Origin of the sequence: Leucobacter sp. L43, from assembly GCF_016597785.1 — a bacterium.
GTDB classification, from domain to species: domain Bacteria; phylum Actinomycetota; class Actinomycetes; order Actinomycetales; family Microbacteriaceae; genus Leucobacter; species Leucobacter alluvii.
Genome location: NZ_JAENJG010000002.1, coordinates 168,714 through 224,343 on the forward strand (window position 1 = coordinate 168,714; position 55,630 = coordinate 224,343).

General features: G+C 68.1%; 55 protein-coding genes (2 of these 55 only partly in view). 24 read left to right on the top strand and 31 right to left on the bottom strand.

Going from position 1 to position 55,630, the window contains the following annotated elements; genetic code table 11:
- The 6 genes from JE033_RS10025 to JE033_RS10050 all read right to left on the bottom strand — a co-directional run.
- On the bottom strand, positions 1–305 hold the start of the coding sequence (locus JE033_RS10025) for an ABC transporter substrate-binding protein (RefSeq protein ID WP_200331346.1). The gene continues 724 nt to the left of window position 1, outside the view; only the first 305 of its 1,029 coding nucleotides appear in the window; the start codon lies at positions 303–305; its stop codon lies beyond the left edge, outside the window.
- Positions 295–1,110 carry a metallophosphoesterase gene (locus JE033_RS10030; RefSeq protein ID WP_090150978.1) on the bottom strand — a complete coding sequence of 272 codons (816 nt, stop codon included), beginning with the start codon at positions 1,108–1,110 and terminating at the stop codon, positions 295–297. The genes JE033_RS10025 and JE033_RS10030 overlap by 11 nt, the downstream gene beginning before the upstream one ends.
- Positions 1,107–1,811, bottom strand: coding sequence for a tyrosine-protein phosphatase (locus tag JE033_RS10035; RefSeq protein ID WP_200331348.1), 705 nt, complete (start codon positions 1,809–1,811; stop codon positions 1,107–1,109). The genes JE033_RS10030 and JE033_RS10035 overlap by 4 nt, the downstream gene beginning before the upstream one ends.
- Positions 1,812–1,964: 153 nt before the next feature.
- Entirely contained in the window at positions 1,965–2,819 is an 855-nt protein-coding gene (locus JE033_RS10040) for a MurR/RpiR family transcriptional regulator (RefSeq protein ID WP_200331351.1), read from the bottom strand.
- A 98-nt stretch (positions 2,820–2,917) separates the two neighbouring features.
- Positions 2,918–3,148, bottom strand: coding sequence for a helix-turn-helix transcriptional regulator (locus JE033_RS10045; RefSeq protein WP_090150969.1), 231 nt, complete (start codon positions 3,146–3,148; stop codon positions 2,918–2,920).
- Positions 3,145–3,816, bottom strand: a complete 672-nt coding sequence (locus JE033_RS10050; protein WP_090150966.1) for a hypothetical protein — start codon at positions 3,814–3,816, stop codon at positions 3,145–3,147. Before JE033_RS10050 ends, JE033_RS10045 begins: the two co-directional genes overlap by 4 nt.
- A gap of 180 nt (positions 3,817–3,996) precedes the next feature.
- Between JE033_RS10050 and JE033_RS10055 the strand changes: the two genes are divergently transcribed.
- The 3 genes from JE033_RS10055 (at position 3,997) to JE033_RS10065 (ending at position 7,810) form a co-directional block, all read left to right on the top strand.
- The gene (locus JE033_RS10055; protein ID WP_090150963.1) at positions 3,997–6,522 is read left to right on the top strand and encodes an ATP-dependent Clp protease ATP-binding subunit; all 2,526 of its coding nucleotides are present in this window, start codon (positions 3,997–3,999) and stop codon (positions 6,520–6,522) included.
- A 107-nt stretch (positions 6,523–6,629) separates the two neighbouring features.
- Complete coding sequence (locus JE033_RS10060; RefSeq protein WP_090150960.1) at positions 6,630–7,148, top strand: amino-acid N-acetyltransferase; 519 nt, start codon at positions 6,630–6,632, stop codon at positions 7,146–7,148.
- Between the two features lie 26 nt (positions 7,149–7,174).
- Positions 7,175–7,810, top strand: a complete 636-nt coding sequence (locus JE033_RS10065; RefSeq protein WP_200331353.1) for a hypothetical protein — start codon at positions 7,175–7,177, stop codon at positions 7,808–7,810.
- Here JE033_RS10065 and JE033_RS10070 read toward each other — a convergent pair.
- Positions 7,804–9,363, bottom strand: a complete 1,560-nt coding sequence (locus JE033_RS10070; protein WP_200331355.1) for a PucR family transcriptional regulator — start codon at positions 9,361–9,363, stop codon at positions 7,804–7,806. The genes JE033_RS10065 and JE033_RS10070 overlap by 7 nt on opposite strands.
- Positions 9,364–9,517: 154 nt before the next feature.
- Here JE033_RS10070 and JE033_RS10075 point away from each other — a divergent pair, with 154 nt between their 5' ends.
- The 3 genes from JE033_RS10075 (at position 9,518) to JE033_RS14940 (ending at position 13,167) form a co-directional block, all read left to right on the top strand.
- Positions 9,518–10,741, top strand: coding sequence for a CaiB/BaiF CoA-transferase family protein (locus tag JE033_RS10075; RefSeq protein WP_200331357.1), 1,224 nt, complete (start codon positions 9,518–9,520; stop codon positions 10,739–10,741).
- Positions 10,742–10,789: 48 nt separating this feature from the next.
- A complete protein-coding gene (locus JE033_RS10080) occupies positions 10,790–11,953 on the top strand; it encodes an acyl-CoA dehydrogenase family protein (RefSeq protein WP_090150945.1) in 1,164 nt (387 codons plus the stop codon).
- A 116-nt stretch (positions 11,954–12,069) separates the two neighbouring features.
- Entirely contained in the window at positions 12,070–13,167 is a 1,098-nt protein-coding gene (locus JE033_RS14940) for a lysostaphin resistance A-like protein (RefSeq protein WP_370567945.1), read from the top strand.
- Here JE033_RS14940 and JE033_RS10090 read toward each other — a convergent pair.
- The 6 genes from JE033_RS10090 to mtnA all read right to left on the bottom strand — a co-directional run bounded on the left by JE033_RS10090 (position 13,107) and on the right by mtnA (position 19,609).
- The gene (locus JE033_RS10090; RefSeq protein ID WP_200331359.1) at positions 13,107–13,622 is read right to left on the bottom strand and encodes a cupin domain-containing protein; all 516 of its coding nucleotides are present in this window, start codon (positions 13,620–13,622) and stop codon (positions 13,107–13,109) included. The two genes, JE033_RS14940 and JE033_RS10090, sit on opposite strands and share 61 nt — an antisense overlap.
- On the bottom strand, positions 13,619–14,533 hold the full coding sequence (locus JE033_RS10095) for an ABC transporter permease (protein ID WP_090150938.1): 915 nt from the start codon (positions 14,531–14,533) through the stop codon (positions 13,619–13,621). Before JE033_RS10095 ends, JE033_RS10090 begins: the two co-directional genes overlap by 4 nt.
- Complete coding sequence (locus JE033_RS10100) at positions 14,530–15,756, bottom strand: ABC transporter permease (protein ID WP_200331361.1); 1,227 nt, start codon at positions 15,754–15,756, stop codon at positions 14,530–14,532. Before JE033_RS10100 ends, JE033_RS10095 begins: the two co-directional genes overlap by 4 nt.
- Entirely contained in the window at positions 15,753–17,354 is a 1,602-nt protein-coding gene (locus JE033_RS10105) for an ABC transporter ATP-binding protein (protein ID WP_200331363.1), read from the bottom strand. The genes JE033_RS10100 and JE033_RS10105 overlap by 4 nt, the downstream gene beginning before the upstream one ends.
- A gap of 123 nt (positions 17,355–17,477) precedes the next feature.
- Positions 17,478–18,530, bottom strand: coding sequence for a BMP family ABC transporter substrate-binding protein (locus JE033_RS10110; RefSeq protein WP_090150926.1), 1,053 nt, complete (start codon positions 18,528–18,530; stop codon positions 17,478–17,480).
- 35 nt (positions 18,531–18,565) lie between these two features.
- Positions 18,566–19,609, bottom strand: coding sequence for an S-methyl-5-thioribose-1-phosphate isomerase (mtnA, locus tag JE033_RS10115; protein WP_200331365.1), 1,044 nt, complete (start codon positions 19,607–19,609; stop codon positions 18,566–18,568).
- Between the two features lie 470 nt (positions 19,610–20,079).
- Between mtnA and JE033_RS10120 the strand changes: the two genes are divergently transcribed.
- A complete protein-coding gene (locus tag JE033_RS10120; protein WP_234037467.1) occupies positions 20,080–21,387 on the top strand; it encodes a PhoH family protein in 1,308 nt (435 codons plus the stop codon).
- Between the two features lie 48 nt (positions 21,388–21,435).
- Here the strand turns inward: JE033_RS10120 and JE033_RS10125 are convergent, their stop codons facing one another.
- The 8 genes from JE033_RS10125 to JE033_RS10160 form a co-directional block, all read right to left on the bottom strand.
- Positions 21,436–22,194 (bottom strand): SGNH/GDSL hydrolase family protein, encoded by a 759-nt coding sequence (locus JE033_RS10125; RefSeq protein WP_234037427.1) that lies wholly within the window; start codon positions 22,192–22,194, stop codon positions 21,436–21,438.
- 130 nt (positions 22,195–22,324) lie between these two features.
- Positions 22,325–23,752, bottom strand: coding sequence for a class II fumarate hydratase (locus tag JE033_RS10130; protein ID WP_336662483.1), 1,428 nt, complete (start codon positions 23,750–23,752; stop codon positions 22,325–22,327).
- Between the two features lie 64 nt (positions 23,753–23,816).
- Positions 23,817–24,500 (bottom strand): carbonic anhydrase, encoded by a 684-nt coding sequence (locus JE033_RS10135; RefSeq protein WP_090150916.1) that lies wholly within the window; start codon positions 24,498–24,500, stop codon positions 23,817–23,819.
- Positions 24,497–25,180, bottom strand: a complete 684-nt coding sequence (locus tag JE033_RS10140) for a DUF4245 family protein (protein WP_200331369.1) — start codon at positions 25,178–25,180, stop codon at positions 24,497–24,499. The genes JE033_RS10135 and JE033_RS10140 overlap by 4 nt, the downstream gene beginning before the upstream one ends.
- A 3-nt stretch (positions 25,181–25,183) precedes the next feature.
- Positions 25,184–25,423: an exodeoxyribonuclease VII small subunit gene (locus tag JE033_RS10145; RefSeq protein ID WP_200331371.1), complete on the bottom strand. Its 240-nt coding sequence runs from the start codon at positions 25,421–25,423 to the stop codon at positions 25,184–25,186.
- 44 nt (positions 25,424–25,467) lie between these two features.
- Entirely contained in the window at positions 25,468–26,502 is a 1,035-nt protein-coding gene (locus JE033_RS10150) for an ABC transporter permease (protein WP_200331373.1), read from the bottom strand.
- Positions 26,503–26,513: 11 nt separating this feature from the next.
- The gene (locus tag JE033_RS10155) at positions 26,514–27,986 is read right to left on the bottom strand and encodes an ATP-binding cassette domain-containing protein (protein WP_200331375.1); all 1,473 of its coding nucleotides are present in this window, start codon (positions 27,984–27,986) and stop codon (positions 26,514–26,516) included.
- A 73-nt stretch (positions 27,987–28,059) separates the two neighbouring features.
- Positions 28,060–29,046, bottom strand: a complete 987-nt coding sequence (locus JE033_RS10160) for a sugar ABC transporter substrate-binding protein (RefSeq protein WP_090150901.1) — start codon at positions 29,044–29,046, stop codon at positions 28,060–28,062.
- 252 nt (positions 29,047–29,298) lie between these two features.
- Here JE033_RS10160 and JE033_RS10165 point away from each other — a divergent pair, with 252 nt between their 5' ends.
- Entirely contained in the window at positions 29,299–30,432 is a 1,134-nt protein-coding gene (locus tag JE033_RS10165; protein WP_200331377.1) for a class II histone deacetylase, read from the top strand.
- A gap of 57 nt (positions 30,433–30,489) precedes the next feature.
- Here JE033_RS10165 and JE033_RS10170 read toward each other — a convergent pair whose 3' ends face one another.
- Both JE033_RS10170 and xseA read right to left on the bottom strand, forming a co-directional pair.
- On the bottom strand, positions 30,490–31,011 hold the full coding sequence (locus JE033_RS10170; protein WP_090150895.1) for an Lrp/AsnC family transcriptional regulator: 522 nt from the start codon (positions 31,009–31,011) through the stop codon (positions 30,490–30,492).
- 51 nt (positions 31,012–31,062) lie between these two features.
- A complete protein-coding gene (xseA, locus tag JE033_RS10175; protein ID WP_090150890.1) occupies positions 31,063–32,298 on the bottom strand; it encodes an exodeoxyribonuclease VII large subunit in 1,236 nt (411 codons plus the stop codon).
- A gap of 134 nt (positions 32,299–32,432) precedes the next feature.
- Between xseA and JE033_RS10180 the strand changes: the two genes are divergently transcribed.
- Positions 32,433–33,464 (top strand): 4-hydroxy-3-methylbut-2-enyl diphosphate reductase, encoded by a 1,032-nt coding sequence (locus tag JE033_RS10180; protein WP_200331899.1) that lies wholly within the window; start codon positions 32,433–32,435, stop codon positions 33,462–33,464.
- Between the two features lie 48 nt (positions 33,465–33,512).
- Here JE033_RS10180 and JE033_RS10185 read toward each other — a convergent pair whose 3' ends face one another.
- Positions 33,513–34,277 carry a DUF6264 family protein gene (locus tag JE033_RS10185; protein ID WP_200331379.1) on the bottom strand — a complete coding sequence of 255 codons (765 nt, stop codon included), beginning with the start codon at positions 34,275–34,277 and terminating at the stop codon, positions 33,513–33,515.
- Positions 34,277–35,305: a class II fructose-bisphosphate aldolase gene (gene fbaA, locus JE033_RS10190; protein ID WP_090150884.1), complete on the bottom strand. Its 1,029-nt coding sequence runs from the start codon at positions 35,303–35,305 to the stop codon at positions 34,277–34,279. The genes JE033_RS10185 and fbaA overlap by 1 nt, the downstream gene beginning before the upstream one ends.
- A 64-nt stretch (positions 35,306–35,369) precedes the next feature.
- Here fbaA and glpX point away from each other — a divergent pair, with 64 nt between their 5' ends.
- Complete coding sequence (glpX, locus tag JE033_RS10195) at positions 35,370–36,353, top strand: class II fructose-bisphosphatase (RefSeq protein ID WP_090150878.1); 984 nt, start codon at positions 35,370–35,372, stop codon at positions 36,351–36,353.
- A 75-nt stretch (positions 36,354–36,428) separates the two neighbouring features.
- Here the strand turns inward: glpX and JE033_RS10200 are convergent, their stop codons facing one another.
- From JE033_RS10200 to JE033_RS10210, 3 genes are all read right to left on the bottom strand, one after another.
- Positions 36,429–37,307: an HAD hydrolase family protein gene (locus JE033_RS10200; RefSeq protein WP_200331381.1), complete on the bottom strand. Its 879-nt coding sequence runs from the start codon at positions 37,305–37,307 to the stop codon at positions 36,429–36,431.
- Positions 37,308–37,356: 49 nt separating this feature from the next.
- Positions 37,357–38,781 carry a DNA recombination protein RmuC gene (rmuC, locus tag JE033_RS10205; RefSeq protein ID WP_200331383.1) on the bottom strand — a complete coding sequence of 475 codons (1,425 nt, stop codon included), beginning with the start codon at positions 38,779–38,781 and terminating at the stop codon, positions 37,357–37,359.
- A 70-nt stretch (positions 38,782–38,851) separates the two neighbouring features.
- Positions 38,852–39,436, bottom strand: coding sequence for a 3'-5' exonuclease (locus tag JE033_RS10210; protein ID WP_090150868.1), 585 nt, complete (start codon positions 39,434–39,436; stop codon positions 38,852–38,854).
- Between the two features lie 144 nt (positions 39,437–39,580).
- Here JE033_RS10210 and JE033_RS10215 point away from each other — a divergent pair, with 144 nt between their 5' ends.
- The 4 genes from JE033_RS10215 to JE033_RS10230 all read left to right on the top strand — a co-directional run bounded on the left by JE033_RS10215 (position 39,581) and on the right by JE033_RS10230 (position 43,663).
- Entirely contained in the window at positions 39,581–39,940 is a 360-nt protein-coding gene (locus tag JE033_RS10215) for a DUF2200 domain-containing protein (RefSeq protein ID WP_200331385.1), read from the top strand.
- Between the two features lie 107 nt (positions 39,941–40,047).
- Complete coding sequence (gene ychF, locus JE033_RS10220; RefSeq protein WP_090150862.1) at positions 40,048–41,121, top strand: redox-regulated ATPase YchF; 1,074 nt, start codon at positions 40,048–40,050, stop codon at positions 41,119–41,121.
- Positions 41,122–41,781: 660 nt separating this feature from the next.
- On the top strand, positions 41,782–43,014 hold the full coding sequence (locus tag JE033_RS10225) for an ATP-binding protein (protein WP_090150812.1): 1,233 nt from the start codon (positions 41,782–41,784) through the stop codon (positions 43,012–43,014).
- A 31-nt stretch (positions 43,015–43,045) separates the two neighbouring features.
- Positions 43,046–43,663, top strand: coding sequence for a DinB family protein (locus tag JE033_RS10230; RefSeq protein WP_200331387.1), 618 nt, complete (start codon positions 43,046–43,048; stop codon positions 43,661–43,663).
- Between the two features lie 19 nt (positions 43,664–43,682).
- On the opposite strand, the gene JE033_RS10235 is transcribed toward JE033_RS10230, so the two are convergent.
- Positions 43,683–45,161, bottom strand: a complete 1,479-nt coding sequence (locus tag JE033_RS10235) for a peptide MFS transporter (RefSeq protein ID WP_200331901.1) — start codon at positions 45,159–45,161, stop codon at positions 43,683–43,685.
- A 165-nt stretch (positions 45,162–45,326) separates the two neighbouring features.
- Here JE033_RS10235 and JE033_RS10240 point away from each other — a divergent pair, with 165 nt between their 5' ends.
- Both JE033_RS10240 and JE033_RS10245 read left to right on the top strand, forming a co-directional pair.
- Positions 45,327–45,536 (top strand): DUF4287 domain-containing protein, encoded by a 210-nt coding sequence (locus JE033_RS10240; RefSeq protein WP_090151394.1) that lies wholly within the window; start codon positions 45,327–45,329, stop codon positions 45,534–45,536.
- 76 nt (positions 45,537–45,612) lie between these two features.
- Positions 45,613–46,365, top strand: a complete 753-nt coding sequence (locus JE033_RS10245) for a GTP pyrophosphokinase family protein (RefSeq protein WP_090150807.1) — start codon at positions 45,613–45,615, stop codon at positions 46,363–46,365.
- A gap of 53 nt (positions 46,366–46,418) precedes the next feature.
- Here the strand turns inward: JE033_RS10245 and JE033_RS10250 are convergent, their stop codons facing one another.
- Positions 46,419–47,657, bottom strand: a complete 1,239-nt coding sequence (locus JE033_RS10250; protein ID WP_200331389.1) for a multidrug effflux MFS transporter — start codon at positions 47,655–47,657, stop codon at positions 46,419–46,421.
- Between the two features lie 51 nt (positions 47,658–47,708).
- On the opposite strand from JE033_RS10250, the gene JE033_RS10255 reads away from it, so the two are divergent.
- The 4 genes from JE033_RS10255 to JE033_RS10270 are packed head-to-tail and all read left to right on the top strand — an operon-like array spanning position 47,709 to position 50,673.
- Positions 47,709–48,164 carry a MarR family winged helix-turn-helix transcriptional regulator gene (locus JE033_RS10255; protein ID WP_200331391.1) on the top strand — a complete coding sequence of 152 codons (456 nt, stop codon included), beginning with the start codon at positions 47,709–47,711 and terminating at the stop codon, positions 48,162–48,164.
- Between the two features lie 47 nt (positions 48,165–48,211).
- On the top strand, positions 48,212–49,003 hold the full coding sequence (locus tag JE033_RS10260; RefSeq protein WP_200331393.1) for a phosphotransferase: 792 nt from the start codon (positions 48,212–48,214) through the stop codon (positions 49,001–49,003).
- Positions 49,000–49,935 (top strand): homocysteine S-methyltransferase family protein, encoded by a 936-nt coding sequence (locus tag JE033_RS10265; RefSeq protein ID WP_200331395.1) that lies wholly within the window; start codon positions 49,000–49,002, stop codon positions 49,933–49,935. Before JE033_RS10260 ends, JE033_RS10265 begins: the two co-directional genes overlap by 4 nt.
- A gap of 9 nt (positions 49,936–49,944) precedes the next feature.
- The gene (locus tag JE033_RS10270; protein WP_336662494.1) at positions 49,945–50,673 is read left to right on the top strand and encodes a hypothetical protein; all 729 of its coding nucleotides are present in this window, start codon (positions 49,945–49,947) and stop codon (positions 50,671–50,673) included.
- 30 nt (positions 50,674–50,703) lie between these two features.
- On the opposite strand, the gene JE033_RS10275 is transcribed toward JE033_RS10270, so the two are convergent.
- Positions 50,704–51,495, bottom strand: a complete 792-nt coding sequence (locus JE033_RS10275; RefSeq protein WP_200331397.1) for a CPBP family intramembrane glutamic endopeptidase — start codon at positions 51,493–51,495, stop codon at positions 50,704–50,706.
- A gap of 238 nt (positions 51,496–51,733) precedes the next feature.
- Between JE033_RS10275 and JE033_RS10280 the strand changes: the two genes are divergently transcribed.
- From JE033_RS10280 to JE033_RS10295, 4 genes are all read left to right on the top strand, one after another.
- On the top strand, positions 51,734–53,344 hold the full coding sequence (locus JE033_RS10280) for an ABC transporter substrate-binding protein (protein ID WP_200331399.1): 1,611 nt from the start codon (positions 51,734–51,736) through the stop codon (positions 53,342–53,344).
- 178 nt (positions 53,345–53,522) lie between these two features.
- On the top strand, positions 53,523–54,449 hold the full coding sequence (locus tag JE033_RS10285) for an ABC transporter permease (protein ID WP_090150790.1): 927 nt from the start codon (positions 53,523–53,525) through the stop codon (positions 54,447–54,449).
- Positions 54,442–55,425: an ABC transporter permease gene (locus tag JE033_RS10290; protein WP_200331401.1), complete on the top strand. Its 984-nt coding sequence runs from the start codon at positions 54,442–54,444 to the stop codon at positions 55,423–55,425. Before JE033_RS10285 ends, JE033_RS10290 begins: the two co-directional genes overlap by 8 nt.
- An 11-nt stretch (positions 55,426–55,436) precedes the next feature.
- Positions 55,437–55,630, top strand: partial view of an ABC transporter ATP-binding protein gene (locus JE033_RS10295; protein ID WP_090150786.1) — the 5' end (the start) only. 1,522 nt of this gene lie beyond the right edge of the window; 194 of the gene's 1,716 nt are visible here — the first part of the coding sequence; its start codon is at positions 55,437–55,439; its stop codon lies beyond the right edge, outside the window.

The window sequence follows — 55,630 nt, forward strand, 5'->3', positions numbered from 1 at the left end:
TCGGCCGCCAGCAGCAGGTCGGCGCCGATGTCGCCCGACTTCTCCTCGGCTGCGATACGAGCGGTGAGATCTCCGGTGCCGGCGCGGAAGACGTCGACGGTGATCTCCGGGTGCTGCTCGGTGAACGCCGTGACGATCGCGTCGATCTTCTCCTGCGGCTCCGAGGTGTACAGGGTGATCGTCGACGCATCGGGGGTGCCGGCATCGCCGGAGTCGGTTGCGTCCGCCGAAGCGGCGCATCCGGTGAGTGCGAGGGCCGACAGGGCGAACGCGGCGATGACGCCGGTGGAACGATTACGAGACATGGGTCGCTTTCTGTGCAGAGCGGGTGATGGATTGGGTGAAGAGGGGCTCGGGTGAGTGCAGCGCGATCGTGGAAGCGCTCACTCCCTCGCTCGTGAACTGGACGAGCGAGAACATGGGGGAGTCGTGCCCGGCGACGGCGTCGGGGCCGGCGTTCATCACCTGGTGGTAGGCGAGAGAGGGGCCGACGAAGATGGGAATGCCGTGCATCGATGCCGTGAGGCCGTGGTGGAAATGCCCGGCGAGGATCGCGCGGACGTCGCTGCCGTCGAGTACGTGGAGCAGCTCCTCCGCGTTGCGGAGGCCCTGGCGGCGGAGCGCCGGCAGCGGTGAGCCGAGCGGCGCGTGGTGCAGCGCGACGACCGTGCCGCGTTCCGCCGGTGCAGCGAGCTCGGAGGCGAGCCACTCGAGTTGATCGGCGTCGATGCGGCCGGTGCGCGAGTCGAGACGGACCACGCGGACGCCGTCGACGAGGTGGGCGCCGAAGTGTGCGCGCGCGTGGCCGGGAAGTGCGTGCGCGGCGATGGGGTCGTCGTGGTTGCCGAGCACGGTGAGCACCGGTGCGGCCAGGCGATCCTGCAGGCGATCGCACGCCCGTGCCACCGCGGCGTAGGCGCCGGCGTTGCCGCGTTCGATGAGGTCGCCGGTGATGACGACCGCCTCCGGCGTGATGCCGGTCGCGAGCGCGTAATCGCCCACCCGTTCGAGCCGACCCAGGCCGTCGACCGCGTCGTAGAGCAGACCGCTCTCCGTGGCGTGGAGGTCGCTCACGTGGAGCACCGTGAACCGGCCGGTGCGGCGGCTCATGCGACTGATCCCGAGGCGATGGCGGCGTGCGCGTCCGCCCGATCCGCGAGGGCGGCCACGTGCCCGGACGTCGCGCCGTGCGTGCGGAGATACTGCGCGACCCCTCCCAGCTCATCCACGATGTCGAGTGCCGATTCGAGGGCCTCCGCGGGGCTGTCCAGGTGGAGTCGCTCCGACGCGGCGCGCGCCGCAGCTGAGAGCGTGACGCCCGAGAGCTGCGCGGCGGCGATCGCCTCCCGCTGCGGGCGCACGGTCTCGCCCGATACTGCGTAGTCAGCCACGACTTCGGCACGCGCGTCTCCCGCGGCGAGTCTCGCCAGGGCGACGACGAGTCCGGTGCGGTCCTTCCCGGCTGTGCAGTGCACGACCGCGGTTCCCGGGTGCTCGGCGATGGCGATGACAGCGGCGGTGAGCCGTGAGCCGCGATCGCGGACGAGCCCCGCGTAGACGGATTCGAGCGTTCCCGAGGTGGGCGGCGCTGCGCCGTAGAGCGGCACGGAGCGCACGGGGATCGTGTGCGTGCGCCCCGCCTGCTCCGATTCCTCGCGCAGGTCGATGACGAGGTCGACGCCGACGTCTCGGAGGCTGCGCTCGCCGCCGGAGGTGAGCGCATCGAGGCCCGCCGAGCGCACGAGCCAGGGGCGACGGCGGTGACCGATGCCTCGTGCGTTGTAGCTGCCGTCGAGTGAAATGTCGTGCACTGCTCTGTTCTCCTGCCGGTGTCGCCCGTTACATCGGGCGTGAAATGCGGTTACATGAGCAGCATCGCCGGGCAGGGTGTCGCGGTGGTGAACGGGTGGGGACGCGCAGCTGTCGAACTGGAGAAGGGTGCGAAAATCCCAGATCAGAAAGACTTACTGCTGAGAGTCGACGAGGGCGTCAGCGACGACCTCGCGCATGTCGAGCGCGTCGGTGCTCGATCGCAGGCCTGCGACCTCCGTGACGAGCGCCTGCAACAGCACGGAGTGGCCGAGTCGGCTGAAGAAGGGATCGACCGCGTGCTGGGTGCCGACTGCGCCGGTCGAGAGCGCGACGTCCGAGAGCTCGACCAGGGGGGCCCTCGGGTAGCTGCAGAGCGACACGATTCGCGCACCGCGCTTGCGCGCGGCGCGCACCGTCGCCAGTGTGTGCGCGTTCGCCCCGGAATGACTGAGTGCGAAACAGACGTCAGCATCGGTGAGGCTGTGAGCGGCGAACTGCTGAGCGAGGATGTCGAGCGGCGCTTCCACCGGGCGGCCGACCGTGGCGAGGCGCATGGCGGCGTCTTGCAGTGGTGGAGCGGAGAACCCGTTGGCGGCGCACACGACGCGCGAGGCGCGCGCGAGCAGCGCGGCGGCCTCGGCGAGGGCGGTGCGGTCGATCGAAGCCCGCCCGACGAGCAATGCGGCCCGCGCGCTCTCGAAGACCTGGTCCACGGCGTCTCCCGGGGTGCGCTCCTCGGTACCGGAGGCGGGCATCTCCCGTGCCAGTTCGAGGCGCAGATGCTGGAACCCGCGGAATCCGAGCCGCTGGCAGGCTCTGATGACGGTGGCGGTCGATGTTCCGGCCGCCGCGGCGAGCTCCTGCGTCGACCACTGCGGGACGTCGGCGGGGCGATCGAGGATCACTCGGGCGACCGCGCCCTCGCTCTGCCCGAGGGTCGCGGCGAACGCGCGGATCAGGGCGAGCGCAGACGCGGGTGCTGCTGGGGAGAGCGAGGGCGACGACATGCGTTCACGGTAAGCGGCACGGGTGAACGCGGGGTGTCGAGCCAGTGGACGGCGCGGGTCCGCCTCCGGCGTGCACGGGCTCTGGCTCCGACGTCGCGCTACTCGGAGACGACGAGCAGGTCGCCCACCTCGCAGTCGAGCGCACGGCAGATCGCGGTGAGCGTCGAGAAGCGGATCGCTCGCGCGCGATCATTCTTCAGCACGGAGAGGTTCACGAGGCTCACCCCGACCATCTCGCTCACCTGCGTGAGGGTGAGACCCCGCTCTGCGAGCAGCTCGTCGAGCCGGCAGTGGATCGCGTGCCCCTCGCCGGGGTCGACGGGAGTCATACGAGGCCCTCGGTCTCGCGCTCGAGGCGCATCGCGCGTCGGATTGCGATGTCGATCAGTCCGAGGGCGGAGATCCCGAAGAGGATGATCACGTACCATCCCCACCACGCCAGAGTTCCGGTGTCTGTGGCACGGACGTCGAGTGCTGCGGCTACCCCGTTCGCCGCGAAGTGCCGGAACGCATACGCCGCGAGCGCTCCGCCGACGCCGCTCCACATGGCTGCGCTGAATGCTCGGCTCACGGCGGGCGTGAAGAACTCGCCGCGCAGCACACTCCGCGTCAGTCGCGCCGTGCAGGCGATCACGACCAGGGCGGCAATGGCCGCGAGCACGATCGAGATCGCCAGGCACACCGTCGAGACCGGGTTGACATCGGGCACGATCACGTCGATCCGCGTCGCGATCCCGGAGATGGGGTCCGCTGCGATCGGTCCGTCTGCGCCGTACTCCGTCACCCCCTCCGCGGTGATCTCCCGCGGTTGGATCGGAAGGGTCCACGCGATGCCACCGGGGACGAAGCGACGCCGGAACTCGGCGATCGCGAGCGCGACGACGGCGATCGCGGCGAGTGAGCACATGACGAGTACGCCGATGGCGTCCGAGCGGATCCTGCGCGGAGTGAACTCGCCTCGGGAGGGTGGGCGCTGGGGGAGCTGCGACGCTGACATGGCGCCTCCTTATCGTTCATCGTTATTATCGGTGATCGATAAGCTACGGGATGCTGGGCTCGTCCGTCAACCGCCCGTCACGCCTGCGGCGAACACGGCCCCGCGATACGGGATCACCACGTAGCCTGTTTCCATCGGCGGCGCCTTTCCCGTGCTACAGGCGTCGCAAGGAGGTAGGAGATGTTCGAGAGATTCACTGATCGTGCTCGCCGGGTTGTGGTGCTCGCCCAGGAAGAGGCGAAGATGCTCAACCACAATTACATCGGTACTGAGCACATTCTGCTGGGCCTGATCCACGAGGGCGAGGGCGTTGCAGCGAAGGCGCTCGAGCAGCTCGAGATCTCGCTCGACGCAGTGCGTGCGCAGGTCACCGACATCATCGGCACCGGGCAGCAGCCGCCGGCGGGTCACATCCCGTTCACGCCGCGCGCCAAGAAGGTGCTCGAGCTGAGCCTGCGCGAAGCGCTGCAGCTGGGCCACAACTACATCGGCACCGAGCACATCCTGCTCGGCCTGATCCGCGAAGGCGAAGGCGTCGCCGCGCAGGTGCTCGTGAAGCTCGGCGCCGATCTCAACCGAGTGCGCCAGACCGTGATCCAGCTGCTCTCCGGCTACCAGGCCGGCAAGGAGAGCGCGACCGTGGGTGCGCCGGAGTCGGGCGGCGAGTCCAAGGGCTCGCAGGTGCTCGATCAGTTCGGCCGCAACCTCACGCAGGCGGCCCGCGAGGGCAGGCTCGACCCCGTGATCGGCCGTGAGAAGGAAGTCGAGCGGGTCATGCAGATCCTCTCGCGCCGCACCAAGAACAACCCGGTGCTGATCGGTGAGCCCGGCGTCGGCAAGACCGCCGTCGTCGAGGGTCTCGCGCAGGCGATCATCAAGGGCGAGGTGCCCGAGACGCTCAAGGACAAGCAGGTCTACGTGCTCGACCTCGGCTCCATGATCGCGGGCAGCCGCTACCGCGGCGACTTCGAGGAGCGCCTGAAGAAGGTCACCAAGGAGATCCGCAACCGCGGCGACATCATCATCTTCATCGATGAGATCCACACGCTCGTGGGTGCCGGTGCGGCAGAAGGCGCGATCGACGCGGCCAACATTCTGAAGCCGATGCTCGCGCGCGGTGAGCTCCAGACGATCGGCGCCACCACGCTCGACGAGTACCGCAAGCACTTCGAGAAGGACGCAGCGCTCGAGCGCCGCTTCCAGTCGATCCAGGTCGCGGAGCCGTCGCTCCCGCACTCGATCAACATCTTGAAGGGCCTGCGCGACCGTTACGAGGCGCACCACAAGGTCTCCATCACCGACGGCGCCATCGTCGCCGCGGTGAATCTCGCCGATCGGTACGTGCAGGATCGCTTCCTGCCCGACAAGGCCATCGACCTGATCGACGAGGCCGGCGCACGCCTCCGCCTGTCGATCCTGTCGAGCCCGCCGGAGCTGCGGGAGTTCGACGAGAAGATCGCCGTCGTCCGTGCTGAGAAGGAGCAGGCGATCGAGGGTCAGGACTTCGAAGCCGCCGCCAACAAGCGCGACGAGGAGAAGAAGCTGATCGCCGAGCGACTGCGCCTCGAGAAGCAGTGGCGTTCGGGCGACGTGGCCACCCAGGCCGAGGTCGACGAGGGACTGATCGCCGAGGTGCTCGCTCAGGCGACCGGCATCCCGGTCTTCAAGCTGACCGAGGAGGAGACCTCGCGGCTCCGCTTCATGGAAGACGCGCTCCACCAGCGCGTCATCGGCCAGAACGAGGCCATCTCGGCACTCGCGAAGACGATCCGCCGCCAGCGCGCGGGCCTCAAGGATCCGAAGCGCCCCTCCGGCTCGTTCATCTTCGCCGGCCCGACGGGCGTCGGCAAGACGGAGCTCGCGAAGGCGCTCGCCGAGTTCCTGTTCGATGACGAGGATGCGCTGATCTCGCTCGACATGTCGGAGTACGGCGAGAAGCACACCGTTTCGCGTCTCTTCGGCGCCCCTCCGGGGTTCGTCGGGTTCGAAGAGGGCGGCCAGCTCACCGAGAAGGTGCGCCGCAAGCCGTTCTCCGTCGTGCTCTTCGACGAGATCGAGAAGGCTCACCCCGACATCTTCAACTCGCTGCTGCAGATCCTCGAAGAGGGTCGCCTCACCGACGGTCAGGGTCGCGTGATCGACTTCAAGAACACCGTCATCATCATGACGACGAACCTCGGATCGACCGCGATCGCCGGCGGCCCGGTGGGCTTCCAGCTCGAGGGCGACTCGTCGGTCGGGTACGACATGATGAAGGGCAAGGTGAACGAGGAGCTCAAGAAGCACTTCAAGCCGGAGTTCCTGAACCGTGTCGACGACACGATCGTGTTCCCGCAGCTCACCAAGCCGGAGCTGCTGCAGATCGTCGATCTGTTCGTGAAGCAGCTGAAGGATCGCCTGCTCGATCGCGACATGCACATCGAGATCTCGGTCGCGGCGCGCGAGCGCCTCTCCGAGGTGGGCTACGACCCGACGCTCGGTGCGCGTCCGTTGCGCCGCGCGATGCAGCGGGAGATCGAGGATCGCCTCTCGGAGCGCATCCTGAGCGCCGAGTTGCTGGCGGGCGACCTCGTGAAGGTCGACTTCGTCGACGGCGAGTTCACCTTCGCCACCGAGCCGCGCGCGGATCGGGACGCGGGAGCCGCCTCGGCTTCGGCCGCGGCCGCCGTGGCCTCGACCGCCGCGACTCCCGGCATCGGCGAGTAACGCACTCCGCGCAGAAGGGCCCGCTGCTCACGCAGCGGGCCCTTCTGCGTCTGCGGGAGCGCACGCCGCGAGGCGGGGCGCGGGCACCCCGGGCGTAGACTGGAACGATGAGCGCCGCACCTGAGATCAGCATCCGCAGCGCGCGCACGGGAGACGTGCCGCAGATGGTCGCACTGATGGAGCCGCTCGTCGCGAGACGCATTCTTCTCGGCAAGGACCTCGTCGATCTCTACGCCGCCGTGCCCGAGTTCCTGGTCGCGGTCGACGTCGACGACGCCGTCGTGGGGTACGGAGCCGTGCACGTCATGTGGGAGCAGCTGGGCGAGGTGCGCACGCTCGGGGTGGCCGAAGCGCTGCTCGGGCGGGGGGTGGGGCATCTCCTGCTCACCGCGCTCGAAGAACGAGCACGCTCCCTCGGACTCGCGCAGCTCTTCTGCCTCACGTTCGAAACCGAGTTCTTCGGCAAGCACGGCTTCGAGCGCATGAGCGAAGACACCGAGCTCATCGCCGCCGAGGTGTACGCCGAGCTGCTGCGCTCGAGCGATGAGGGCGTCGCGGAATTCCTGGACCTGGCGAGGGTGAAACCGAACACGCTGGGCAACACGCGCATGCTGAAGCACCTGTAGGGCGCGAACGCCGCTACGCTGACGCCATGTCGACACTGAGGGATCCGGTGGGGCCGAAAGACCGCAAGGTATACGTCCGCCGTCGGCTGATCGTGCTGCTGGTGCTGCTCGCCGTGGTCGCGGTCGTCGTGCTGATCATCGTGCGACCGGGGTCGAGCGGGGGCGTGGCCAGCGCGGGCGAGGTCGAAGTGCCCGAAGACCTCGTCGAATCCCCGGCACCCGATTCCGACGACGCCGACGGCGCCGGAGACGGCGACGTCGCAGCCTGCAGCGCGGGCCAGTTCTCGGTGACCCCGGCGACCGACAAGGGGGACTACGCCGCGGGTGAGCTGCCTCAGCTCTCGCTCAGCGTCGAGAACACCGGCGAGGAGCCGTGCTCCGCCGACCTCGGCAGCGCGAACCTGCAGTTCGTCATCGTCAGCGGTGATGACGAGGTGTGGCGGTCGGCGGATTGCCAGGAGAACGCGGAGCACCTCGCCGTGATCCTCGAACCCGGCAAGCCACTCGACACCGAAGCGATTCCCTGGGATCGCACCCGGTCGAGCCCCGAGACCTGCGACATCTCCCGCGATCCGGTCGCCGCTGGCGGCGCGTCGTATCACCTCCGCGTCACCGCCGCTGGAGCGCAGGGCACGGGCACCGCTCAGTTCCTGCTCTACTGAGACCGCTCCGGCGCGACGGCCGCCTCGAGTCGCAGCGCGATCCAGAGCTCCGCCCGGTCGTCGGGATCGCTGACGGAGCGGGCGGTCACGCGCTCGATGCGGGCGACGCGATCGCGAAGCGTGTTGCGGTGGATCCCGAGGGTTGCCGCCGTCGGGCCTCGCTGACCGTTCGCGGCGAAGAGCGCATGGAGCGTCTCGCGGAGCATGGCGCGATCCTCGGCGCTCATCGCATCCGGGGCGAGCGCGTCGTATGACTCGGAGAGCGGGCCGAGTACCCGCTGCGACATCGGTGCGGCGCCGGATCCCGCCGCGCCCGTGCCCGCATCAGACCCTGCGGCGTCGCGGGCGTCTGCGGCGTCGAGCTCCAGGAGGGCTTCGAGAATCGGCGTATCGCGATCCGCCCAGATGACCGCTGGCACCCGCGGCGCCGTGTAAAGGGGCGCGGTGGGGGAGAGGGCGCGCAATCGGCCCGCCGCCGACCGCCGGCTCTGCACGGCGTCTGCGAGCGGTGACGGGCGGCCGACAACGACATCGAGGTTGTACGACGCGGCGGTCGCGAGTGCAGTGTCGAGCGCTCCGGGGTGGTCGTCGACGATCTGCCAGGCGCGGCCGACGCCCGGCGCGGGGGCCGGGGCATCGTTGGAGGCGACGAGCCGGTCGAGACCCGAACGCGGCTTCCTGCGCCACGATGCCAGATCTTCCGCCGTGCCCTGCACGGCGAGCACGCGCACGCGACCCGGAGGCTCGAGACCGGGCGCGAGGATCCCGAACCCCTGGACGGCCGAGCCCCGCGCGAGGAGCGCAGCGGTCAATCGTTCCCATCGCTCGCGCTCTCGGGCATTCTCGGCTCGGTTCTCGCCCAGGGCGAGGCCGAGCACCATGGCGCCCGCTGCGACGATCGAGCGCCCCTCCGCCGAGAGCGGGGACCCGCCCGCGATGGCCAGCTGAAAACGGCCGCCGGCGTCGAGGTCGATGACCTCGGCCTCGGCCGCCTCCGCGGCGGAGGCGAATCCGGCGGTGGCCGCGAGCGTGCCGCCGTCGGATCCCAGCAGCGCGAGGTGCTTGCCGGTCGCTTGAGCGAGGCTCGCGAGCACCTCGGCGGGTTGCTGCTCCCCGCGCGCGCCCTCGAGTAGGCGCTGCTGGGCCTGCAGCGCCCCGCGCGCAGCACCGAGATCGTCAGCGCGCAAGAGCTCGGCGACGGCCTTGCTCACCGCGATGAAGGGGACGGGAAGCGGGACTTCGAAGAGCGCGACCCGGTACGCACTCGCCGCCTGGACGAGGGGTTTCGGGATGCGCTCGTGATTGACTCCGATCCCGAAACCGATGGCGGCGACGCGCGCCCGATTGAGGCCGGCGACGAAGTCGCGCCACCGGCGGTCGTCGTGTGCGAGGGCGAGCCCGGTGGTCAGCACGATCTCTCCGCCTTCGAGGTACGAACCGAGGTCGAGCAGCTCGGTGTTCGACACCCACGTGATCGTGGGATCGCCCGCGCCCGATTGCACGAGGCGCAGGTGCAGGTGGGGTATCGCGAGGAGCTGCGAGAAGGCGACCATGATGCGATTCTTGCACAGGTCACCCACGTCGGGATATGCAAGCATGCCGCGGGCAGCGGGCAGGCCTGCGCCTACACTGGCGGTACGGGAACGGCGCACCGCACCGACGTCCGCTCCGCCCCCGCACGAGCAGCAGACGATGAGGAGCGCACCGATGACGGGCACCGGGCAGCCGAGGCACGAGAACGAATCCACCGAACGCGTGCCGCGGGGGGCCCTCCACGGCATCCGCGTCGCGGACTTCTCGCGAGTGCTGGCCGGTCCGCACGCGACGATGATCCTCGCCGATCTCGGCGCCGATGTCATCAAGATCGAGAGCCCGGAGGGCGATGGCACCCGCCAGTGGAACCCTCCGGTCAACGCGGTCGGGCAGAGCACCTACTTCGCGGGGGTCAACCGAGGCAAGCGCTCCGTCGTCTGCGACCTGCGCGACGAAGCAGGGCTCGCTCGCGCACGCGAACTCGCCCGCACGGCAGACGTCGTCATCGAGAACTTCAAGCCGGGCACGATGGAGAGATTCGGCCTCGGATACGACGCCGTCGCGGCCGAGAACCCCGGAGTGGTGTTCTGCTCGATCTCAGGATTCGGCGACACCGAGGGGCGCGACCTTCCGGGGTACGATCTGCTCGTGCAGGCCGTCGGCGGCTTGATGAGCATCACAGGCCAGGCCGACGACGCCGGGGGAGAGCCGACCAAGGTCGGCGTGGCCCTCGTCGACATCCTCACCGGGCTCAACTCCGTGATCGGGATTCAGGCGGCGCTCCGCGCTCGCGACTCCGCGGAGTCTCCCACCGCCGGTCGCGGCCAGCACGTCAAAGTCACACTGCTCGGATCACTGCTCTCGGCGCTCGCGAACCAGGCGTCCTCCACCCTCGAGACGGGCGTCGCGCCCGGCCGAATGGGCAACGCCCACCCGTCGATCGCGCCGTATGAGACCTTCGCCGCCGCCGATCAGTCGATCGCCCTCGCCGTCGGCACTGACGGGCAGTTCGCGCGGCTCTGCGACGTACTCGGCATCGCCGAACTCGCCCGTGGCGATCGCTTCGCCACGAACCCGCAGCGCGTCGCACACCGGGTCGAGCTGCGCACAGAGCTCGAGACGGCATTGAGGGAGCGATCCGCAGCCGACTGGATCGCCGCCTTCACAGCCGCCAACATCCCCGCCGGCCGTGTCAACTCCATCGCGCAGGCACTCGACCTCGCCGAATCACTCGGCCTGGAACCGGTCGCGGCGACCGCGGCGACGGCTCCCGACGGTTCCGAGCAGACGGTGCGCTCCGTGGCGACGCCGATCTCGCTCTCGGAGACGCCGGCCCGCTACGAGGTGCCGCCACCGGGCATCGGCGAGCACCAGGACGCCAGTTGGCTCCCGCGGTAAACGCACCCCATTCTCACCCCTTCGCCCGAACCTTCCCCGAGGAGCACCATGACCACCACCATCGATCAGCTGTTCGACGTCGCCGACTTCGTCACCGAGGAAGAGCGCGAGTGGCAGCTCAAAGCCCGTGAGTTCGCGCAGACGCGCATTCGCCCCATCATCGACCAGGCCTTCGAAGATCGCCGCCTCCCCGTGGAACTGCTGCCCGAGGTCGGCGAGTTCGGGGCGTTCGGCATGTACCTCGACGGCTACGGCCTGCGCGGCGCATCCTCCGTCGCCTACGGCCTGGTCGCCATGGAATTCGAGGCGGTCGACTCCGGCTTCCGCACCGCACTCTCCGTGCAGGGTTCGCTCGCGATGGGTGCGATCTACAAGTTCGGCTCGGAAGAGCAGAAGCAGCGCTGGCTGCCGCTCATGGGCCGCGGCGAAGCCATCGGCTTCTTCGGGCTCACCGAACCGCAGGGCGGCTCCGACCCCAACACCATGCTGACGACCGCGCGACGCGAGGGCGACGAGTGGGTGCTGAACGGCAAGAAGCGCTGGATCGGCCTCGCCACCATCGCGCAGCTCGGCGTCATCTGGGCGAAGGACGACGAGGGCATCGTGCGCGGCTTCATCGTGGAGACCGACACCCCCGGCTTCACCGCCACCGCGATCGAGAACAAGCTGTCGATGCGGGCCTCGCTGCAGACCGAGATCGTGCTCGAAGACGTGCGCATTCCGGCCGATGCGATCCTCCCCGGCTCGAAGGGGCTCTCGTCACCGTTCAAATGCCTGAACGAGGCGCGCTACGGCATCGCGTGGGGCGTCATGGGCGCGGCCCGATCCTGCCTCGAGGTCGCCGTCGAGCGCTCGCAGACCCGCGAGGTCTTCGGTGCGCCCATCGGAGGCAAGCAGATCATCCAGGCGAAGCTCGCCGACATGTTCCTCGAGTACCAGAAGGGCCTGCTGCTTGCACTGCACCTCGGGCGTCTGAAGGATGCTGGCAACCTCACCTACGGGCAGATCTCCGTCGGCAAGCTGAACAATGTGCGCGAGGCCATCAAGATCGCCGGTGCCGCCCGCTCGATTCTCGGCGGCGACGGCATCACCTCGGAGTTCCCCGTCATGCGCCACATGGCGAACCTCGAGTCCGTGCGCACCTACGAGGGCACGGACGAGGTGCACCAGCTGGTCATCGGGCGCGAGCTGACGGGCATCGCAGCCTTCTAGTCGGTCGGGCGGGCGCGGCCTCGATCCACCCTCCTGCCTGCCCCTCCCGGTGTCGTGGCCGCGCGGATCGCCCGTGAGCTAGGGTGACTGGCGGACGGAAGGAGCACGTGGTGGACGTGAAACGGGTGAGGGCGTCGACGGCAGGCCGGGTCGGGAGCTCAGACCGGGCGGACCGCCTCGAGCGGGTGCCGTGGGCGGCGGTCGCCGTGTTCGTGGTGCTGTCGTTCGGTCTCGCCTGGCTGATCGCGATGCCGCTCTGGCGCATGGGCACCGACGCCGACGCATACACGCTGTGGTTCGGCCTCCTCGCGGCAGCGATGATGTTCACCCCGGCGATCGCAACCGCGGTGGCGCTCTTCGTGATGCGTGCGCCGCGACGGGAGCGCCTCCGCTTTCTCGGCATGTGGCCCCTGCGCCCGGCGCGCCGGGTCGTCTGGTTCACGGTCGCAGCACTCGTCGCGCCGCTCATCGTCGTGCTGGCCGCCGTCGGCGTATCGGTGCTGTTCGGCTGGGCGCGCCTCGACCTCGTGAACTTCTCCGGTTTCCAGGCGACCCTCGACGCGCAGTTCGCCTCGCTCGACGCCGAGACCGCCGAGCTCGCACAGCAGAGCATGCCGCCGCTCGGATGGCTCGTCGCTCTGCAGGTGCTGCTCGTGCCGATCGGCGGCCTCGCGAACAGCCTGCTGGCGTTCGGGGAGGAGATCGGATGGCGGGGATGGCTGCTCACGGCGCTGCGTCCGCTCGGCACTTGGCCGGCGATCCTCATCACCGGGGTGATCTGGGGGCTCTGGCACACGCCCCTCATCCTGCTCGGGTACAACTTCGGGCTCACCGATTGGCGGGGCGTCGCTCTCATGACCGGAGGCTGCGTGGCGTGGGGCGCGCTGCTCGCCTGGTCGCGACTGCGCAGCGGGTCGGTATGGCCGGCAGTGGTCGGCCACGGGGCGCTCAACGCCTCTGCCGGCATGATCGTGGTGCTCGCGGCCGCAGATGCGCCGATCAATCCCGCGCTGGCCATGCCGTTGGGGGTATCGGGGTGGATCGTGATCGCGGTCGTGGTGGCGGTGCTCGTCGCCACGGGGCAGTTCCGCGAGGATCACCAGCCTCCGCTCGCCCCGCGCGCCCGACGAGGAGGCGGAGTGGGCGGCGCGACCTATGACGCTGCAGGCCCTGAGCGCGTCAACGCGACGATGCGGTCCGAAACGTCGGGGTAGCGCGCGCGCAGCGCGTCGCGCTCGCCGAGTGCGAATCCGTTCCACGCGAACGGGGGCGACATCGTCGTGCCGACCAGGCTCCACGCTCCGAGCGATGAGGAGCCCTGCATGACACCGGCCGGCACGACGAGCTGGGGCAGCTGGCCGGCATCCGGGTCAGGGCCCAGCAGCCGCTCCTCGGCGCGGCCGTCGGGGTGCAGGAGGAGTACTCGCAGCGGGTCGCCGGCGTACCAGTGGTACACCTCGACCGAAGCGAGAGCATGCAGCGCCGAGAAGTCCGGGTCGGCCAGCAGGTAGTAGATCGCGCTCGAGTGGTCGTCGAGGTGCATGCGGCGGAAGAGGCCGCCCTCGTGCTCGAGCGGTTCGAGCGAGAGGCGCTCGACCCAGCGCGCCGCCTCCTCAGGGAGCGGAGGCGTGTCGGAGCGGTGCGCGGGGGACGCCGGCGACGCGTTCACGCGAGCGCGGCTTCGCGGGTCTTGCGGAACCGCTTGCTGAGCAGGATGAGCACAATGAGCGTCACGACGTACGGGCCGGCGTCGGTCAACTGCTGCGGCAGGCCGAACGACTGCAGGCGGAATCCGATGGCGTCCGCGAAGCCGAAGAGCAGCGCGGCGCCGAGCACTCCGACGGGATGGGCGCGGGCCAGCATCACGGCGACCACGGCGATCCATCCGCGACCGGCCGACATGTTCTCGGTGAACTGCACCACATTTCCGAGGGCGAGCTGCGCTCCGCCGAGCCCGGCGAGCGCGCCGGAGACGATGACGGCACCCAGCTGGTACCGCTGCGGGTCGACGCCCATGGTGGCCGCGGCGAGCGGGCGTTCACCGACGCCGCGCAGACGGAGGCCGAGGGGGGTGCGGAAGAGCACGATCCAGAGCGTCGGCACCAGCAGCAGCGCGAGGTACCCGAGCGGTGTCAGCGCGAAGAGCTGGCCGATCCAGGGGATGTCGGCGAGCACGGGGATGCGCCACACGGGAATGCCGACGATGCCCGGATCCTGGAACACGCCCTGCACGTCGAAGATCGCGACGAGGAGGAAGCTCGTCATGCCGACGGCGAGGATGTTCATGGCGACCGCGAGAACGATCGGGTCGCCCTTGCGGTAGACCGCACCGTACCCCAGGATGAGCGAGAACAGCGCCCCGGCGATCATGGCGACGATCACTCCGAGCAGCCAACTGTGCGTGAAGAACGATGCCGCGACACCGGCGAATGCGCCGACGAGGATCATGCCCTCGAGGCCGATGTTGAAGATGCCGGCCCGTTCGGCGATCATGCCGCCGAGTGCGGCGAGCAGGATCGGGATGAGCGACCGGAGGACGGACCCGATGAGGTCCTGGTCGAAGAGTTCGAGGACGTTCATCGATCGGACTCCTTCGTCTCGGTGCCGGCACCGGGCACCGGAGCATGCGGTTCGGCGATCGCCGCCTCGTTCAACGGCGGCTCGGCCGTCGGCGGCCCCGAGGATGCTCCGTCAGCGGAGCCGCGTCTGCGGAACCGGGGAAGCGCCACGCGGAACGCGAGCAGTACGATGACGAGCGCTTGAATCACGGCGGCGATCTGCGGCGAGAGCCCGAGTTCGCGTCCCATCGCATCGCTGCCGACCATGATCGCCGCGAAGAACAGACCGGCGATGGCCGTGCCGATGGGCCGGTAGAGGGCCAGCAGCGTGACGAGCAGCGCGGTGAAGGCGTAGTTCGTCTGCACGAAGTACCCCTCGATGAGCCGGGTGCTCGGGGCCCCGATGATGAGCATGACGCCGAAGAGCCCGGCGAGGCCGCCGGAGAGCGCCATCGTGCGCGTGACGAGCGGGCCCGGCTTCACGCCTCCGTAGCGCACGAATTCCGCGTTCTGGCCGCTGAGACCCGACTCGAAGCCGAACCGGGTGCGACGATTCACGAAGACGGCGCCCGCGATCACGACGATGAGCACGATGATCGACCAGTTGACTCCGGTGAGCACCGCGGTGACCGGGCTCGTGGGCCCGAACGTCGATCGCAGCGTCTCGGCGAAGGAGGAATCCTTCGGCACGAGCATGCCGAGCTGCACCTCGGGTCGCAGCTGCTGGGTCGCGACGAGGTCCGTGCTCGGGTCGTTCAGCTGGAACCGGATCAGCCACGAGGAGAAGTAGCGAGCGGGGTAGTTCAGCAGCAGCGTCGAGAGCAGGATCGGCACCCCGAGCAGATTCTGGAGGAGCGCCGAGATGAGCCCCCACGCCGCGCCGGTCGCAATCGCGACGATGAAGGCGAGCGGCACGATGAGGATCGCCGGGCCGGGGACGTAGACCGCGACGATGCCGCCGGTCAGCGCCCCCAGGCCGGCCTGTCCCTCGGTGCCGAGGTTGAGCACTCCGGCACGGAAAGCGACGGCGATCGCGATGCCGATACCGATGATGGGAACGGCGCGCTGGAGCGTGTTCGCGAGTCCCGAACCGGTGCCGAACGATCCCTGGAGCATCGCGACGTATCCGCTGATCGGATCGACGCCTGCGATGAGCATGAAGCAGGCGCCGATGAGCAGGGCGAGCACCACCGACACCGGGATGGGGCCTGCGAGCCAGCGACCCGCTGTGCGTGCGGCATTCATCGTGCGGTCCCCTTCTCGGTGACATCAGGGCGTGGAGCGTCGTCGGTGCGGTCGCGCAGCGCGTCGAACGATCCGGGTCGGTGGCGCTCCTCGGGTGCGTGCCCTGCCATGTAGAGGCCGAGCAGCGCCTCGCTCGCTTCGGCTTTCGGTACCTCGGCCACGATTCGACCCTCGAACATCACGACGATGCGCGACGAGAGCGACATGATCTCGCTCAGTTCGGCGGAGATCAGGAGCAGCGCGCCACCCGTGTCGCGGTACTCGCAGAGCTCGCGGTGAATCGATTCGATCGCTCCGATGTCGACGCCGCGCGTCGGCTGCTCGGCGATGAGCAGCGGAGAGCCGTAGTCGAGCTCGCGAGCGACCACGACCTTCTGGAGGTTGCCGCCGGAGAGCGTGCCGACCCGCGTCGTCGGGCCGGCGATCTTGACGCCGAAACGGCTGATCAACCGTTTCGAGTGCTCGAGCATGGCCGATCGCGAGAGCAGGCCTCGCTTCAGGAGGGGGGCGCGCCGATGATGGCCGAGTGCGAGGTTGTCGATCGCGTCGGCGCCGCCGGCACTGCCGACGGCATGGCGATCCTCCGGGATATAGGCGATTCCGCCGTCGCGACGCTGAGCGATCGACGAGGCGCTGAGATCGCGTCCCACGACCGACACGGTGCCCTCGTCGGCTTTGCGCATGCCGATGATCGCCTCGGCGAGTTCGACCTGGCCGTTGCCCGCGACGCCCGCGATGCCGACGACCTCGTTGCGGCGCACGAACACACTGGCATCCGAGACGGCGTCGCGCCCGGCCGACCCCGGCACGGTCAATCCGCGAACATCGAGCACCACGTCGCCCGGTGCGTGCGCGGGGGGCGGGGTGGCGAGGTTGACATCGCGACCGGTCATGTGGCGGGTGATCTCATCGGGAGAACTGTCGGCCGTGACGAGTTGCGCCACGTTGCGCCCGTCTCGCAGCACGGTGACGCGGTCTGAGATGGCCATGACCTCGCCGAGCTTGTGGGTGATGAGGATGATCGTGCGTCCATCGGCTTTGAGCGCCCGGAGCACGTCGAAGAGACGCTCGGTCTCTTGCGGGGTGAGTACCGCGGTCGGCTCGTCGAGAATGAGCACGCGAGCCTCGCGGTAGAGCGCCTTCACGATCTCGACGCGCTGCAGCACGCCGACCGGCACGGAATCCACTCGCGCCGCGGGGTCGAGCGAGAGGCCGTAGCGCTCGGCGATCTCCGCAACGGCGCGGTTCGCCTCTGCGCGATCGATGAGCCCGCGCTTCTTCGGCTCGCTGCGGAACACGACGTTCTCCGCGATGGTGAGCGACGGGAAGAGTTTGAACGACTGGAACACCATGCCGATGCCGGCATCGATGGCGTCAAGGGGTGAGGAGAATTCTCGTCGCTCGCCCCTGATGTAGATCTCGCCCTCATCGGGCTGATAGACGCCGGCGAGCTGCGACATCAAGATCGACTTGCCCGCCCCGTTCTCGCCCATGAGCGCGTGGATCTCACCGGCTTCGACCTCGAAGTCGACGCGATCGTCGGCGAGTACGCCGGGGAAGCGCTTGGTGATCCCGCGCATCGAGACTTCGGCGACCATCCGTGTTCCTTTTCTTGGTGGTGCATGAAACTCGCCGGTTGAGCGAGCGCGGGAAGACGAGACCCAGGGTACTGCGAAACGGTCTCGACTTCGGCGCGCTCGGCTCAACCGGCGATCCGGGGGTTATGCGAGCGGGTCGGTGACCTTGATCTTGCCCGAGACGATGTCGTCGCGCGCCTGGGTCACCTCATCGAGCACATCCTGGTGCTCCATGATCGTGCACTGCGAATCAGCGGCATCCTCGGTGAGGCTGACGATGGTCATGCCCTCCTCCTTGAGGCCGAAGGAGCTCGTCGCATCCTTCGAGCTCTTACCGTCCATGATCTCGCCGACGACGGTCTCCACGACGCGGTTGACCGACTTCACCGTGCCGTCGACGACCGACCCGGGTGCGATCGGGCACTGGTTCGCGTCGACGCCGTAGGCGGAGAAGCCCTTTTCAGCTGCGGCCTCCATGATGCCGCCGTTCGAGGCAGCGCCGACGGCGAAGACCTCGTCCACGCCGCTCGCTGCGAACGCGAGGGCCTGCTCCTTGCCGCGCGCCGGATCGGCGAACGGGTTGTCGCCGCCGATGACCTGCGGAGCCACCGTGTCGACATCCTCGTTCACGCTCTTGGCGCCTTCGGCGAAGCCGTCGGAGTACTTCTTCAGCAGTTCGTTGTCGACCGAGATGACCGAGCCGACCTTGTTCGCCTCGGTGAGGAGCCCGGCTTCCATGCCGAGCAGGTACGACGGCTCCTGCTCGCGGAACGTCGCCTGGTAGAGGTTGTCGGGGGCGCCCTCGACGAACGTGTCGATGAGCATGAAGTTCTGCTGCGGGTTCTGCTCGGCGAGCTCCTTGGCGACATCGCCGAACTGGAAGCCGAGCATCACGACGACCTCGGGAGCTTCGGCGATCGCGGCTTCCAGGTTGGAACGGCGCGTCGCATCGTCCTTCGATTCGAAGGTCTTCGCGGTGCCCTCGAAGGTCTCGGCGACCGATTCGATGCCGACCTTGCCCGACTTCAAGAACTCGTTCTGGCCGATCGGATCGCTCGTGATGTAGATGAAGCTGGGGCCGTCGCTGGCCGCCTCATCCGAGGTGCCGCCGCCGCCGGAGCAGGACGTGAGCAGCAGTGCAGCGGATGCCGCGCCTGCGACGAGAGCCGCGCGAACGCGACGCTGGGTGAAGAACATGGGTGTTCCTTTCGAACGGGAGGGTTGGGGTGAGCTTACGAACGGAGCGACTCGAGCGACACGCTTTCGAGCGTCTCGCCGCGGCTGAGCAGGATCACCCGGCGCTCGGTGACGATCGCCGTGATGAGGTCGTGCGGGGTCACGTCGAAGGCCGGGTTCACGGCATCGATGCCCGCGGGGGCGGTGCGCGTGCCGCCGAACCCCACGACCTCGTCGACGCCGCGATCCTCGATCTCGATATCGGCTCCGCTCGCGGTGCGCATGTCGATCGTGGATTCTGGCGCGACGACGATGAAGGGCACTCCGGCGTGCTGCGCGGCGAGCGCGAGCGAGAACGACCCCACCTTGTTGGCGGTGTCGCCGTTGGCCGCGATGCGGTCGGCGCCGATGAAGACCGCGTCCGCGATTCCGCGCGAGAGCAGGAACGGGCCTGCGGAGTCGATCAGGAGCCGGAAGGGCGCCTGCATGCGTTCGAGCTCCCATGCGGTGAGGCGCGCGCCCTGCAGCAGCGGGCGCGTCTCGAGGGGGAGCGCCTCGATGAGGGAGCCCTGCTCGAAGAGCGTCTCGATCACGCCGAGCGCGGTGCCGCGCTCGACCGTCGCGAGACTGCCGGTATTGCAGATGGTCATCACGCTCACGCGATCCTTCGCCGCGAGCTCTCGCGTGAGATCGGCGCCGCGCAGGCCCATCGAGATGCAGGCCGCGATGTCCTCGTCGCGGATGAGCACGGCCTCGTCGAGGATGGCGGCGGCGCCCGCGTCGAGCTTGGTCAGCGCGCGGTCGACGCCCCACGAGAGATTCACCGCGGTGGGGCGGGCCTCGCGAAGAATCGCAGCCTGGCGACGCACCTCGTCTCGGTCGAGCTCGTCATCGCCGTGCTCCGCCTGCACAGACGCTGCGATGAGCGCGACGCCGAACGCGCCTGCCACGCCGAGTGCCGGGGCGCCTCGCACCGCGAGCCGCTGGATGTCGTCGATCAGTTGCGGCAGCTCCGTGACGCGGTGCACCTCGACCCGTTGGGGGAGCAGGGTCTGATCGATGAGTTCGATGGCTCCGTTGACCCAGTCGATCGTGCGCAAGCGGTGCTCCTTTATCCGTCACAGTTTCGCCGCAGGGAATCGCTGATTGCTCTGGGAGTGCTGACGCCCCCACCCCGGGCTGCAGTATCGCAGCTCTCAGAATACCTGACGCTGACGCTCCTTCGAGCCTGCTGTCGGGGTTCCACAACCGGGTGCGGTTCAGTGCGCGGATGCGAGCCGTTGCCGAGCCGGTCATGCATCGTTCACGGATCGATATGCGTGTCGTATCGCGGGATGCGATTCCGTCGGCGTAGCGTGTGACGCATCGGGCAGGGTGCCCGATCGAGGAGGCCGGTCGGTCACCACCTCGAAGCCACTGGCCAACTCGCTGAGTCGGGGCGCTGCCCCGGTGCAGAGGAGCCATCGTGGCTGAGATCCAACACCCCGCAACCCCCGTTCCGGCGCTCGTCGAGGCGGAGCCCGTCGCGTCGGGCCGCTCGTCGGCATTCCGGACGCCGAGCTCCCCCGAGCTGTCCGACGACACCCTGCAGCAGTTGCGCACGTACGTGCTCGACACGTCCGTCCTGCTGAGCGACCCGGCGGCGCTGTTCCGCTTCGCCGAGCACTCGGTGGTGCTGCCAGTCGTCGTCGTGATGGAGCTGGAGAAGAAACGGCACGATCCCGAACTCGGATACTTCGCGCGGCGCGCGCTGCGCATCCTCGACGAACTGCGGGGCAAACACCTGCGGCTCGACATCCCGGTTCCGGTGGGCGACGCCGGGGGCACCGTGCGCGTCGAGCTCAACCACACGAGCCTCGACGGTCTGCCGAGCGGCATGCGCCTCGGCGACAACGACACGAGAATCCTCGCGGTGGCGCAGAACCTCGCCTCCGACGGTCTCGACGTCACGGTGATCTCGAAGGATCTGCCGATGCGATTGAAGGCCGCAGCGCTCGGGCTCGGATCGGAGGAGTATCGCGCCGAGCTCGCTCGCGACGACGCCTACACGGGGATCGCATCGTTCGCGCTCGACGAGGAGCAGATGCGCGTGCTGTGGGAGGACGAGCGGCTCGACGACGTCGAGGCCGCCGCCGACCTGCCGCTCGGCACGGGGCTCGTGCTCACCTCGGCGCGCGGTTCGGCGCTCGGAAGAATCGACGGAGACCGGTCGCTGCACGTGGTGCGCGGCGACCGGGAGGTGTTCGGCGTGACGGGGCGCAGCGCTGAGCAGCGCCTCGCGATCGACCTGCTGATGGACCCGAAGGTGGGCATCGTCTCGCTGGGCGGCAGTGCTGGCACGGGCAAGTCGGCGCTCGCGCTCGCCGCAGGGCTCGAAGCCGTGCTCGAGCGACGGCAGCACCGCAAAGTGATGGTGTTCCGACCGCTCTACGCCGTGGGCGGCCAGGATCTCGGCTACCTGCCCGGCGATCACCAGGAGAAGATGAACCCCTGGGCCCAGGCGGTGTTCGACACCCTCGGCTCGATCGTCTCTCAGAACGTGCTCGACGAGGTGGTGGCGCGCGACCTCGTCGAGGTGCTGCCGCTCACGCACATCCGCGGGCGCTCGCTGCACGATGCCTTCGTGATCGTGGACGAGGCGCAGTCGCTCGAGCGGGGCGTGCTGCTGACCATGCTCAGCCGCATCGGCCAGAACTCGCGCGTCGTGCTCACGCACGATGTGGCGCAGCGCGACAACCTGCGCGTCGGTCGGTACGACGGAATCGCGGCGGTCATCGAGAAGCTGAAGGGGCATCGCCTGTTCGGTCACGTGACCCTGACCCGCTCCGAGCGAAGCGAGATCGCGGCCCTCGTCACGGATCTGCTCGACACCCCGTAGACGATGAGGCGACCGGCCGGGCGCGATGACCCGGCCGGTCTGCCGCCGCTACCCGACGGCGGCGATCCGCTCCTCGACGAGCGGCCAGAAGGTGTCGGCCCACACCTCGTACCCGCGGTCGTTCGGGTGGAAGGCGTCCGCGGCGAACTCGGTGAGCACGCCCGCCACTCCGCGCTCCTGCGTGGCCCGGTGCAGCGGCACGACGCGCATGCCGAGATCGCCGGCGATGGCGTGAATCATGCGGTTCGCGACCCGCACCTTCCGCTCGTTCCACGGCAGATGGAAGCAGGGGAGCTCGCTCACGATCGTGTGCCGGGGCAGCGCCCCGAGAATCTGCGTCATGTTCCGGTGGAAGCGCACCGCATCCCACTCGGCGATGTCGTTCGCGCCGATCGCGATCGTAACGAGGTCGGGCTCATACGCGAGCACCTTCTCCGCTTTCGGCAGCTGATCGCGCAGGCACAGGGCCGTCGTGGCCCCCGAAACCGCGAGATTGACGACTTTGACGGGCTCGCCGGTGCTGGCCTCGATCCGGTCGATCAGCTGCCCGACGTAGCTGCGCCCGGGTGTCGACGCTCCGATGCCCTGCGCGGTCGAGTCGCCGAGCGCGAGGTATCTGAAGGCGCCCTTCTGCTTGCGCCGCTCCCGCCACCACTGGGCGGTCACCGGCTGCATCTCCGCGAGCTCCATCAGCGGGCGATTCACGCGGTCGTAGAGTCGCTGCCACCCGAGCAGGCGAGCCGCTGACGCGGCTCCCGAGCGGGCGAGGGCGCGCGCACCGTCGCGTGGAACTCCTGCAGGCATCATGGATTCAGCGTAGCGAGGGCGGCTGTCGCGGCGCATCTCCTTCGCGCCGGCGGCGGCCCCGACCGAACGGCGACGGGCCCGGGATCGACGCACTGCGATCCCGGGCCCGTCGGCGGTGCCTGCGGTGAACCTACTTCGCGACGCCCGGGTGGGTCATCGACAGCAGATCGAGCGCCTGGTCGAGCGCCTCTTCCGAGACCTCGCCGCGCTCGACGTACCCGAGGTCGACGACCGCCTCCCGCACCGTGATGCCCTTCTTGACGGAGTGCTTCGCGATCTTCGCGGCGGCTTCGTAACCGATGAGGCGGTTGAGCGGTGTCACGGTCGACGGGCTCATGCCGGCGAGGGCGGCGGCGCGCTCGAGGTTGGCCTCCAGACCGGCGACCGTCTTATCGGCGAGCACCGTCGAAGCGTTCGAGAGGAGACGGATCGACTCGAGCAGCGCGGTGCCCATGACCGGGATCTGCACGTTGAGCTCGAATGCTCCGGATGCGCCGGCCCACGCGATGGTCGCGTCGTTGCCGATGACCCGAGCGCACACCATGAGCACGGCTTCGGGAATCACCGGGTTGACCTTGCCCGGCATGATCGACGAGCCCGGCTGCAGGTCGGGGATGTGCAGTTCGGCGAGGCCCGTGTTGGGGCCCGAACCCATCCAGCGGATGTCGTTGTTGATCTTCGTCAGCGACACGGCGATGGTGCGCAGGGCTCCGGATGCCTCGACGAGCCCGTCGCGGTTCGCCTGCGCTTCGAAGTGGTTGCGCGCTTCGGTGATCGGCAGGCCGCTCGACTGCGCGATCTCGGCGATGACCTTCTCGGGGAACCCGAGCGGCGTGTTGATGCCCGTGCCGACGGCCGTGCCGCCCTGGGGCACCTCGGCGACGCGGGGGAGCGCAGCGTCGATGCGCTCGATGCCGTAGCGGATCTGGGCGGCGAATCCGCCGAACTCCTGTCCGAGGGTCACCGGCGTCGCGTCCATGAGGTGGGTGCGACCCGACTTCACGGCCGTCTTCCACAGCTCGGCCTTCGTTTCGAACGCCTCGGCCAGGTGCGCGAGCGCGGGCTTCAGCTGCTCGATGAGCGCTCCGGTGACCGCGATGTGCACGGACGTCGGGAAGACGTCGTTCGACGACTGCGAGGCGTTGACGTGGTCGTTCGGGTGCACGGGGGAGCCGAGGTGGCGCGTGGCGAGCGTCGCGAGGACCTCGTTCATGTTCATGTTCGAGGAGGTGCCGGAGCCCGTCTGGTACGTGTCGACCGGGAACATGTCGTGGTGATCGCCCGCGATGATCTCGTCGGCCGCCGCGACGACGGCCTGAGCGACCGAGGCGTCGAGGATGCCGAGATCGCCGTTCGCGATGGCGGCGGCGCGCTTGATGCGCGCGAGCGCGACGATCTGCGCGGGCTCGAGGCCCTTGCCCGAGATCGGGAAGTTGTCGACGGCGCGCTGCGTCTGGGCGGCGTACAGGGCGTCCTTGGGAACCCGCACCTCGCCCATGGTGTCGTGCTCGATGCGGTACTCGGTCTCGGCGCCGGCGGCGCTGCGATCTTCGGTCACAATCATCCTTCGTTTCGTGGATACTGCTCGTGGGTCGGAGAAGTTCGAGAGGCCCGTGCCTGGCTCACGCCGCGGCGACCGGCTCTGCTGCGGTGATGTCGAGGTGCCCGACGGCGCTCACGGCGACTGCGCGTCCCTCTGACAACTGATACTGGCAGCCGACGATGCCCAGCCGGCCAGCGGCCACGGCATCGCTGATGATGCGCGAACTGCGCAGCAGCTGGTTGACGGTCGCGGCGAGGTGCACGCGGCCGACGGCGTCGGCGTCGATGGCCGAGACGTCGACGTATGGGGTGTCGCGGTGCTCGCGGAGCCAGAGCTCCTGCACCGAGGGCAGGATCGGCGCGAGCGTGTTCTGCACCGCGATGGGAACAGCGGTGGGCTCCTGCTCCATCTGACCGATCGCCGCAGCGACGGCGCCGCACGAATCGTGGGCGAGTACGACGATCACGGCGACGCCGAGGTTCGCGACGGCGTACTCCATGGAAGCCGTGATGGATTCCGCCACCACGTGCCCCATGTTCCGGGCGATGAAGAGATCGCCGAGGCCGGCGTCGAAGATGATCTCGGCGGCGAGCCGGGAATCCGAGCAGCCGAAGAGCGCTGCGTCTGGCACCTGCCCGTTCGTGAGCTCGTTGCGGCGCTCGACGTCTTGCCTGGGATGCTGAGGGCCGCCGTCGATGAAGCGCCGGTTGCCGGCGACCAGTGCGTCCCAGGCCTGCTGCGGGGTGACTCTCGGGGCGGTCATTCGGTTCCCTTCGGTTCGGAGAGCGACTCGGCGATGTCCGTCGCCAGGTCGCGAAGCGTGGACGGTGCGTCGGTACCGTAGACGAGAATGGTGTCGTTCTCCCACTGCGCCTGAAGCGCGAAGAGCACATTGGAGTTGTCGGGATCCCGATCGCTGTGATCGTAGGTGATCCAGTCGAGGCCGCCGAGCGATTCGTTGCCGGTCGGAGCCTGCTGTTCGAGCTGCTGCGCGATCCAGACGTCTTCGACGGGGGCGCCGTCCGGGGTGAACGCCTGCGTCACCGCGGCATAGGCCTCGCGGCCCGATTCCGCATCGACCGTGGTGTAGTTGATCTGCCAGGCGGTGACGCCATCGCTGCCGCGTAGTTCGGCCTGCTTCGCCTTCCACTCCTCGGGCACCTGCGGAGCGGCGAGCTCTCGGCCCGCGCTCGGAGCCGCCTCGGTCGCGAGCGACGCGACGTTCACCTCGTGTTCCGCGAACCCGCCCGTGCCGCGGGGCACCATCAAGAAGATGACGAGCACCAGCCCGAGGCTCACGAGCAATGAGAAGACGAGGTTGTTGACCGTCTTGCGCTCCCGATAGAGCCGGCTGTCCCTCGCCTTGCGCGATGCGGTCTCGGCAGGGGTCTCGGGTCGGCCGAGCTCGGCGACCACCGCTGGCGTCTTGTGCTGCTTCGCCATCGGTTACGCGTCACCTCCGACGGATCCGTCGCCCGCGTTCTTCCGCGCCGCCTCGAGTCGCTGTCGCGCGCCGAGCAGCCATTCCTCGCAGCGCGCCGCCAAGCTCTCGCCGCGCTCCCAGAGCTGCAACGATTCTTCGAGGGTCGCTCCGCCCTGTTCGAGGCGGCTGACCACCTGGATGAGCTCGTCGCGCGCTTCCTCATACGAGAGGGAGGCGGGATCCGGAACCACCGTATCTGCCATGCGTACGAGTCTACCCGGCGCTCCTGACACCGATGTCGACGGAGTCAGCGTCGCGGCGGGGCCTCCTCGCGCTCAGCGCCGTCCGCCGGATCCTGGGCGACGGCGCGCTTGCCGAGCTTCGCCCAGGACGATCGGATCATGCGCTGGATGGAGCTGTCGAGGGCCACCGCGATGATCAGGGTGGCGCCGACGAGGATCGTCTGCAGGAACGGCGACGCCTGCATGAACACCAGACCGGCGCGCAGCACGCGGAAGAAGAGGAGACCCGCGACGACGCCGCTGATGCGGCCGACCCCGCCCTCGAAGGCGACCCCGCCGAGCAGCACGACGGTGAGCACCTCGAGCTCCAGGCCCGATCCGATGTTCGGGTTCGCCGACTGCACCTTGGCCGAGAGGAACAGGCCGGCGAGTGCGGCGAAGGCCCCGGTCGCGACGAAGAGGAGGAAGCGGGAGCGCGGCACGTTGACGCCCATGAGGCGCGCGGCGCGCTCGTTCCCGCCGATCGCCTTGACCGACTTGCCGAAGGTCGTGTGGTTGAGCACGTACCATCCGAGCGCGATGACCGCGACGAGCGCGATGATCTGAATGGGGATCGGGCCCACCTTCAACGTGCCGATGCTGCGAAACGCCTCGGGGAGCTCTGCGCGCGGAATGGTGCGCCCATCGGAGAGCAGGAGTGCGAGCCCGCCCCAGACGCTGAGAGCGCCGAGCGTGACGACGAAGGAGTTGAGCCGCAGGTAGGCGATCAAGAACCCGTTGAGCGCCCCGGCGGCGACTCCGGTGGCCACGGCGGCGATGAAGCCGAGCAGTGTCGAACCGGTCGCGCTCATCGCGAGGCCACCGGTGATCGCGGATGCCGAGGCGACCGAGCCGACCGAGAGATCGATGGTGCCCGACATGATGAGGAATGCGGCGGGAATCGCGATCAATCCGAGTTCCGCTGCCTGCAGCAGGATGCTCTGCCCGTTGGCGAAGGTGAAGAAGTTGGGGCGGAGGATGGAGAAGACGGCGACGAGCACGATGAGAGCGAGGAAGATGCCGTTCTTCGCGGCGAAGATCTTGAGGCGTTCGGCGTTCATGAGGGGTCCGTTCAGGCGCGGGTCGGCTCGGCGATGGCGAGGAGCGAGGTCAGGAGGTCTTCGTTGAAGGTGCTTGATCGTGGGACGTCGACGAGCCGATCGCCCAGCATCGTGTAGGCGCGGTCGCAGAGGCTCGCGATCTCGTCGGACTCGCTCGACGCCACGAGGACTGCTGCGCCGCGGGCGGCGGCGGCTCGCGTCGCTTCGACGATGTCGAGCTTCGCGCCGACATCGACGCCCTGCGTGGGCTGCGAGAGGATCAGCAGCGCGGGTTGGGCGGGGTACAGCCACCGAGCGAGCAGATGCTTCTGCCGGTTGCCGCCTGAGAACTGCGAGATCTCGGCATCGGCCGAGGGGCCGCGGATGTCGAGGGCGCTGCGGGCGCGCTCATAGACCTCAGCACCCGATTTCGCCGATACCCACCATCCACGAGCCGCGCCTGCCGAGTGCCACGGGAGCATGACGTTGTCGAGCGCGGTTTCAGAGGCGATGAGTCCTTCGGTGTCGCGATCGGGTGGGACGAAGAAGACGCCGCGCTTGATGGCTTGCGCCGGTGAGGCGAAGCGCACGGGCGCCCCGCCCAGCGTGTAGGGCTGCGGAGTCTTGGCCGCCCCCGCGAGCTGCGCCGCGATGTCGAACTGCTCGCCGCCGGCCATGCCGAACAGGCCGACGACCTCCCCGGCGCGTGCGCGAACGGCTCCGCCCGGAGTGTCGATCGCGACGACCTCGTCGCCGGGTGCGACGTGGGTGAAATCGAGCGAGCGCAAGTCGGGAACGAGCGCATCCGCGAGCTTCGCCGGCGTGAAGTCGCTCGACGGTCCGTCCACGACGAGACGCCCGCCGCGAAGCACCACGATGCGCGTGCACACCTCCATGATGTCTGGCAGGCGATGCGAGACGTAGACGACGGCGATGCCGCGCTGCGCGAAGCCTCTGATGAGGTCGTGCAGCGCATCGGTCTCGGCCCGGCCGAGCGCTGCGGTTGGCTCGTCGAGCAGGAGCACCTTCATCTCGCCCGAGAGCATGCCGCGTGCGATATCCACGAGCTGCCGTTCACCGAGTCCGAGCGCTTCGACCGGGATCTCGAGCGGAATGTCGGCCCCGACGGCCGCGAGCGCCTGGCGTGCCTGGGCCCGCCGCTCCGCGACCCGGGGAGCTCTGCGTGCGAGAAAGAGGTTCTCGAGCACCGACATGTTCGGGGCGAGCGCAGGTTCCTGATGGATGACGGTCACTCCGTGCTGGGCGGCCTCGCGCGGGGTCAGCCGCTTGTCGATGCGTGCGCCGTCGATGCTGAACGCTCCGCTGCTCGCATCGATCACGCCCGTGGTCACGTTGAAGAGCGTGCTCTTGCCAGCGCCGTTGTGGCCGAGCAGTCCGACGATCTCGCCGGGGGCGATCGCGAACGTGATGTCTTCGAGTGCGCGTGTCGCACCGAAGTCGACGGTCACGCCGGTGTACTCGAGCCGATACTGATGGTCGACCATGCGGGGGTCCTCTCGTCGCACGCTACGGGGTCATCGGGGCGCACCTCGGCCTCTGGGCGCCCCGATGGGAGTACTACTGGTTCGCGAGCAGGAAGTCCTCTGCGTTCTCGCTCGTGACCTCCGTGACCGGAACGGACTGATCCTCCACGGGTTCGCCCTCCGCCGCGTCGACGAGCATCTGCGCGTTCGCTTCGGCGAGCTGTCGTGCCGGGGCGATGTACGCGTACCGCCAGAACGAATCCGGCTCCATGATGACCTCGAGTTCGGCGTCCGTCGCATCGAGGTTGAGCAGGAGCATGCTGTCGTCGGTGGGCGAGACCCCCGAGTCGGTGAGCGCCTGGTAGGCCCCGAGCGCCGGGTCGTTGGCGATGGCGAGCCAGACCTTCGTGTCGGGGGCCGCGTTGAGCTGATTCTGCACGGCGGCGTACCCGTCGTCGAGGCTCAGTACCTTGTGCTCGGTGATGTCGAGATTGAGATCGGCCGCGTCGAGGGCGTCGAGCATGCCCTGGCCGCGGAGCCGCCCGAGATCGGTGTCGGGCCAGCCGAGGAAGGCGACGTCGACTTTCTCGTCGCCGTAGGTCTCCGCGATCCATTCAGCGGCCTTCTCGCCGGCCTTCTTGCCATCGGCCTCGTGATCGAGGGTGACGGCCGCCGTCACGCCATCCCACGTGCTGCCGTAGCCGAGGATCGGGATGCCGGCGTCGGTCGCCTGCGTCGTGACTGCGACCATCGCGTCCGACTGCACGGGGTACCCCATGATCGCCTTGATGTCGCCTCGGACGAGCCACGACTCCCAATCCTGCACCTGTGTCTGGGCATTCCACTTGGGGTCGTCGGTCACGAATTCGTAGCCGGCGTCGGTCACGATCGTCTCCATGAAGGGGAGCATGTCGTTCCAGATCTGGATGTCGAGACCGGCGAAGCTCATCGCGACGGCGCCCTTCGCCTCGGACCCGGATGACGCGTCGCCTCCGGTGCTGTCTGAAGTGCATCCGCTCAGTGCGAGCGCTGCGGCAGCCGCGAGTGCGACGCCGCCGGATAGTGCACGGGTGCGTTTCATGAGTTGACTCCTTCGTCGGGGTGCTCGGAGGGCACCGGCGCCCTCCGTTGTCGAGCCGACCCTGGCCCGCAGCGTCACTATGACAACACGTTTGAATCCCTAAAGTCAACGGGAAGAGTGTTTCATTTATGTTTCGACATTCAAATGGTGCATTTGTTTGTGGATCGTGAATTCTTGAGGCTATGGTGGGGGCCATCGGGACGCAGCGCCATCGGGCGCGGATCGCCGAGCGAAGCTGGAAGGACAACCGCAATGGAGCGCAGGACCGGATACGTCTGGCACGAACGATACGCATGGCACGACACCGGCACGCACGCCGGCATCTACCCCTCCGGGGGATACGTGCAGCCTTACCAGAACTTCGAGAGCCCGGAGTCGAAGGCTCGGTTCGCCGGCCTCGTCGAGGTGTCGGGCCTGTTGGAATCGCTCGTGCGGATCCCTGCGCGCGAAGTCGATGCGGCGGATCTGCTGCGCGTGCACACTCCGGAGCACGTGGAGCGCATCCGAACGCAATCCGAGCAGGCCGGGGGAGACGCCGGCGACGGGTTATCCCCGTTCGGTCGCGGAGGGTACGATCTGGCGCGCCTCGCGGCAGGCGGCACGCTGGTCGCGGCGGAGGCGGTGCTCGACGGCGTCGTCGACAACGCGTACGCGCTGGTGCGCCCTCCCGGCCATCATGCGGAACCGGACCAGGGGCGGGGATACTGCCTGTTCGCGAACGTGCCGGTGGCCATCGAGGCGCTGCGGGCCGCGGGGAAGGTGCAGCGGGTGGCGATCTTCGACTACGACGTGCATCACGGCAACGGTGCGCAGAAGATCTACTGGGATGATCCGAATGTGCTCACGATCTCGGTGCATCAGGATCGCCTGTTCCCGGTCGACAGCGGACTGGTCGACGAGCAGGGCGCTGGCGCTGGCGCGGGAACGAACATCAATGTGCCGCTGCCGGCGGGTTCCGGCGACGGCGCCTACTGGTCGGTCGTCGACGAGGTCGCCCGACCGGCGATCATCGCGTTCCAGCCCGATCTCATCCTCGTATCGAGCGGATTCGACCCGTCGGCGTTCGACCCCCTCGGGCGCATGAGCGTGACCTCGGAAGGCTTCCGCGGGATCGCCGAGCGGTTGCTCGCGATCGCCGATGAGGCGTGCGGCGGGAGGATCGTCTTCTCCCACGAGGGCGGCTACTCGGCAGTGCACGTCCCGTTCTGCGGCATCGCGGTGCTCGAAGTGCTGAGCGGTGTGCGCACGGGCGTCGAGGATCCGTTCGCGCTCTCGGTGGGGGGATCGCCGACCCGTGCACTCGCAGACTGGCAGACAGCCGTGATCGAACAGTCCGCGTCACTCGCGCGCGCGCTTGGACTCGTGGTCGATCGAGAGGCCGACTGACCGGGCCGGCGCCTTCGGCCGGATCGATTCGCGCACCGGCGATCAATCCGGTCGGCCTCAGCGCCCGTTCCGCAGCGGGAAGATCGGGCGATGGGTGTGCACCGAGTCGTAGAGGAACGTCTCGATGTGCGATACCCCGCGGATCTCCCGGATCTGCCGGTTGATGAGCGTGAAGAGCTCGCCGGGCGACGTCGCGTAGACCTCGACGAGGATGCTGAACCTGCCGGAGCCGAGCACGACGTAGCGAACGCCCTCGAAGGCCGCGATGCGATCGGCTACGGCGTCGATGTCGCCCGACACCTCGATCTGCAGGCTCGCGATACTGCTGAGCCCGACTGCATTCGGGCTCGTCACTCCGATCACGCGCACGACTCCGCGCTCCTGCAGCCGCTTCACGCGGGCGCGAGCGCCGCCCGGCGTGAGCCCCACCTCGTTCGCGAGGTCGGAGTAGCTCATCCGGCCGTCGCGCTCGAGCAGCACGATGAGCTGTTCGTCGAGCTCGTCGAGCACTCCGAACGGCTCGTGGGGCTCGGCCGAGTGGGCTCCATCGTCGGTCCCGGGCTTGCGCGCTTTCGCCATGACATGCAGTATCGCACGCTGAGGCTGGCGGGGATCGTGCTCCTGGTGCTCCTAGCGCTCCATCGCCTCGACGTCGAGGGCGCCACCGGCGAGCGAGAGTCTGATCGGAGCGCCAGCGACCGCTTCCGCGGGGTCGCGGAGCACGGACCCGGCAGCCCCCGAGTCGTCGATGACCTGCGCGATCGCGTAACCGCGCTCGAGCGTCGCCCGAGGAGAGAGCGCGGCGAGTCGTCCGCGCACGTCGGCGAGCGAGCGCGAGCGGTCCTCGATCGCGCGGTCGGCGAGTTCCGTGCCGCGAGCGATCCACCGGACGAGCTCCTCGGCGCGCTCGTCGATCAAGCGGTCGGGCGCCGCGAGAACGGGACGGCCGCGCAACTGCGCAATGCGATCCGTCTCGTGCGCGAGCAGCTGCCCGAGCCGCGTGGTGAGGCGGGCGCGGGCCTGATCGAGGCCGGCGAGCTCCTCGCCGACGTCGGGCACGATCCGCTTCGCAGCATCCGTCGGCGTCGATGCGCGCAGATCGGCGACCTCGTCGAGCAACGGGCGATCCGCCTCGTGGCCGATGGCACTCACGATCGGGGTCGTCGCCGCGCTCGCCGCACGGATCACGCGCTCGTCGCTGAACGGCAGCAGATTCTGGAAGTCGCCGCCGCCGCGAGCGACGACGATCACTTCGATCTCGGGATCCCGGTCGAGCGCCTCGATGCCTGCGGTGACCTCGCCGGCCGCGCGATCCCCCTGGACTGCGGCGTAGTGGATCGTGAACTGCACGCCCGGCCAGCGGAGCGTCGCGTTGCGGATCACATCTTTCTCCGCGTCGGAATCGCGCCCGGTCACCAGCCCGATGCGGCCGGGGAGGAACGGGAGGCGGCGCTTGCGGTCGGCGTCGAACAGGCCCTCGGCCTGCAGCTGCCGGCGCAGACGCTCGAGCCGTTCGAGGAGCTCGCCGATGCCGACGTGCGAGATGTCGAAGACCTGCACCGTGAGCGAGCCGCCCTTGACCCAGAAATTCGGCTTCACGAGGGCGACGACCCGGTCGCCGGGCGAGAACTCGCTCGACAAGCGCTGCGCGACCGAGCGCCAGACGGTGAAACTGATCGTCGCATCCTGGTGGAGGTCGCGCAGCTTGCCGTACACGTGACCGCCGCGCAGCTGCCACTGCGTGATCTCCCCCTCGATCCAGACCTGGCCGAGCCGGTCGATCCACGCGGCGATCTTCTCGCTCATCTCTGCGACGGGCCAGGGGGCCTCCCTCGTCGCGGGACCGGTGGAGGGTGCATCTGCCATGGCACCAGCCTAGTTGTCGGCGCCGGCCGCCTCCCCGGCGGAGACGCGCAGGCGGCGGCGGTAGAATCTGCCTCATGAACGACACCCAGGTGCGAGACCAGCGCACGATCGGGGCGCCCGTGGTGACGCTCGCGATGCCGCGCATGCGTCGGCAGGCCGGGCGGTTGCGCGATCGGCCCGTGCTGGGCGAGAAGAAGGTCATTCTCGCGGCGCCGCGCGGATACTGCGCCGGGGTGGATCGCGCGGTCGTGGCGGTCGAGAAGGCCCTCGTGCGCTACGGGGCGCCCGTCTACGTGCGCAAGCAGATCGTGCACAACGTGCACGTGGTGAACACGCTCGAGAAGATGGGCGCCGTCTTCGTCGAGGAAGTGGACGAGGTGCCGGAGGGAGCGCACGTCGTCTTCTCCGCGCACGGCGTCTCTCCTGCAGTGGTGAACGAGGCTGCCGACCGTGGTCTGCACGCGATCGACGCCACCTGCCCGCTGGTGACGAAAGTGCACCGCGAGGCGGTGCGCTTCGCGAAGCAGGATCTCGAGATCCTGCTCATCGGCCACGACGGCCACGAGGAGGTCGAGGGCACGGCGGGAGAGGCGCCCGACCGCATCACGATCGTGAACTCGCCCGACGACGTCGACGCGCTCGAGGTGCGGGATCCCGATCGGCTCGTATGGCTCTCGCAGACGACGCTCTCGGTGGACGAGACGATGGAGACGGTACGCCGCCTGCGCGAACGATTCCCGAACCTGCAGGACCCGCCGAGCGATGACATCTGTTATGCGACGCAGAACCGTCAGGTCGCGGTCAAGCAGATCGCGCCTCAGGCGGACCTCGTGCTCGTCGTCGGGTCGGAGAACTCGTCGAATTCAGTGCGGCTCAAAGAGGTGGCGCTGGAATACGGCGCGCGCGCCGCGTACCGCGTGGACTTCGCGAGCGAGGTGCGCCAGGAATGGCTCGACGGGGTGCGGACCGTCGGTGTGACGAGCGGCGCATCGGTGCCGGAGGTGCTCGTGCAGGAGCTGCTCGACGACCTCGCCGATGCGGGATACCGCGACGTCGAAGCCGCCGTGACCGCGGAGGAGGACCTCGTGTTCTCGCTTCCCAAGGAGCTGCGCCAGGACGCGGCGGGCAACCGCGATGCCCGCGCGCTCGGCGGACGCGTGCGCTGAGCACGACTGCGGGAGCGCCCGATGCTCGATCGGGCGCTCCCGGTCACGCTACGGCTGGCTCATCTCCGCGAGCGAGTCGAGCAGCTTCTGCATCGCGTTCGGGTCGGAGGCGGCGGTCATCAGCTCCGGGACGTTGACGAGCACGACGGTCGACACGATGATCGTGCCGATCACGACGATCGCACCGGCGGTGAGCGGCACCCAGAAGGCGAGCTTGCGCGCGCGCATGCGCTGGATCGAGAAGATGAGACTCACCGCGAAGATCGCGAAGATCGCGATCGCCGTCACGGTGCCGACGGTGCCGATCCACGACGGGACCGTGAAGTCCTCGAGCTCGAACGCCGACGCCATCAGGGAGAAGCTCGCCGGAAGGCCCATCATCGAGGCCGCGAAGTTCAGCGAGCCGAACATGCCGAGCACGAGCAGGATGATCGTGATGACGCGATCCGCGGTACGAGGCTTCTGCTGCGGGGCGCCGCTCGAGTACATCGGGGCCTGCTGCTGCGGAACCGGGTCGCCGGCAGACTGCGGTGCTGGAGCGCGGTACGGCTCGGGGTCGCGGGTCCCCGATGCGGGCAGTGGGGGAGGCACAGGCGCGACCGCTCCCGCCCCGTCGCCTCGAGCGCCCAGGTTGTGCGGTACGCCCGTCACCGGAGTGCCCGCGGGGTTGCGCGTGGGCGACGCCTCATTCGGGCGTGCGTCGTCGCTCGTCTCCGGCTTCCACTCCCACCCCTCCGGGGCCAGTTCACCGTAGGCCGGGCGCGGGCGATCCGCCGGGCGCGCCTGCGGCGCTTCGTCGTGAGGGAGTGACACTACGCGCTCACCGACTTCCCTGCGGAGCCGAGCTGCTCCGCGGCGACGGCGACGCGCGCCGCCATCGCGGACTCCGTCACCTTGCCCCAGGCGCGCGGATCGTACTGCTTCTTGTTGCCGACCTCGCCGTCGATCTTGAGCACGCCGTCGTAGTTCTTGAAGAGGTAGTCGGCGAGGGCGCGCGTGAAGGCGTACTGCGTGTCCGTGTCGATGTTCATCTTGATGACGCCGTTGCGCACGGCCTCCGCGATCTCCTCGGCGGACGAGCCGGACCCGCCGTGGAAGACGAGATCCAGCGGCTTCTCGCCGACGCCGTACTTCGCCTGCAGGCCCTGCTGGATCTCGGCGAGCAGCTCTGGGCGCAGCGAGACCCCGCCCGGCTTGTACACGCCGTGCACGTTGCCGAAAGTGAGCGCGGTGAGGTAGCGGCCCTGATCGCCGAGGCCGAGGGCCTCGACGGTGGCCACTGCGTCGTCGAGGGTCGTGTAGAGCTGGTCGTTGATCTCGTGGCTGACGCCGTCTTCTTCACCGCCGACGACGCCGATCTCCACCTCGAGCACCACGTTCATCGCGGAGAGGCGGGGGAGCAGTTCGCGTGCGATCTCGAGGTTCTCAGGCAGCGGAACGGCCGAGCCGTCCCACATGTGCGACTGGAAGTAGGGCAGCCCGCCCTCGGCGACGCGCGCCTCGCTCGCAGCGACGAGCGGCAGGAGGAAGTCGTCGAGTGCGTTCTTCGGGCAGTGGTCGGTGTGCAGCGCCACCGTGACGTCGTAGGCCTTCGCGACCTCTTCCGCGTACTTGGCGAACGCGATCGCGCCGCCCGCGCGGTTCTTCACCGTGTGCCCCGCGAGATAGTCGGAGCCCCCCGTCGTCACCTGGATGATCCCATCCGACCCCGCTTCGGCGAAGCCCTGCAGGGCGGCGTTGAGGGTCTGCGAGCTCGAGACGTTGACCGCGGGGAACGCGAACGCTCCGGTCTTCGCGGTGTCGAGCATGGCGGCGTACTGTTCCGGTGTTGCAACGGGCATGTGCGCTCCTTGACTTCGTAGGGGTCCGCTTCGTCGCACCAGTCTACGCGGTAGGGTTGCAGCTATGACTGAACCTGTTTCGCTGGGCGAATGGCAGCCCGACCGCAACCTCGCAATGGAGCTCGTGCGCGCTACTGAGGCGGCCGCGATGCGTTCGACACCGTGGATCGGACGCGGCGACAAACTCGCGGCTGACGGCGCTGCGGTCGACGCGATGCGTCGTTTCCTGTCGACGGTGAACATGCGCGGCACCGTGGTCATCGGCGAAGGCGAGAAGGACGACGCTCCCTGGTTGTACAACGGCGAGGTCGTGGGCAACGGCGAAGGCGCCGAGTGCGATGTCGCGGTCGACCCGATCGACGGCACCCGTCTCACTGCAGAGGGCCGCCCGGGCGCGCTCTCGGTGATCGCGGTCGCCGATCGCGGCAGCATGTACGATCCGTCGGCGGTCTTCTACATGGACAAGCTGGTGTGCGGCCCCGTCGGCGTCGGCGTCGTCGACATCCGCCGTCCCATCGGTGAGAACATCCGCGCGCTGGCCCGCGCGAAGCAGGTCGACGTGTCCGACATTCGCGTGGCGGTGCTGGATCGGCCGCGCCACGAGCAGCTCATCGCCGACATCCGCGCGGCCGGTGCCGGTACCCGCCTGCTCATGGACGGGGACGTCGCCGGTGGCGTGAACGCCGCCCGTTGGGATTCGAACATCGATCTCTGCGTCGGCATCGGCGGCACGCCAGAGGGCATCATCACGGCGTGCGCGGTGAAGGCGCTCGGCGGCGTCATTCAGGGGCGACTCTGGCCGAAGGATGATGAGGAGCGCCAGCGCGCGATCGATGCTGGCCACGACCTCGATCGCGTGCTCGAGGCGAACGATCTCGTCGCGAGCGACAACTGCTACTTCGTCGCAACCGGTATCACGGATGCCGAGTTCGTCGACGGGGTCAAGCGCAACGGCCCGTTCGTGCGCGCCGAGAGCATCGTCATGCGTGCGCACTCCGGCACCATCCGCCACGTCACGAGCGATATGGATCCCAACCGCTGGTCGTGATCGGGTGATGTCGGAGGGTCCGGGTGCAGCGCGCCCGGGCCCTTCGACGTTCCGCCACGGCGCCTGCGTGCGGAGTCAGATCTCGAACGGCGCGTCGGTGGGGAAGTGCTTGCGCAGACTGAGTCCCACGCCCTCCTCATCGTTCGAGAGTGTGCGTTCGACGTGCGGTGCGACGGTCAGCGTCGAGTCTGCGTTGCCCATGAGCACGCCGATGCCGGCGGCGTCGAGCATGGGCACGTCGGCCTCGGTGTCGCCGAAGGCGATGACTTCGTGCAGGTCGATGCCGAGGTGGGCGGTCAGTGATGTCAGTGCGGTGTGCTTGCGCGATGCGGTGACTTCGAGCACGCGGGCGGAGAAGTGCGCGAATGCGCCCGGCAGTTCGCGGTCGATCGCCGCCTTGATCGGTGCGAGGGCGTCGGGGTCGCCACGGAACATGACTTTGAAGACCGGGTCCGCTGGGATGGCCGGGGGCGTGCCGTCTCCGATCGTATTCGGCCAGATCGAGGTGTTGCGCGCTTCACGCAGCCCCCAGAATCCCATGTCGCTGACGTGCCACTCCGCCGCGGTGTAGAGCCCGACGTGAACGTCGGCTCCGGCGGCCGCTTCGAGCATGCGCGCGACGTCGTGACGCTCGAACGGATGCTCTTCGAGCACGACGAGCCGCTCGCCTTCACGCACTCGTATCGTGCCCCCGCCGAACGCGATGTGCGACGCCGGCACCCCGAGCTTGCGCTCGATGATCATGGAGGCGGCGATGGCGCGCGCCGTGACGATCACGAGCTGCGCCCCGGTCGCGACCACTCGCGCGATCTCGTCCCGTGTGAACGGCGTGATCTGCTTCGCGCTGTTCGTGAGCGTGCCATCGATGTCGATGGCGAGCAAACGGGGAGTCACCGAGGCATCAGCGCGCGGCGGGCTGGGAAACGGGGTGCGCGGGTGCGCGTCGGATGCCATGGTCATACGCTAACGCAACCGCCCGTCTGCATCTGGCGCACTGGAATGCTCACTCGTCGTCCCACAGGCTGCGCGTGGCTGATTCGGGCTCCGCGCTCGGTACGAGATCGTCGATCGCCTCAGCCGCGCTTCCGGTGGGCTCCAGTGTCTCCACTGCGCGCAACCGTTTTTCGACGGCGCGCGTGCGGCGCCCCGCCTCACTCACCGTGTTCTGCGCAGTGGCGAGCTGCTTGCCGAGTTTCTCCCAGACCTGGCCGTACTTCTGGAATTCGCCCTTGGCCGCGCTCAGCACCTGCCACACCTCGGAGCTGCGGCGCTCGATCGCGAGGGTGCGGAATCCCAATTGCAGGCTGTTGAGCAGCGACATCAGCACGGTCGGTCCGGCCACGGTGACCTGGAACTCGGACTGGAGCCTGCTGGTGAGACCGGGGCGTCGTATGACCTCGGCGAACAGGCCCTCCGTCGGCAGGTACATGATGCCGAAGTCCGTCGTGTGCGGCGGCTCGAGGTACTTGTCGCGGATGAGCTTCGCCTGCGTGATGATCACGCGCTCGACGACCTTGCTCGCGGCCTCAACCTCGGCGCGATCGCCGCGCTCCTGCGCTTCGAGAAGGCGCTCGTAATCCTCCTGCGGGAACTTGGAGTCGATCGGCAGCCAGACGGTCTCGTGATCTTCGCCGCGTCCGGGCAGTTTGACGGCGAACTCGACGCGCTCGGCAGAGCTCGGGCGCACGGCCACGTTCTCCGCGTACTGCTCGGGCGTCAGCATGTCCTCGAGCTGACGCGCGAGCTGCACCTCGCCCCAGCTGCCTCGATTCTTCACGTTGGTCAGCACGCGCTTCAGCCCTCCGACATCGGAGGCGAGCGTCTGCATCTCGCCGAGCCCTTTCTGCACCTGTTCGAGTCGATCGCTCACCAGCTTGAACGATTCGCCGAGTCGCCGTTCCAGCGTTCCCTGCAGCTTCTCGTCGACGGTCTCCCGCATCTTCTCGAGCTTCGCCTCGTTTCCCTGCCGCAGCTTCTCGAGTTCCTCTCGCAGCACCTGCTGCAGTTCCGCCTGCTTCGCCACGTGCACCTCGCCGAGGGTCTGCACGCGCCGCGCGTTCTCGTCGAGCGACGCCTTCAGGCGCTGCTGCAACTGCTCGCCGACGGCGACGCGCACTTGTTCGAGCTTCGCGTCGTTGGCCTCTCTGAGGTCGTCGAAGCGCGCTTCGACGCTCGATCTCAGTGCGTTCTGCGAGGAGAGCGCCGCCTGCGCTCCGGCGTGCACGCGATCAGTGATGGCGGAGAGCGATTGCACGATCTCGTTGCGCTGCGCGGAAAGATCCTGGCGGATCTCGCCGGAGACGCCGCGGAGATCGGCGCCGGGAGTCGACGCCGCCCCGCCCCGCCCCGTGCGTATGAGCACGGTGGCGAGCACGGCGATGAGGAGCAGCAGGTTCAAGCTGAGGAGCGTGACGGTCAGAGTGTTCATGTTCTCCCGGGTTTCTGGATCGAACGTGCGTTGCCCTCACGCTGCCGCATACCACCGACATTCGCGCGCATCACAGCTTCAGGGGGATCGCCTTCAGCTGCTGAATGCGCACCCCGGTCTGCTTCGCGAGCGCTGCGACCGAGTCGACGGCGTGCCGGCGCGCGGCGTCCGAGATGATCGCGGCGCACGCCTCGGCGTCCGCCAGCGCGTCGTGATGCGCGAATTCGCCGTAGCCGGCGGCCGCCGCCGAAAGCGGGAGCCGGTGCGATGGGATCTCGTACGTCTTGCGCGATATCTGCACGCTGCAGAGGTATTTCAGGCGAGGGGTAGGAGTGACGGTCTCTGCGCATGCCGCACGGATCACGCCCATGTCGAAGCTCGCATTATGGGCGACCGTCACGTCGTCTCCGATGAACTCCCGGAGGTCGGCCAGCTGCCCGGCCCAGTCGCGGGAGTCCGCGACCATCGCCGGCGTGATCCCGTGGATTCGGATGTTGAAGGGAAGAAAGGCCTCGTGGCCGGAAGGCGGACGGATCAGCCAGTGCACGCGATCCACCACCGCGCCTGCGCGCACTCGAACGAGGCCGACGGAGCATGCTGACGAGGGGTGGCTGTTCGCGGTCTCAAAATCGATGGCGGTGAAGTCGACGGGCACGGTTCAACTCTGTCACACGCCCCTGACACTCTCGGGCGCGGCCCAGCAGGGCGAGCCCGGACCCGCGAGGCGCGGCGCTCAGTGCGAGAATGGGAGCGTCAGCGCGTCGGATCATCAGAGCATCAGTCGAACCGGAGGCATCCCATGGCCGAGCACCGCATCTACTCGACGAGTTTCGCGAGCGTCTACGTGCACTACGTCGCCAAAGCTGAGCGCAAGGGGCACACGCGAGGCGAGGTCGATCAGGTCATCGGCTGGCTCACGGGCTACGACGCGGACGATCTCGAGCGCATCGTCGCCGACGAGACGGACTTCCGCACCTTCTTCGCCGAGGCGCCGCGCATGAATCCGAACGCGAGTCTGATCACCGGTCTGATCTGCGGCATCCGCGTCGAGGAGATCGACGATCCGCTGATGCAGCAGATCCGCTACATGGACAAGCTCGTCGACGAAGTGGCTCGCGGCAAGAAGATGACGTCCATTCTGCGCGGCACTCCCGCCTGAGGCTTTCGCCTCGCCGCCGCACCGCCGAGGTTGTCACCGGCACCGGCACCGGCACCGGCACCGGCACCGTCGCTCAGGGCGGCCAGAGCCGCGTAGACTCGTCTCCCGTGGCTCTAACTATCGGCATCGTAGGTCTTCCCAACGTCGGCAAATCGACACTGTTCAACGCGTTGACGCAGAACGACGCGCTCGCGGCGAATTATCCGTTCGCGACGATCGAACCGAACATCGGCGTCGTGAACCTGCCCGACCGTCGGCTCGACGTGCTGGCCGAGATCTTCGGCTCGGAGCGCATCCTCCCGGCTCCGGTCAGCTTCGTGGACATCGCCGGCATCGTGCGCGGCGCGAGCGAGGGCGAAGGGCTCGGCAACCAGTTCCTCGCGAACATCCGCGAAGCCGATGCGATCGCCCAGGTCGTGCGCGGATTCTCCGACCCCGACGTGATTCACGTCGACGGCGCGGTGAATCCCGCGAGCGATATGGAGACGATCAACACCGAACTCATCATCGCCGATCTCCAGACCGTCGAGAAGGCGCTCGTGCGCTTCGAGAAAGAGCTGAAGAACAAGAAGATCGACCCCTCGGTCGTCGAGACGGCGAAGGCGGCTCAGGCCGCGCTGAACGAGGGCAAGGTGCTGTCGCAGGCCGGCCTCGATCTCGAGCCGATCAAGGAGCTCGGCCTCCTCACCGCGAAGCCGTTCCTCTACGTCTTCAACGTCGACGAGTCGGTGCTGCAGGATCAGGCGCAGCTCGACCAGCTGGCATCCCTCGTCGCGCCGGCGCACGCCATCTTCCTGGACGCGAAGATCGAGAGCGAACTCATCGAGCTGGACGCCGAGGACGCGGCCGAGCTGCTCGCCTCGATCGGTCAGGAGGAGAGCGGCCTCGATCAGCTCGCGCGCGTCGGCTTCGAGACGCTGGGGCTGCAGACCTACCTGACGGCTGGACCCAAGGAAGCCCGTGCCTGGACGATCAAGCGAGGCGCCACGGCGCCGCAGGCGGCCGGCGCGATCCACACCGACTTCGAGAAGGGCTTCATCAAGGGCGAGATCATCTCGTTCGAGGACCTCGTCGAGGCCGGTTCGGTCGCAGAGGCCCGCGCCAAGGGCAAGGCGCGCATGGAGGGCAAGGACTACGTCATGCAGGACGGCGACGTCTGCGAGTGGCGCTTCAACGTCTGACAGTACGGGAGGCTACCGAGCACCCATTCGGTGAGATCCTGGCTCCGTCGTCGCTCATAACCCCTGACGTTGAGAGTTCTCCACAGATCATCACATTCCGGCTCGGCATCTTCACGCAGGGATTGAGACTCGATCCATGGGTATCAGATATTACGCATATGCATTCGACCATGGGCTGAGGGACCGGGCTCGGGACGATCCCCGTAGCCTGATCGCAAGCGACCCGCTCGCCGACGCGTGGGGGCTTGTGCCGCACGCGACCGTCAGTCACGCCACCTTTGAGCAAACGGTGTCTCACCGGGACATGCTCTATCTCGACAAGGCTTGGCGAGAGCTGCAGCTGCTTACTGGTCCGTGGAGACTCGAAGGCACTGCGAGACCGGCCTTTGCGATGTTCGAGGGAGAGGTGGCGATGCGCGAGATGAGGTGTGCATGATGCACTTCTTGCAACGTGCGCACGAGTTCGTGGCCGGGCTCGTTGCAGATGGCCGAGGCATGGTCTACATGATCGGTTAAGCCTTCGCAGGTCCCAGGAAACTGTCTGGGTTCGCGCGATCATTCGATGACGGAAGATCGAGACGCGCAATACGCTCGTTTACTTGAGCGCGCCTGCCGAGTTAATGTTAACAAATTTGCTTAACTTCGAGTTAACATTATCGTATGCGCGATGCGACTGATAACCCCTTCACACCCGGGTCCGACACACTGCCCGAGGTGTGGGCAGGGCGAGCGGCGCAACTGCGCGACTGGACGGATATCGTGAGGCCTCGGCTCCTCGCCGGACTTCCGGAGCGAGGGCGCACGATCGTCGGCGAACCCGGTCTGGGGAAATCGACGCTGGTGCGCAGGATCGCTGCTCGTGCCGAAGCGGACGGGGCATGGGTCACGCCCCAGGTGCGGCTGCCCGCCGGCGCCGATCCGTTGAAGGCCGTCGCCACCGCCGTGCTGCGCCTCGCCGACTTCGCCGGACTCTCCGCATCGCGCGAGCGCCGCATCGCCGAGGTGCTCGACCGGGTGCGGCAGGTCGCCGCGAGCGGAATCTCGCTCACCATCGACCGAACAGCCGGCCCCGAACCCTACACGGCGCTCACCGACCTCTTGGTCGCGGTGGGCACCGCCGCGGTGCGGGCCCGCACCGTCGTGTTGATCCACATCGATGAGATCCAGAACGTCACCGATGAGAACGCCCTGTCGCAGCTGCTCATCAGTCTGGGCGACGCGATCACGGCCACGATCCGCACGGATCTGCCGGGCGGCGAGGTGCGCGACCGTTCGCTCCCGATCGCCGTATACCTGACCGGGCTGCCGGAGTTCGCGGAGAAAGCCTCCTCGCGCACCGGGGCGACGTTCGCTCGACGCTTTGCGACGACCACGCTCGAACCGATCTCAGACGGTGAGATCCGTCTCGCTCTCGCGCCCTTCATCGACCCTGGATGGTCAGTGCCGGACGGGGCGGGCGGGATGACCGCCGTGCGCATGACCGCAGACGCAGTCGAAGCGCTCGTCGCCTTGTGCCACGGTGAACCGTTCCTGTTCCAGCTCGCCGGCGAGCGCGCCTGGTACGCCGGTCACAGCGCGGTGATCAGTCGCGAGGACGTGCTGATGGGCTGGGAGGCGGCGAAGCACGAGGCCGTGGCGCACGTCGAGAGGATCCTCGATCGCCTTCCTGCGAAAGAACGCGAATTCATCGAGTACATGGCAGCAGCGGAGCCCGGCCAGCGCACCGCGACGGCGATTGCGAAATCGATGGGTTACAGTCGCGCCGCGAACGTCGGTCCGTTCGCGCAGCGCCTCGACACCGTCCGGGGCATCGTTTCGCGGGGTCGACGCTACGCCTTCCGCCATCGGGCGCTCGAGGCCTACCTGACCTCCAATTGGCCGGAGCAGGGCTGACTCGACTCGAGTGGCTCGGTACGCTGTCGGCATGGAACACGATGAAGATCACAACGAGGAGATTGAGCTGCTGCTGCGCTACCTGCAGGTCGGCCGGGAGGCGCTGCTCTGGAAACTCGAAGGTCTCAGCGAATACGGCGCGCGTCGGCCCTTGACGCCGACCGGATCGAACCTGCTCGGCATCGTGAAGCACGTGGCGAGCACGGAGTACGGGTACCTCACCACGTGTCTTGGCGGCGACGGGGGCATCGAAACGCCATGGATGACGGAGGATGCGCCTGACAACGCGGACATGTGGGCCACCGCGGCCGAGAGTCGTGAAGATATCGTCGGCCTGTACCGGCGCGTGTGGGCGAGCGACGATGCAACCGTGCGCGAGCTCGGCGCTGACGCGTCCGGGGCAGTACCTTGGTGGAGCGGAGAAGCGGTGACCGTGCGCCGGCTGCTCGTGCACATGATCGCCGAGACCCACCGGCACGCGGGTCACGCGGATATCTTGCGCGAGCGCCTCGACAACATGGCCGGGATGCGTGCGGAGGCGTTGAACCTGCCGCAGAACGACCCCGCATGGTGGGGCGAATACGTCGCCGAGGTCGAAGCCGCGGCGCAGAAGGCCGCTGCGGCGGCGGGGGAGACGATCCCCGACTGAGCGACCGCGCTGCTTCCCCTCAGCGAACGCCGCGCATGAGGCGCAGGATCGGCGCCTTCACGGTCGCGAGCACGATGCCGACGGCGATCGACGCCAGTCCGATGGTCAGGAAGTACGGCACTTCGTCGTCCGTCGAGTACAGGCCGGACAGGGCGCCGGCGGCCGCCGAGCCCAGCGCGATCGAGAGGAAGTGGAGCGCGACCATCTGGGAGTGGAACGCGTGGGGCGAGAGCTTCGTCGCCAGCGACTGGCCCACCGGGGAGATGCAGAGCTCCGCGAAGGTGAAGAGGAGCAGGATGAGCACGATGGCGTAGAAGGGCACCGAGCCGTCCGCTCCGCCGGAGAACGGGATGAACGTGAGGAACGCGAGCCCCATGATCATCGTGCCGAGTGCGAACTTGATCGGCGTGCTGGGCTGGCGCTCGCCGAGCTTCGTCCACATGGCCGCGAAGACGCCGGCGAAGATGATGATGAAGACCGGGTTGATCGAGGTGACGACGCTCGGGGGAAGCTCGAAGCCGAAGAGATCGCGGTCGAGTCGCTGATCGGAGTAGATCGCGAGCACGGTGAACTGCTGCTGGAACAGCGTCCAGAACACCGCGGAGGCGATGAAGAGCGGGATGTAGGAGAGGACCCGGCTTCGCTCGTCCGACGTGACCCGCGCACTCGCGCCGATCACCGAGAAGAGGCCGATCGCCGCGACGATCGTGAGCGCGACGACGATGATCGAGAGATTCTCGGCGCGCAGCAGGCCGAGCAGCGCCGCGACGGTGATGATGGCGATCGCCGCGACGAGGATCACGATCCACCGCAGGCGCTCGGGCCGCGTCAACGGATTGGTGGGGCGGGCGCCAGATTCGGTGACCGTGTGCCGACGCAGCAGCACGTACTGCAACAGGCCGAGCGCCATGCCGAGAGCCGCGAGGCCGAAGCCCCAGTGGAAGCCCTTCCAGCCCCAGACGAGGCTGGTGAGGAGCGGGCCGATGAAGCCGCCGATGTTGACGCCCATGTAGTAGATCGAGAACGCGGCGTCGCGCCGCACGTCGTTCGGCTCGTAGAGGTCGCCGAGCACCGTCGACGTCGTCGTCTTGAGAGACCCCGCGCCGAGCGCCACGCTGACGAGCCCGACACCGAGCCCGACGACGCCGGGGAAGACGGCGAGGGCGATGTGCCCGAACATGATGATGACCGCTGCGCTCACCAGAGTCTTCTCGGCGCCGAGCACGCGGTCGGCGACCCAGCCGCCCAGGACGGACGAGAGGTAGACGAGTCCTCCGTACGCCCCGACGATGGACGTCGCGGCGGCCTCGGACATGCCGAGGCCCCCTTCCGAGAGGGAGTAGTAGATGTAGAACGCGAGCAATCCCTGCATGCCGTAGAAGCTGAACCGCTCCCACATCTCGACGCCGGCGAGGTTCGCGAGGCCCCACGGGTGCCCGAAGAAGCCGCGATCCTGTCGGGCAGCGGCCGTGTCCACCGTGCGCTTCTGCTCGGTCATGATGTCCCCCCACGCTCCGCGGTCGAGCCGCGGGCGGTTGTCGTCGTGCAGTGCAGACATCAGCATAATGCCGACTGTTCGCTTCGATTGCCCGCCGTGCTAGCGTGGCCGTGCGGCAACCCATCTGGGTGGAGCCGCATGATGGCACTCGCGGAGGAGGCGTCCATGTCGGAGCAGGTCACCGGCCCGAAATCGTATTTCCCGTCGATCGAGCAGAAGTACGGGCTCAGCATCGACGCGTGGTTCGAACGGCTGCGACCGCTCGCCGGGCAGAAGCACATGGAGCAGGTCGCGTTCTTGAAGGAACAGGGCATGGGGCATGGACACGCCAACGCGCTCGTGCACGTGTTTCGCGCGGAGCACGACGGTGCGTGACGACGGTGCTGCGCTGCACCGCCCCACGCGATCGATCTGTCAGGTCGTTCGAGCAGCCGAGAGGTAGCCTGAATCCATGAGTAATCCGACGGCCTCTGCGCACGACGAGAACGCGCACGAAGACCCCGCTGACGATCAGATCACGATCTCGCCGAGTGCACTCCGAACGCTCGGCGATCAGATGCAGCGCTTCATGCTCGAGTACCGTTTCGCAATGGAGGAAGTCGAGACCAAGCTCGCGATTCTGCGCGAAGAGTTCCTCCACATGCACGAGTACAACCCGATCGAGCACGTCTCGAGCCGGGTGAAATCCGTCGAGAGCCTGGTGGCGAAGCTCGAGCGGCGCGGCATCGGCACCGATTTCGATGTGATTCGAACCGAGATCTACGACATCGCCGGAGTGCGCGTCACCTGCGCCTTCATCCGCGATGTCTACCAGCTCTTCGATCTGCTCACGCAGCAGGATGACATCACGGTGCTCGAGGTCGAGGATTACATCGAGACCCCGAAGTCGAACGGGTACAAGAGCCTCCACACGATCATCTCGGTTCCGGTCTACCTGTCGACGGGTCGCGTGGACGTTCCTGTCGAGGTGCAGTTCCGCACCATCGCGATGGATTTCTGGGCGAGCCTCGAGCACAAGATCTATTACAAGTACGAACGACAGGTGCCCGACACGCTGATCCGCGAGCTCAAGCACGCCGCCGAGACGGCAGCTGAGCTCGATACCCGTATGGAGCGGTTGCACGTGCAGATGCACGGCGAGCCCCCGCTGCACACGGCGCCGCTCGAGCTTCGCGCGGTGCGCGACCGCATCCACCGCGTGTGAACCGCTGAGCGCGCGCCCGTCGAAACGTCGTGGCGCGCGCTCAGCGGTCCGGCTCAGGAGGGTGTCGAACGCTCGCGTCCGGTGGCGAACGCGATGAGCGCGACCGCGGCGGCGGCGACCATGATGACCGCGAGGGGCAGTGCGCTGCGCTCGCCGGCGATGCTGACGAACGGTGAGACGGCGGCGGCGAAGCCGAACTGCAGCGCGCCGAGCAGCGCGGAAGCCGTACCTGCAGCACCGGGTACCGCCGACAGTGCGAGTGCCGTGACGTTGCCCATCACGAATCCGAGCGAGCCGACCACGACGAAGACGGCGGCGGCGAGGACCCAGGGAGACGCCCCGAGGAGTGCGGCGCCGAGCATGACGAGTGAACCGACTGCGACTCCGGAGAGTCCGATAGCCGCGAGCGCGCGCGGGCCGACACGGGCGACGAGGCGGGCGGAGATGGCGCTCGTCACCACGAGTGCGAGCGCATTGAGGCCGAAGAGCAGCCCGTACTGCAGCTCGTTCGCGCCGAGCATCGACTGGTAGAGGAAGGGCGACGCCGAGATGTACGCCATCATCACGGTGAACGCTGCAGCGAAGGCGATGGTGTGGCCGAGGTACTGCCGAGAGATCAGTCGTCGTGCGGGCGAGCCCTGTGCGCGGCGAGCTTCGGCCAGCTGCGCACGTCGGTCGGCCGGCAGGGTCTCGCGCACGCCCCAGATGACGGCGACGAGCGTGCCGAGTGCGATCACGAGCAGCACAGCGAGCACTCCGCGCCAGCCGAGCGGGTCGGCGAGCACGCCGCCGACCAGCGGTGCGATGACGGGCGCGATGCCGCTGACGATCATCATGAGGCTCATCGCACGCGCCGCAACGGCGCCGGTGGCGAGGTCGGAGATGATGGCGCGCCCGAGCACCATGCCCGCGGCGCCAGAGACCCCCTGCAGCACGCGCGCCGCGACGAGTACGCCGAGGTTCGGTGCGAACACCGCGGCGGCGCTCGAAGCGATGAGCACGATCGTGCCGATCAGCAGCGGGACGCGTCGGCCGTACCGGTCGGAGAGCGGGCCGAAGACGAGCTGCCCGATCATGATGCCGACGAGAAAGCCGGTCAGTGTCAGCTGAACGCCGGTCGCGCTCGTGCCGAGTTCGCTCGCGATCGCGGGAAACGCTGGGAGGTAGAGGTCGATGCCGAACGGGGCGACCGCGGCGAGGAGACCGAGCACGAGGAGCAGGGCGGGGCCGAGGGCGTCGCTTCGGGAGACCTCGGTCTGCGGAGCTTGGACGGAGGGGGGTGCACTGGACATAACTAGTTATCTTACTATAAATATCTCGGGCAGGTGGCCTACGATGATCCTATGCACGATGCCGCGCCTCGAGACGACGCCTCAATCGCCGACCTGGCCGCCGCGGTCGTGGCCCTCGCGAGGGAGATCGAGTCTCGGCACGAGCACGCCGATTACATTCCATTGACGCAGACCGAGCGACTCGTGCTGGGCACCCTCGATCGCCACGGCGAGTCGGCGCCCGGCGCGCTCGCCGAACGTCTCGGCATGCAGCGATCCAATCTGAGCACCGCGCTTCGCGGACTCGAGGCGAAGGCCCTCGTGGCGCGCCGCCGCTCGAGCCCCGACGGCCGCGGCGTACTCGTGAGCTCCACTCCGCTCGCTGCGGAGAATCTGTCTCGACTCCGTGCGCGCTGGGCTGAAGTGCTCGAAGCGGTGACTCCGGAGGAGCTCGACGTCGCGAGCGTCGCCGACTCGCTCCATGAGATGACGCAGGCACTGATCGAGCAGCGGCGGTCACGGTCGTGAGCTCGGTGCACGCCCGAGAGGACGCGGATTCCGGTACGGTGTGACGCATGGAGCGCGAGCATCTTCCGGGCGGGTCGGGCGGCGTCTGGCGCGTGCAGCAGGCGGACGGCGCGACACGCGTCCATCGCCCCACGGGTCCTTGGACGCCCGCGGTCCACGCGCTGCTCGCCTATCTCGACGAGCAGGGCCTCGACGGCATCCCGCGCGTGCACGGCATCGACGAGGACGGCCAGGAGATTCTCGATTACCTGCCCGGCCGCACGCTCGACCCGGAGCGCGACAGCGTCGATGACGCTGCGCTCGTCGAGGCGGCGAGCTGGTTGCGTCGATTCCACGACGCCGTGCGCCACTTCTCACCGGGAGCACTCGAGTGGCGGCAAGGCGTGCAGCGCCTCGAACCCGGCCAGGTCATCTGCCACAACGATCCTGGGCTGTACAACTGGGTGGTTCTCGACGACGGATTCGCCGGCATGATCGACTGGGATCGCGCGGGGCCCGGCGATCCGCTCGACGACCTCGCCTTCATGTGCTGGTCGGGCGTGCCGCTCCTGCGCGAGATCGATGCCGCCGATGCGGCGCGACGGCTCGAGCGTGCGGCGAGCGCCTACGGCGGAGTGACGGCGTGCGAGCTCTTGACAGCGGTGGAGGCTCGGATGTCGCTCATCTCCGAGCGGTGGCGAGCGGGGATCGAGCGCGGCGACCCGGGTACCCTCGCACTGAGGGATGCGGGCATCATGGATCGCCATCACTCGCGTGTGGCCGGGTTCTTGCGGCGTCGTGCCGCGATCATGGATGCGTTGAGGGGCGACGCACCGCTGGAATCAGAGGAGGCATCATGACCATCATCGTGACCGACGGCGGCATCGAGACAGCGCTCACGGATCGACTCGGGCAGGAGCTGCCCGAGTTCGCGGCGTTCGTGCTGCTCGACTCCGCAGCGGGCAGGACCGCGCTGCACGAGTACTACGCGCCGTTCCTAGCGGTCGCCCGCGAACACGACCTCTCGTTGGTGCTCGACACCCCGACCTGGCGGGCGAACGCGGATTGGGGCGGGCGTCTCGGGTACGGCGCCGACGACCTGGCTCGCGTGAACGCCGACGCCGTCGCGCTCGTGCGCGAGCTCGACGAGGGGGATCCGCAGCCCGCGCCCGAGATCATCGTGAACGGTTGCGTCGGGCCCCGCTTCGACGACTACGTCGCAGGGGAACGGATGAGCGCGGCCGAGGCGGAGGAGTACCATGCCCCTCAAGTGCGCGCCCTTGCAGAGGCGGGCGCCGACCGTGTGACCTCCGTGACCACGCTCGACGCGGCGGAGGGCATCGGCGTCGTGCGCGCCGCCGCAGCTTCCCGCGTCCCGGTCCTCGTGTCCTTCATCGTGGGGGCGAGCGGGCTGCTCGCGGACGGCAGTTCCATCACCGAGGCGATCTCGGAGGTGGATCGCGCGACCGATGCGGCGCCCGAGGGGTACCTGATCAACTGCGCGCATCCGAGCGAGGTCGCCACCGGAATCGCGAGGGACGCCGGTGCTGCCGAGCTCGACCGCATCGTCGGGTTCCGGTTGAACGCCGCGGCCTCGGGCGACGACGGCGCAGGTGATGAGCCGCGCGCTTTCGCCGATGCGGAGCTCGCACTGCGAGACCTTCTCCCGCTCACCACCGTGTTCGGCGGCTGCTGCGGCACCGACGCGCCGCACATCGCCGCAGTGGCCGAGCGTGCGCAGCGCGACGGGGCTGCCGACGATGCGAACGAGGCTCCCATCGGACGCGGTTAGGCTGTCGGCGTGAGTAAAGATCCATTCGAGGAACTCTTCGGACCAGCAGACGCCGAGCCGCCGGCTGAGACGCGACCCGTTCCGCCGGCGGAGCCGCAGCCCGTTCCGGCGCGCGACCGTCTCTCGTACGAGCAGGCGGAGCGCGTGCGCACGGCGCAGTTGTCGACGGAGCCGCGAAGCGAGGGGACGCGTGCCGCGCCCAAGGCGCTGCCCTGGATCGTCGTCGGCGCGGTCGCCGTCATCGCGATCATCGTCTGCATCGTCCTCGTGAACCTGGCACGCGGGGGATCGGATGACGGGAATGCCTCGAACCAGGAGCCGACCACAACGGCCGCTCCGAGCGCGACGCCGTCGCCGTCGAGCGGCGCCGATGACGCGGATGCCGACGACGCCGACGCGGAGGACACCGACCCGGATGAGGTCCCCGCGGTCGAGGTCGGACCGACCACGCCGCTCGACATCCCGGCGTGGGGCGTCACCTCGCAGCTCAGTCTGAAGTTCGGTATGACGAGCTACTCGATTCCCGACAATGTGAATCTGCAGCTGAGCAGCCCGCTGATCAATTCGCTGCCGGAGGAGTGCGCGGCCATGCGCACCCAGTGGGGGATCACGCAGGGGGCCGACGGCACCTACTCCGTACTGAAGCCCGCGGAGCGATGCGAGGCGGCGCCCGAGCTGTACGACGAGCTCTGGGGCCTGACCGACGCCTTTGCGAAGAGCATCACCCCCGCCGGCTGACGGGGAGGGCCGGAGCGAACCGGCCGGCGCTCACCCTGCCGGCGCGCTGAAGAGCGCCGGCCAGAGGGCGACCGCGAGCGGGTAGCCTGCGAAGCTTGCGATGTCGAGCGCCCAGTGCGCGACCACGAGGGGGAGAGCGCGGCCCCATCGCTGGTACACCCAGCCGAAGACGACGCCCATGATCACGTTGCCGATGAAGCCGCCGAAGCCCTGATACAGGTGATAGCTGCCGCGGAGGAGCGCACTGATGGCGATCGTCGCCCACGGCCCGACGCCGAGGCGCTTGAGTCGTTCGAAGAGGTAGGCGACGACGATGAGTTCCTCTCCGAGCGCCGCGCGCAGGGCCTGGAGCACGAGTACCGGCACCGTCCACCACGCGGCGTCGAGCGCGGTCGGCACCACGGTCGTGTTGATGCCGATCGCTTTGGCGAAGAGGTAGAACGCGATTCCCGGTATGCCGATCGCGGCGGCGAGCAGCACGCCTCCGCCCGCTTCTCTGCCCCACCATGCCCGCCCCGCGTCGAGCGGGCGACCGAGCCCGAGCCGCGAGAGATGCGGGCGCGTGCTCGACCAGAGCAGGTAGACGACCAGTGCGACGGGAGCCAGCCCGAAGGCGAACGAGAGCAGCTGGGAGATCAGGTCGAAGACCGGCCGGTCGGAGAGCGGACGGTTGATCGTCGCGGTCTGCTGCGACAGGGCCGTCTCGCGGGTGAGCCGCTCGACGATGGAGACGATCGCGTACACGGCGGATGCTCCAAACGACAGCGCGAGCACGATGGCGATCTCCCAGCGGAGGCGAGTGCGCAGCGCGGCTGAAGTCATGGCGACAGCGTATCGCCGGACTCTCAGGAAAGTGTCGAGTGCCCACAGTGCCCGGGAGGCTCGGGTGGGATCTTTCTCCGAGAACCACAGATCTCTGTTACGAAGGCGTTACGCTGGGCCGAATTGCACGCATCCGGTCTGACAGGTCTGTAGGCTGTTTTCGTACTATCGAATCTGTCGGGTGCGACCGAACGCGAGTTCTGTCGGCATGCCGGGGGACATTTCAAGGAGGAAACCAGTGAAGCGATCACGGATCGGCTACACGTTCATCGCCCTGGCCGCAGCAGGCGCGCTCGCGCTTTCGGGCTGCTCGTCGAGCGGTGGCGAAGGCGGCGGCGACGCGGGCTCGGGCGGCGGCATCATCACCGTCAACAACACCGAGCCGCAGAAGGGGCTCGTACCCGCCGACACGACTGAGGTCGGCGGCGGCAAGGTCGTGGACGCGCTGTGGGAGGGCCTGGTGTACTACGACATCGACGGCAAGACCCAGATGGGCGTCGCAGAGTCGATCGAGTCGGACGACAACACCACCTGGACCATCACGCTCCGCGAAGACGCGGTGTTCTCCGATGGCACCCCGGTCATGGCGAAGAACTTCGTCGACGCCTGGAACTACGCGGCCAACGTCGACAACGCGATGGGCAACCAGTACTTCTTCAGCACGATCGAGGGCTTCAGCGAGACCGAGCCGGTCGAGGAGATGTCGGGCCTCAAGATCGTCGACGACTACACCTTCACCGTGAAGGCCACCCCCGATTTCCCGGATCGCCTGGGCTACTCGGCGTACTACCCGCTTCCCGATGTCGCATTCGAAGACATGGAGGCGTTCGGCCAGAACCCGATCGGCAACGGGCTGTACCAGATGGACGGCGAGGGTGCATGGAAGCACAACGAGTCCATCAGCCTGGTGAAGAACGAGAGCTACGTCGGCCCCCGCGAGGTCGAGAACGACGGCGTCGAGTTCAAGATCTACGCCTCGCTCGACGCGGCGTACACCGATCTGCTCGGAAACAACCTCGACGTGCTCGATCAGATTCCCGACACGTCGTTCGCCGTCTTCCAGGATGAGCTCGGCGACCGGGCGATCAACCAGGCCGGCGCCCTGACGACGACGCTCGCGATCTCCGAGAACCTCGAGCACTTCTCGGGCGAAGAAGGCAAGCTGCGCCGTGCTGCGCTGTCGATGGCGCTCGACCGCGAAGAGATCATCGATGTGATCTTCGAGGGAACGAACGTGCCGGCGAAGGACTTCACCTCTCCCGTGGTCGACGGCTACGCCGAGGATCTCGAAGGCGCCGAGAAGCTCGAGTTCAACGCCGACGAGGCGAAGAAGCTCTGGGCCGAAGCAGACGCCATGAGCCCGTTCGAGGGAACGCTCGAGGTCGCGACCAACTCAGACGGCCCCCACCAGGTGTGGGTCGAAGCGGTCGCCAACCAGTGGGCCAACAACCTCGACATCGAGGCCGCCCCGAAGCTCTACCCGACCTTCCAGGCGTTCCTCGACGACCGTGAAGCCGACGTCGTCGGCGGTCCCTTCCGCGCCGGCTGGCAGGGCGACTACCCGGGTGCCTACAACTACCTGCAGCCGCTCTACTACACCGGCGCGAGCTCGAACCACGGCTTCTACGCGAACCCCGAGTTCGACGCGCTGCTCGACGAGGCCGCCGCTGAGAGCGACCACGACGCGCGCATCGAGAAGCTGAACGATGCGCAGGAGATGCTGCTCGAAGACATGCCGTCGATTCCGCTGTGGTACCAGGGCACCACCGGTGGCCACAGCGAGGGCGTCGACAACGTCGCCTTCGGCTGGAACTCCGTGCCGCTGTTCAACGAGATCACCAAGAACTGATCGAGTTCCTTCAGGCCCCGAACACCGGTTCGGGGCCTGAACCTCGTTCGGGCGGCATCACCGCTCGAGCGATACCATTTCCGACGCGGCAGGGACACTGGCGTCCCGACGACGTTTCGCGCCACGATTGCGAGAGAAAACGCACGATGTCTACGACCAGTGAACGGGGGAGCGGCGCATGCTGAGATACATCCTCTTCCGAGTTCTCCAGGTGATCCCAGTCCTTCTGGGCACCACATTCCTCATCTACTTCATGGTGTTCGCCATGCCGGGCGACCCGGTCGCCGCGATGTTCGGCGACAAGGTGCCGAGCGACGCCGTGCTGGAGCGGCTCCGCGAGCAGTACAACCTCGACAAGCCGTTCTTCATCCAATATCTGCTGTACCTGCAGGGACTCTTCGTCGGCGACTTCGGCATCAGCTTCTCGGGCGAGCCGGTCTCCGAGATCCTGGCCCGCACGTTCCCCGTGACCATCAAGCTCGCGCTGATGGCCATCGCGATCTCGCTGGTGCTCGCGATCGTGATCGGGCTCTTCTCCGGTCTGCGCAAGGGGCGGTTCTTCGACAACATCAACCTCATCATCGGGCTGCTGTTCCTGAGCGTCCCGATCTTCGTGGTCGCCTTCATCGCGCAGTACGGCCTCGGGCTCAAGCTCGGGTGGTTCAATCCGACCGTCGGCGCTGGCGCACCACTGCAGGATCTGCTGCTGCCGGCGATCGTCTTGGGCGCCTCGCTCTACGCGACCAGCATGCGTCTCACCCGGGCATCCGTCATCGACACGCTGAATCAGGACTTCGTGCGCACGGCGTACGCCAAGGGGCTCAGCCGCGGGCGCGTCATCCCGGTGCACGTGCTCCGCAACTCGCTGATCCCGACGATCACCAATACGGCGACCGATTTCGGGACGTTGATGGTGGGCGCCACGGTCACCGAGGGCATCTTCAACGTTCCCGGCGTCGGCAACGTGCTCTTCAACGCCATCCTCAAGGGCGAGAACACGACCGTGGTGTCGTTCGTCACCGTGATGGTGCTGATCTACCTCGGCGTCAACCTCGCCGTCGACCTGCTGTACGCCGTACTCGATCCGAGGATCCGCTATGCCTGATGCACCCCGCTCCTCTCACGAATCGGCCGGCCGTGTGCGGCCGCCCATCACCCATTTCGTCGCGCCGATCGACGAGACTCCGGTCGTCGCCGTAGACGCGGTCCGCATCTCGGAGAAGAAGTCGACGCTGTGGCTCGACGCCTGGCGCGACATGCGCCGGCGTCCGATGTTCTGGATCTCCGCGGTGATCATCTTGGTCGTGGCCCTGATCTCGCTCTTCCCCGGCCTGTTCAGCCAGGCGGATCCGCGCGCGTGCGCGCTGACGTTCTCGAACGCCGGCCCCTCCGCCGGGCACCCGCTCGGGTACAACAAGCAGGGGTGCGACGTCTACTCGCGCATCATTCACGGCACGTCGACCTCGGTGTCCGTCGGCCTGCTCGTCATCACGATCACGTTCGTGGTCGGCACCGTCATGGGGGCGCTCGCCGGATTCTTCGGGGGCATGCTGGACACCGTGCTGTCGCGACTCGGCGACATCTTCTTCTCGATCCCGTACATCCTGGCCGCGGTCGTCGTCATGAGCGTGCTGTCGGACCACCGCAATCCGCTCGTCATCGCGCTCGCGATCGGCGGGTTCTCCTGGCCGATCACCGCGCGAATCGTCCGAAGCGAGATTCTTCGCGTGAAGAACGCCGATTTCGTCATGGCTTCGGAATCCCTCGGACTGTCGAGGTTCGCGACGCTCGTGCGGCACGTGCTGCCGAACGCGATCGCCCCGGCGATCGTCGTCACGACGCTCTCGCTCGCGTCCGCCATCGTCGCCGAGGCGACGCTGTCCTTCCTGGGCGTCGGGCTTCCGGCCGGTCAGTTCATCAGTTGGGGCAACGACATCAGCGCGGCTCAGCTCTCACTGCGAACGGATCCCATGCCGCTGATCTACCCGTCCCTGGCACTCACCATCACCGTTCTCGGATTCATCCTCCTCGGCGAATCGGTTCGGGATGCGCTTGACCCGAAGGCGAGAGCACGACGATGAACGAAGCACACATGACTGAAGCAACGCAGGAATTCATGCAGCCGCTCCTGAGCGTGCGCGACTTGAAGGTCGGGTTCACGGTCGACCGGCAGGTGAACGAGGTGCTGCACGGGATCGACTTCGACGTCTATCCGGGCGAGACGGTCGCCATCGTCGGCGAGTCGGGCTCCGGCAAGTCGACGACCATGCACGCCGTGATCAACCT

Excerpts from the sequence above, each read along its gene's own strand:
- JE033_RS10255 (WP_200331391.1), top strand. The coding sequence starts at position 47,709 with ATGCACGATGCCGCGCCTCGAGACGACGCCTCAATCGCCGACCTGGCC.
- JE033_RS10105 (WP_200331363.1), bottom strand. The coding sequence starts at position 17,354 with ATGGTCGCCGAAGTCTCGATGCGCGGGATCACCAAGCGCTTCCCCGGC.
- JE033_RS10245 (WP_090150807.1), top strand. The coding sequence starts at position 45,613 with ATGAGTAATCCGACGGCCTCTGCGCACGACGAGAACGCGCACGAAGAC.
- JE033_RS10075 (WP_200331357.1), top strand. The coding sequence starts at position 9,518 with ATGACGGGCACCGGGCAGCCGAGGCACGAGAACGAATCCACCGAACGC.
- JE033_RS10100 (WP_200331361.1), bottom strand. The coding sequence starts at position 15,756 with ATGAATGCCGCACGCACAGCGGGTCGCTGGCTCGCAGGCCCCATCCCG.
- JE033_RS10165 (WP_200331377.1), top strand. The coding sequence starts at position 29,299 with ATGGAGCGCAGGACCGGATACGTCTGGCACGAACGATACGCATGGCAC.
- JE033_RS10180 (WP_200331899.1), top strand. The coding sequence starts at position 32,433 with ATGCCGCGCATGCGTCGGCAGGCCGGGCGGTTGCGCGATCGGCCCGTG.
- JE033_RS10250 (WP_200331389.1), bottom strand. The coding sequence starts at position 47,657 with ATGTCCAGTGCACCCCCCTCCGTCCAAGCTCCGCAGACCGAGGTCTCC.
- JE033_RS10050 (WP_090150966.1), bottom strand. The coding sequence starts at position 3,816 with ATGTCAGCGTCGCAGCTCCCCCAGCGCCCACCCTCCCGAGGCGAGTTC.
- JE033_RS10135 (WP_090150916.1), bottom strand. The coding sequence starts at position 24,500 with ATGACCGCCCCGAGAGTCACCCCGCAGCAGGCCTGGGACGCACTGGTC.
- xseA (WP_090150890.1), bottom strand. The coding sequence starts at position 32,298 with ATGGCAGATGCACCCTCCACCGGTCCCGCGACGAGGGAGGCCCCCTGG.
- JE033_RS10140 (WP_200331369.1), bottom strand. The coding sequence starts at position 25,180 with ATGGCGAAGCAGCACAAGACGCCAGCGGTGGTCGCCGAGCTCGGCCGA.
- JE033_RS10110 (WP_090150926.1), bottom strand. The coding sequence starts at position 18,530 with ATGTTCTTCACCCAGCGTCGCGTTCGCGCGGCTCTCGTCGCAGGCGCG.
- JE033_RS10055 (WP_090150963.1), top strand. The coding sequence starts at position 3,997 with ATGTTCGAGAGATTCACTGATCGTGCTCGCCGGGTTGTGGTGCTCGCC.
- JE033_RS10150 (WP_200331373.1), bottom strand. The coding sequence starts at position 26,502 with ATGAACGCCGAACGCCTCAAGATCTTCGCCGCGAAGAACGGCATCTTC.
- JE033_RS10285 (WP_090150790.1), top strand. The coding sequence starts at position 53,523 with ATGCTGAGATACATCCTCTTCCGAGTTCTCCAGGTGATCCCAGTCCTT.
- JE033_RS10145 (WP_200331371.1), bottom strand. The coding sequence starts at position 25,423 with ATGGCAGATACGGTGGTTCCGGATCCCGCCTCCCTCTCGTATGAGGAA.
- JE033_RS10160 (WP_090150901.1), bottom strand. The coding sequence starts at position 29,046 with ATGAAACGCACCCGTGCACTATCCGGCGGCGTCGCACTCGCGGCTGCC.
- JE033_RS10045 (WP_090150969.1), bottom strand. The coding sequence starts at position 3,148 with ATGACTCCCGTCGACCCCGGCGAGGGGCACGCGATCCACTGCCGGCTC.
- glpX (WP_090150878.1), top strand. The coding sequence starts at position 35,370 with ATGACTGAACCTGTTTCGCTGGGCGAATGGCAGCCCGACCGCAACCTC.
- JE033_RS10215 (WP_200331385.1), top strand. The coding sequence starts at position 39,581 with ATGGCCGAGCACCGCATCTACTCGACGAGTTTCGCGAGCGTCTACGTG.
- fbaA (WP_090150884.1), bottom strand. The coding sequence starts at position 35,305 with ATGCCCGTTGCAACACCGGAACAGTACGCCGCCATGCTCGACACCGCG.
- JE033_RS10230 (WP_200331387.1), top strand. The coding sequence starts at position 43,046 with ATGGAACACGATGAAGATCACAACGAGGAGATTGAGCTGCTGCTGCGC.
- JE033_RS10040 (WP_200331351.1), bottom strand. The coding sequence starts at position 2,819 with ATGTCGTCGCCCTCGCTCTCCCCAGCAGCACCCGCGTCTGCGCTCGCC.
- JE033_RS10240 (WP_090151394.1), top strand. The coding sequence starts at position 45,327 with ATGTCGGAGCAGGTCACCGGCCCGAAATCGTATTTCCCGTCGATCGAG.
- JE033_RS10170 (WP_090150895.1), bottom strand. The coding sequence starts at position 31,011 with ATGGCGAAAGCGCGCAAGCCCGGGACCGACGATGGAGCCCACTCGGCC.
- JE033_RS10065 (WP_200331353.1), top strand. The coding sequence starts at position 7,175 with ATGTCGACACTGAGGGATCCGGTGGGGCCGAAAGACCGCAAGGTATAC.
- JE033_RS10080 (WP_090150945.1), top strand. The coding sequence starts at position 10,790 with ATGACCACCACCATCGATCAGCTGTTCGACGTCGCCGACTTCGTCACC.
- JE033_RS10225 (WP_090150812.1), top strand. The coding sequence starts at position 41,782 with ATGCGCGATGCGACTGATAACCCCTTCACACCCGGGTCCGACACACTG.
- JE033_RS10155 (WP_200331375.1), bottom strand. The coding sequence starts at position 27,986 with ATGGTCGACCATCAGTATCGGCTCGAGTACACCGGCGTGACCGTCGAC.
- JE033_RS10060 (WP_090150960.1), top strand. The coding sequence starts at position 6,630 with ATGAGCGCCGCACCTGAGATCAGCATCCGCAGCGCGCGCACGGGAGAC.
- JE033_RS10275 (WP_200331397.1), bottom strand. The coding sequence starts at position 51,495 with ATGACTTCAGCCGCGCTGCGCACTCGCCTCCGCTGGGAGATCGCCATC.
- JE033_RS10260 (WP_200331393.1), top strand. The coding sequence starts at position 48,212 with ATGGAGCGCGAGCATCTTCCGGGCGGGTCGGGCGGCGTCTGGCGCGTG.
- JE033_RS10095 (WP_090150938.1), bottom strand. The coding sequence starts at position 14,533 with ATGAACGTCCTCGAACTCTTCGACCAGGACCTCATCGGGTCCGTCCTC.
- JE033_RS10030 (WP_090150978.1), bottom strand. The coding sequence starts at position 1,110 with ATGAGCCGCCGCACCGGCCGGTTCACGGTGCTCCACGTGAGCGACCTC.
- rmuC (WP_200331383.1), bottom strand. The coding sequence starts at position 38,781 with ATGAACACTCTGACCGTCACGCTCCTCAGCTTGAACCTGCTGCTCCTC.
- JE033_RS10290 (WP_200331401.1), top strand. The coding sequence starts at position 54,442 with ATGCCTGATGCACCCCGCTCCTCTCACGAATCGGCCGGCCGTGTGCGG.
- JE033_RS10235 (WP_200331901.1), bottom strand. The coding sequence starts at position 45,161 with ATGACCGAGCAGAAGCGCACGGTGGACACGGCCGCTGCCCGACAGGAT.
- JE033_RS10265 (WP_200331395.1), top strand. The coding sequence starts at position 49,000 with ATGACCATCATCGTGACCGACGGCGGCATCGAGACAGCGCTCACGGAT.
- JE033_RS10070 (WP_200331355.1), bottom strand. The coding sequence starts at position 9,363 with ATGGTCGCCTTCTCGCAGCTCCTCGCGATACCCCACCTGCACCTGCGC.
- JE033_RS10200 (WP_200331381.1), bottom strand. The coding sequence starts at position 37,307 with ATGGCATCCGACGCGCACCCGCGCACCCCGTTTCCCAGCCCGCCGCGC.
- JE033_RS10125 (WP_234037427.1), bottom strand. The coding sequence starts at position 22,194 with ATGATGCCTGCAGGAGTTCCACGCGACGGTGCGCGCGCCCTCGCCCGC.